At 75.4% G+C, this 45,097-nt stretch carries 34 protein-coding genes and 3 pseudogenes; 11 read left to right on the forward strand and 26 right to left on the reverse strand.

Going from position 1 to position 45,097, the window contains the following annotated elements:
• The 3 genes and pseudogenes from ACYVPE_RS25270 to ACYVPE_RS25280 all read right to left on the reverse strand — a co-directional run.
• A pseudogene (locus tag ACYVPE_RS25270) lies at nt 1–1,011 on the reverse strand (hypothetical protein); the annotation flags it as partial.
• Between the two features lie 86 nt (nt 1,012–1,097).
• Complete coding sequence (locus tag ACYVPE_RS25275; protein WP_461036005.1) at nt 1,098–1,961, reverse strand: hypothetical protein; 864 nt, start codon at nt 1,959–1,961, stop codon at nt 1,098–1,100.
• An 841-nt stretch (nt 1,962–2,802) separates the two neighbouring features.
• A complete protein-coding gene (locus ACYVPE_RS25280; RefSeq protein WP_461036006.1) occupies nt 2,803–4,455 on the reverse strand; it encodes a hypothetical protein in 1,653 nt (550 codons plus the stop codon).
• 108 nt (nt 4,456–4,563) lie between these two features.
• Between ACYVPE_RS25280 and ACYVPE_RS25285 the strand changes: the two genes are divergently transcribed.
• The gene (locus tag ACYVPE_RS25285; RefSeq protein ID WP_461036007.1) at nt 4,564–5,016 is read left to right on the forward strand and encodes a cyclic nucleotide-binding domain-containing protein; all 453 of its coding nucleotides are present in this window, start codon (nt 4,564–4,566) and stop codon (nt 5,014–5,016) included.
• Between the two features lie 40 nt (nt 5,017–5,056).
• On the opposite strand, the gene ACYVPE_RS25290 is transcribed toward ACYVPE_RS25285, so the two are convergent.
• From ACYVPE_RS25290 to ACYVPE_RS25305, 4 genes are all read right to left on the reverse strand, one after another.
• On the reverse strand, nt 5,057–6,109 hold the full coding sequence (locus tag ACYVPE_RS25290) for an SGNH/GDSL hydrolase family protein (protein WP_461036008.1): 1,053 nt from the start codon (nt 6,107–6,109) through the stop codon (nt 5,057–5,059).
• Complete coding sequence (locus ACYVPE_RS25295; protein WP_461036009.1) at nt 6,106–7,278, reverse strand: glycosyltransferase; 1,173 nt, start codon at nt 7,276–7,278, stop codon at nt 6,106–6,108. Before ACYVPE_RS25295 ends, ACYVPE_RS25290 begins: the two co-directional genes overlap by 4 nt.
• Entirely contained in the window at nt 7,275–8,426 is a 1,152-nt protein-coding gene (locus tag ACYVPE_RS25300; RefSeq protein WP_461036036.1) for a glycosyltransferase family 4 protein, read from the reverse strand. Before ACYVPE_RS25300 ends, ACYVPE_RS25295 begins: the two co-directional genes overlap by 4 nt.
• Before the next feature lie 102 nt (nt 8,427–8,528).
• Entirely contained in the window at nt 8,529–9,965 is a 1,437-nt protein-coding gene (locus ACYVPE_RS25305) for a HEAT repeat domain-containing protein (RefSeq protein ID WP_461036010.1), read from the reverse strand.
• A gap of 234 nt (nt 9,966–10,199) precedes the next feature.
• On the opposite strand from ACYVPE_RS25305, the gene ACYVPE_RS25310 reads away from it, so the two are divergent.
• Nucleotides 10,200–11,723 carry a SpoIIE family protein phosphatase gene (locus tag ACYVPE_RS25310; RefSeq protein WP_461036011.1) on the forward strand — a complete coding sequence of 508 codons (1,524 nt, stop codon included), beginning with the start codon at nt 10,200–10,202 and terminating at the stop codon, nt 11,721–11,723.
• 48 nt (nt 11,724–11,771) lie between these two features.
• Here the strand turns inward: ACYVPE_RS25310 and ACYVPE_RS25315 are convergent, their stop codons facing one another.
• The gene (locus ACYVPE_RS25315) at nt 11,772–13,250 is read right to left on the reverse strand and encodes a DNA-binding protein NsdB (protein WP_461036012.1); all 1,479 of its coding nucleotides are present in this window, start codon (nt 13,248–13,250) and stop codon (nt 11,772–11,774) included.
• A gap of 237 nt (nt 13,251–13,487) precedes the next feature.
• On the opposite strand from ACYVPE_RS25315, the gene ACYVPE_RS25320 reads away from it, so the two are divergent.
• Nucleotides 13,488–14,588, forward strand: a complete 1,101-nt coding sequence (locus ACYVPE_RS25320) for an aminoglycoside phosphotransferase family protein (RefSeq protein WP_461036013.1) — start codon at nt 13,488–13,490, stop codon at nt 14,586–14,588.
• A 49-nt stretch (nt 14,589–14,637) separates the two neighbouring features.
• On the opposite strand, the gene ACYVPE_RS25325 is transcribed toward ACYVPE_RS25320, so the two are convergent.
• Nucleotides 14,638–15,135, reverse strand: a complete 498-nt coding sequence (locus tag ACYVPE_RS25325) for a hypothetical protein (protein ID WP_461036014.1) — start codon at nt 15,133–15,135, stop codon at nt 14,638–14,640.
• Nucleotides 15,136–15,158: 23 nt separating this feature from the next.
• Complete coding sequence (locus tag ACYVPE_RS25330; protein WP_461036015.1) at nt 15,159–17,018, reverse strand: serine/threonine-protein kinase; 1,860 nt, start codon at nt 17,016–17,018, stop codon at nt 15,159–15,161.
• A 291-nt stretch (nt 17,019–17,309) separates the two neighbouring features.
• On the opposite strand from ACYVPE_RS25330, the gene ACYVPE_RS25335 reads away from it, so the two are divergent.
• The gene (locus ACYVPE_RS25335; protein WP_461036016.1) at nt 17,310–18,362 is read left to right on the forward strand and encodes a sugar kinase; all 1,053 of its coding nucleotides are present in this window, start codon (nt 17,310–17,312) and stop codon (nt 18,360–18,362) included.
• A 2-nt stretch (nt 18,363–18,364) separates the two neighbouring features.
• Nucleotides 18,365–19,228, forward strand: a complete 864-nt coding sequence (locus ACYVPE_RS25340) for an amidohydrolase family protein (protein ID WP_461036017.1) — start codon at nt 18,365–18,367, stop codon at nt 19,226–19,228.
• A gap of 30 nt (nt 19,229–19,258) precedes the next feature.
• Here ACYVPE_RS25340 and ACYVPE_RS25345 read toward each other — a convergent pair whose 3' ends face one another.
• Nucleotides 19,259–20,104, reverse strand: a complete 846-nt coding sequence (locus tag ACYVPE_RS25345) for a siderophore-interacting protein (protein ID WP_461036018.1) — start codon at nt 20,102–20,104, stop codon at nt 19,259–19,261.
• A gap of 90 nt (nt 20,105–20,194) precedes the next feature.
• On the reverse strand, nt 20,195–22,519 hold the full coding sequence (locus ACYVPE_RS25350) for a glycoside hydrolase family 3 N-terminal domain-containing protein (protein WP_461036019.1): 2,325 nt from the start codon (nt 22,517–22,519) through the stop codon (nt 20,195–20,197).
• Nucleotides 22,520–22,703: 184 nt separating this feature from the next.
• Here ACYVPE_RS25350 and ACYVPE_RS25355 point away from each other — a divergent pair, with 184 nt between their 5' ends.
• The gene (locus ACYVPE_RS25355) at nt 22,704–23,735 is read left to right on the forward strand and encodes a LacI family DNA-binding transcriptional regulator (RefSeq protein ID WP_461036020.1); all 1,032 of its coding nucleotides are present in this window, start codon (nt 22,704–22,706) and stop codon (nt 23,733–23,735) included.
• A 182-nt stretch (nt 23,736–23,917) separates the two neighbouring features.
• Here ACYVPE_RS25355 and ACYVPE_RS25360 read toward each other — a convergent pair whose 3' ends face one another.
• The 8 genes from ACYVPE_RS25360 to ACYVPE_RS25395 all read right to left on the reverse strand — a co-directional run bounded on the left by ACYVPE_RS25360 (nt 23,918) and on the right by ACYVPE_RS25395 (nt 34,060).
• Nucleotides 23,918–25,297 (reverse strand): cytochrome P450 family protein, encoded by a 1,380-nt coding sequence (locus ACYVPE_RS25360; protein WP_461036021.1) that lies wholly within the window; start codon nt 25,295–25,297, stop codon nt 23,918–23,920.
• A gap of 88 nt (nt 25,298–25,385) precedes the next feature.
• Nucleotides 25,386–26,216, reverse strand: a complete 831-nt coding sequence (locus ACYVPE_RS25365; protein ID WP_461036022.1) for a M23 family metallopeptidase — start codon at nt 26,214–26,216, stop codon at nt 25,386–25,388.
• Between the two features lie 45 nt (nt 26,217–26,261).
• The gene (locus tag ACYVPE_RS25370) at nt 26,262–26,768 is read right to left on the reverse strand and encodes an ArsR/SmtB family transcription factor (RefSeq protein WP_461036023.1); all 507 of its coding nucleotides are present in this window, start codon (nt 26,766–26,768) and stop codon (nt 26,262–26,264) included.
• 59 nt (nt 26,769–26,827) lie between these two features.
• Nucleotides 26,828–29,716, reverse strand: coding sequence for a DUF5682 family protein (locus ACYVPE_RS25375; RefSeq protein WP_461036024.1), 2,889 nt, complete (start codon nt 29,714–29,716; stop codon nt 26,828–26,830).
• Nucleotides 29,713–30,843, reverse strand: coding sequence for an ATP-binding protein (locus ACYVPE_RS25380; protein ID WP_461036025.1), 1,131 nt, complete (start codon nt 30,841–30,843; stop codon nt 29,713–29,715). The genes ACYVPE_RS25375 and ACYVPE_RS25380 overlap by 4 nt, the downstream gene beginning before the upstream one ends.
• A 24-nt stretch (nt 30,844–30,867) precedes the next feature.
• Entirely contained in the window at nt 30,868–32,172 is a 1,305-nt protein-coding gene (locus tag ACYVPE_RS25385) for a VWA domain-containing protein (RefSeq protein ID WP_461036026.1), read from the reverse strand.
• Nucleotides 32,169–33,554: a serine/threonine-protein kinase gene (locus ACYVPE_RS25390; RefSeq protein WP_461036027.1), complete on the reverse strand. Its 1,386-nt coding sequence runs from the start codon at nt 33,552–33,554 to the stop codon at nt 32,169–32,171. Before ACYVPE_RS25390 ends, ACYVPE_RS25385 begins: the two co-directional genes overlap by 4 nt.
• Nucleotides 33,554–34,060, reverse strand: a complete 507-nt coding sequence (locus tag ACYVPE_RS25395) for a hypothetical protein (protein ID WP_461036028.1) — start codon at nt 34,058–34,060, stop codon at nt 33,554–33,556. The genes ACYVPE_RS25390 and ACYVPE_RS25395 overlap by 1 nt, the downstream gene beginning before the upstream one ends.
• 286 nt (nt 34,061–34,346) lie before the next feature.
• On the opposite strand from ACYVPE_RS25395, the pseudogene ACYVPE_RS25400 reads away from it, so the two are divergent.
• Nucleotides 34,347–35,294, forward strand: a pseudogene (locus ACYVPE_RS25400) (methyltransferase); the annotation flags it as partial.
• A 114-nt stretch (nt 35,295–35,408) separates the two neighbouring features.
• On the opposite strand, the gene ACYVPE_RS25405 reads toward ACYVPE_RS25400, so the two are convergent.
• Complete coding sequence (locus ACYVPE_RS25405; protein WP_461036029.1) at nt 35,409–36,557, reverse strand: sensor histidine kinase; 1,149 nt, start codon at nt 36,555–36,557, stop codon at nt 35,409–35,411.
• Nucleotides 36,558–36,561: 4 nt separating this feature from the next.
• Nucleotides 36,562–37,218 (reverse strand): response regulator transcription factor, encoded by a 657-nt coding sequence (locus tag ACYVPE_RS25410; RefSeq protein WP_461036030.1) that lies wholly within the window; start codon nt 37,216–37,218, stop codon nt 36,562–36,564.
• A 125-nt stretch (nt 37,219–37,343) separates the two neighbouring features.
• Here ACYVPE_RS25410 and ACYVPE_RS25415 point away from each other — a divergent pair, with 125 nt between their 5' ends.
• Nucleotides 37,344–38,564 carry a serine hydrolase domain-containing protein gene (locus ACYVPE_RS25415; RefSeq protein WP_461036031.1) on the forward strand — a complete coding sequence of 407 codons (1,221 nt, stop codon included), beginning with the start codon at nt 37,344–37,346 and terminating at the stop codon, nt 38,562–38,564.
• A gap of 56 nt (nt 38,565–38,620) precedes the next feature.
• On the opposite strand, the gene ACYVPE_RS25420 is transcribed toward ACYVPE_RS25415, so the two are convergent.
• Nucleotides 38,621–40,594: an NAD-binding protein gene (locus tag ACYVPE_RS25420; protein WP_461036037.1), complete on the reverse strand. Its 1,974-nt coding sequence runs from the start codon at nt 40,592–40,594 to the stop codon at nt 38,621–38,623.
• Between the two features lie 240 nt (nt 40,595–40,834).
• On the opposite strand from ACYVPE_RS25420, the gene dhaK reads away from it, so the two are divergent.
• Genes dhaK through ACYVPE_RS25435 form a run of 3 tightly spaced genes read left to right on the forward strand, consistent with a single transcriptional unit; the run spans nt 40,835 to nt 42,909 of the window.
• The gene (dhaK, locus tag ACYVPE_RS25425; RefSeq protein WP_461036038.1) at nt 40,835–41,827 is read left to right on the forward strand and encodes a dihydroxyacetone kinase subunit DhaK; all 993 of its coding nucleotides are present in this window, start codon (nt 40,835–40,837) and stop codon (nt 41,825–41,827) included.
• A 40-nt stretch (nt 41,828–41,867) separates the two neighbouring features.
• On the forward strand, nt 41,868–42,491 hold the full coding sequence (gene dhaL, locus ACYVPE_RS25430) for a dihydroxyacetone kinase subunit DhaL (protein ID WP_461036032.1): 624 nt from the start codon (nt 41,868–41,870) through the stop codon (nt 42,489–42,491).
• Complete coding sequence (locus ACYVPE_RS25435) at nt 42,484–42,909, forward strand: PTS-dependent dihydroxyacetone kinase phosphotransferase subunit DhaM (protein WP_461036033.1); 426 nt, start codon at nt 42,484–42,486, stop codon at nt 42,907–42,909. Before dhaL ends, ACYVPE_RS25435 begins: the two co-directional genes overlap by 8 nt.
• Nucleotides 42,910–42,951: 42 nt before the next feature.
• On the opposite strand, the gene ACYVPE_RS25440 is transcribed toward ACYVPE_RS25435, so the two are convergent.
• From ACYVPE_RS25440 to ACYVPE_RS25450, 3 genes and pseudogenes are all read right to left on the reverse strand, one after another.
• Nucleotides 42,952–43,443: an NUDIX hydrolase gene (locus tag ACYVPE_RS25440; protein ID WP_461036034.1), complete on the reverse strand. Its 492-nt coding sequence runs from the start codon at nt 43,441–43,443 to the stop codon at nt 42,952–42,954.
• Nucleotides 43,440–44,249 (reverse strand): glutamate racemase, encoded by an 810-nt coding sequence (locus ACYVPE_RS25445; protein ID WP_461036035.1) that lies wholly within the window; start codon nt 44,247–44,249, stop codon nt 43,440–43,442. The genes ACYVPE_RS25440 and ACYVPE_RS25445 overlap by 4 nt, the downstream gene beginning before the upstream one ends.
• A gap of 5 nt (nt 44,250–44,254) precedes the next feature.
• Nucleotides 44,255–45,037 (reverse strand): annotated as a pseudogene (locus tag ACYVPE_RS25450) (TerD family protein); the annotation flags it as partial.
• Nucleotides 45,038–45,097 lie beyond the last annotated feature (60 nt).

Here is a 45,097-nt window from a genome sequence, read left to right on the forward strand (position 1 = left end):
TTCGGGCGCGCCGCCGCCGGCGAGCAGCCCGGCGAGCGCCCGGGCCCGGTGCTCGGCGGCGAGGTGGACGGTGCGGGCCCCGTCGCGCTCGCCCGCGGCCTCGCCGATCCGGGTGAGCAGGTCGAGCGAGCCGGCCGTGAACTCGCGCTCGGCGCCCAACTCGGCGCGGCGGCCCAGCTTGTGGGCGAAGCCGTGCACCAGGTCGGCGAGGCCGTCCGTGTCGCGGGTGTCGGTGACGGCGCGCAGCAGCAGGTCGGTGAAGTCGGAGTCGTTCTTGACGGCGAACAGGCCGGCGGCCTCGCCCTCGTCGGCGTTCATCTCGCGCTGGTAGCGGAAGAGTTCGGGGTCGAGGCCGAGCCGGTTGAGGTGCTCGACCCAGCGCTCGTGGATCTCCTCCCAGGCGACGTCCAGATTGGGGTAGGCCCTGCCGGTCTCGGTGAGGACGTCGCGGAAGCCCTTCATGGTGCGGCGGCGGCCGGCGGCGCCCGAGGTGCCGTCGGCGCGGGGGCGCAGCGCGCTGGACTCGGCGACGGGCAGCGAGTCGAGGCCCATCCCCGGCCCTGGCCGGAACGAGTACCAGGCCTCGGCGAACTTGCGGGGGTCGCCGGAGACCTGGCGGCCGCGCCACTCGCTGACCTTGCCGACGACGACGGTCTCGCCGGTGAGGGTGTGCTGCCACTCCAGCGCGACGTGACCGCAGTCGTCGGCCAGCAGGAACTTGCGCAGCACGCCGGAGCTGGCCCCGCCCAGCGTGTTGCGGTGGCCGGGGAGCATCACCGAGAAGATGAGCTTGAGCAGCACGGACTTGCCGCCGCCGTTCTCCAGGAAGAGCACCCCGGCGGGCGCCGGGCGGCGCGGCGGGCCGACGGGCTCGTCCTCGAAGAAGTCCGCCTGGGCGGGCGCCGGCTGCGGCACCGGGTCGCCGACGCCGCGCAGGTCGAGCACGGTGTCGGCGTAACGGGCGCCGGCGGGTCCGATGGAGTAGAGGCGGATCCGGGACAGCTCGTACATGGCGGGGGCTCTCGTGAATCGCTGGGTCGGGGTCGGGGTCGGGGTCGGGGTCGGGGTCGTGGGCGCGGTCTCGCGGGGTGTTCCGGTCAGCCGTGGAAGGGCAGTCCCGCTCCGTCGACCAGCGCGCCGTCGTCGGTCTCGGCGGCCAGCAGCGAGGCGCTGCCGTCGCTGACCGGCACGATGCCGAGCTCGAGCAGCTCGGCCATGGCGCCGGTCGCGGCGAGCTCGCGAACCTGGAGCTGGTAGCGGGCGGTGGTGCGGTAGGTGCCGCCCCCGTCGTCTCCGGTGCGTTGGAGGAAGCCGGAGTCGGCGAGGAAGCCGACGGCCTTGCCGATGATGCCGGTGGTGGAGCCGGCGAGCCGCCTGGCGTCCTTGGTGGCGCCGGTGGCGCTGCGGCGGGCGTAGACCCGCCAGGCGGCCTCCAGGCCCGGCGCGTCGCTGACCGGGTCGGTGTTCTCGCCCTCGCCGGCGGCCCGCTCCTCGAGCCGGCGGCAGGCCTGGCGGACGAACGCCTCGACGCCGTTGACCGTGATCCGGCCGAGGTAGCCGTCGTCGGCGAGGTCGGCGGGGCGGGGGAACGCGAGCGCGGCGACGGCCAGATGGGCCAGGCCGTGCAGGAAGCGGTCGGCCGGGTCGGCGGTGGCGCGGCGCGCGTACTCGCCCATCCGGACGGCGAAGACGGAGTCCTCGCCGGCGGCGACGGCCATGCCGGCGCGGGTGGACACCTCCAGCACCACCAGGCCGAGGCCGGTGGCCACGGCGTCGGCGAGCCGGGCGAAGGGGGGCTCCTCCTGGTAGCGCCTGAGCAGCCCGCCGTACTCGGCGTCCCGGGCCGGGGAGAGCTTGGGCTGCAGGCCGAACGACACCAGGCGGGCCGCGTCGGCGGCGTCGGCCGGCGTCGGGCCGCTCCGCGGCGGGGCGGGGGGCTGTTCGCCGGTGGGGTCGGTCATCGTGCGTCCTTCGCTGCGCGGCTTGACGGTTGCGGCCGGTGCGGGGGCCGCCCTGGCGGGCGGCGCCGGCGGTGGGTGGAACGGTGACGGTTCGGTGCGGGGGCCCCTGCGGGGCGGCGGCCGGGCCGGGTGGCGGGCCGGGGCAGTGCGACGGCCTTCGCGGGGCGGCAGCCGAGCCAAGTGGCCGGCCGGGGCAGTGCGACGGCCCCTGCGGGGCGACGGCCGAGCCGCGTGGCCGGCCGGGACGGTGCGACGACCCCCGCAGGGCGACGGCCGAGCCGCGTGACGGGCCAGGGCAGTGCAACGGCCCCGTGCCGGTGCCGCCCGCGGGCCGACCCGCACGGGCGCGGCCGGGGGCCCGGAGCCGTGATGCCGGTCGCCGGACCGGCGAGGGTGCGATGGCGGGCCGGCGCGAGCGCGTTCGCGGGTGGACGGCCGGGGTCCTGGGCGAGGACCGGCCGCCAACCGGTGGGACGGGAGTGCCGGTTCCGAACCTGACGGGTCGGCCGCGGCTCGGCCGGGGGCCGGTCGGCGACACGTGCGGGGCGGACCGGGCCGAAGCGCAGGAGGGGAAGCGCCTGGCACAGCCGAGATGCTGGCCCGGCGCGCTCGGACCCGACCGCCGGCCGACCGCCGGTTGCCTGAGCTGATACCGGCCCGCAGACGCCGGGCCGCCAGGCCCGGACGGTGGCGGGGAACCGCCGGATCGGAAACAAACGGCGCCGCCGGGAACCGGCGGCCACGTCACGCGCCGACCCGACCGCCAGCCGACCGCCGGTCACCCCGGCCGATACCGGCCGGCGGGTGTCGGGCCGCCAGGCCCGCGCGGCGGCGCGCCGCGTCATCGGGGGGGCTCCGTGGGGGCGGGGACGGTGACCAACGTGCGGGCGGGGCGGCGGTCGGGGGTGGGGCCGCCGGAGGCGAGGCGAGCGGTGCCGACGATCAGGTCGGCACCGCCGAACTCCTCGTCGTCCAGCTCGGTGCCGTCGTCCACGGCGAACAGCAGGCTCGTCTCGCCCTGCCGGTAGGCGGTGCCCACCGGTGGGCTGGCCGCGTGCACGGCGAGCAGCGCGACCAGATAGGGCAGGTCGTGGTCGGCGCGGCGGGCCTCCGCGAGCAGGCCGGAGAGCCGGCGGGGCGCGTCCTCGGGGAGTTGGAGCAGTTCGAGGGCGGCGGCCAGCTGCTCCTCGCTGAACCGGCTGTCGTCCGGGGTGGTGACGAGGTCGGGCTCCGGCAGCTCGGCGCCCAGGTGCTCGCGTGGCACCGGCGGGGTGAGCAGCAGCTCGGTGAGGTCGGCGAGGCGCACCGCGCCCGGTGGGCGGATCCCGGTGCCGCGGGCGAAGAAGGCGTCGGTGACGCGGACCGCGCGCTCCAGCGGCTCGGGCAGCAGGGGGGCGAGCAGTTGGCCGTGGAGGTCGGCGCCGGCCCTGGCCGCGGGGGGCCGGAACGCCTGCCGGTCCTGCTCGGCCCGGAACAGCGGGCCGGCCTCCAGGAGTCTGGACTGGAGCTGGGTGTGCCGCCTGATGCAGTCCTTGACGATGTCGACCAGCTCGGCGGCGCGCAGCTTGTGGCCGGTGTCGGTGGCCTCGTCGCGAGCGCGCCTGATGTTGGTGAGGATCGCGTTCTCGTGGCGATAGCGGTCGGCGATGTGGCCGAGGGCCTCGTCGATCAGGTCGGGCACGGCGTGCAGCCAGTCGACGGCGCGGACGTCGCGCCTGGTGGTCTCCAGGGTGCGGCGCAGCGTCTCCGCGTACTGGACGGTGCGGTATCTGGCCTGCTCGGCGGCGAGTTGGGCGTCGGCGAGGCGGCCGCGGTTGATCAGCACCTCCAGCTTGACCTCGGCGGCGATCTGGGCGCTGGTGACGTCCGTGTCGAGGGCGCCGACCAGCACGTTGACCGCCTCGTCTGTGGTGCGCAGGTAGACGCCACCGCCGGGGCCCGGGACCTCCTCGACGAGCTTGAAGTCGTAGTCCCTGCGGACGTAGGAGCCGTCCGGCTCGAAGGTGCCGTAGACCGCGCGGAAACCGCGGTCGACACTGCCGACGTTGATGAGGTTGTCCAACACCCAGCGGGCGACCCGCTCGTGCTCGGCGGCCTGGCGGCTCGGGGCCTGGGCGGCGACCCGGGGCAACAGCCGGGCGACGACCTGCTCGTGGTCGGCGCCGGTGTCGAAGTCCATGCTGAGGGTGACCAGATCGATGGCGGCGAGCGCCACCTCGGCCATCGCGTAGGTGCCGTACTCGCCGGCGAGGTTGGCCTTGCGCGCGTCCAGGTCGTGCAGCGGCGCGGTGCACGCGAGGGCGCGCAGCCGGCGGGCGAGACCCTCGTCGGCGGCCGGCCCGGGGGCCGGGCGGCCGCCTGGTGGCGGGCCGCCGGGCGCCGGGTCGGCCGGCGAGGAGGCGGCCGGGCCCTGGTTGGCCGGCGGAGCTGAGGAGGGTGCGGTCACGTGGCACACCTTAGGCGGTGCCACTGACAGTGAGTGTCGATCGCCCATTCGATCGCCGCGGTCGCGGCGGGCGCGGCGCGCTCCGGGATGCGGAGGCGCGCGGGGCGCGGTCCAATGGGAATGTCCCCCAATGGGAGCAATGGGAGGAGGCCGGCGATGGCCGCCCCACGGCGTCTGCTGCGGGTCCTTCCGGCCGGCTACCGGGAGCGCCTGATGGACCTGGCGGAGGAGGTTTCCTTCGCGCAGGGCGAACGGATCTTCGAGGAGAGGGGGCGGGCCGACCGGTTCTGGATCATCAGGTCCGGGACGGTGACGCTCGACCTGCGTCTCGGCGGGCCGAAGCCGACCGCCGTCTCCTCGCTCGACACCGGGGATCTGCTGGGCTGGTCCTGGCTGTTCCCGCCCTACGAATGGGACTTCGGCGCCGAGGCGCTGTCACCGGTGCGGGCCTACGAGTTCCAGGGCCCGGAGGTGCAGGCGCTCTGCGACGAGGACCCGGCGTTCGGCTACGCGCTGCTGCGGGTGATCGCCGAGATCCTGGCCTACCGGGTGCGGGCGGCGCGGACCAGGCTGCTCGACCTGTTCGCCCCGCACGCCGGCAACCGGTAGCCGGTAGCCGCGAAGCGCCTTGCCGGCGGGGCCACGACGGTCAGGCGGCGGACGAGCGATCGGCGGGCAGCGGCGGCGGCGTGCGCCGACCGAGCCGGTCGAGCCCTTCGACGCGCTCCAGCCGCTCCAGCCGCTCCAGCCGCTCCAGCCGTTCGAGGCGTTCGAGGCGTTCGAGGCGGGCCAGCCCGTCGAGCGGGTCGAGGCGGTCGGCCGGGTCCGGCCGGTCGAGCGGCGCGACGGCCGCGCCGGGACGCTGGGCCAGGCCGGCGAGCGCCGCCCTGGTGGCGGCATGGGAGGCCGCGTCGAGGGTGTGCGCGGTGCCGGCGACCCGGTGTCCGGTCTCGCGGACGGCGAGCCCGACGAGTCCCGGCAGCAGGTCGGTGGCCCTGGCCAGCATCCATCTGGTGCCGCGGGTGGCCAGCCAGCGGAAGCAGGCGGCCCTGGTGGGCGGCGGGCGGTCGGCCGTCGCCGCGGGCGCCGTCCCGGTGGCGACGCCGCGGTCCGCGAGCGCCGCGTGGAACTCGCGGGCCAGCAGCCGGTGCCCGAGCTCGCTCGGGTGCAGCCGGTCCACGCTCCACGCGGCGCGCGTCGCGGCCACCGGGTGGCCGGCCAGGTGGACGTGCACGGCGCCGTGCCGGCGCGACAGTTGGTGTACGACGTCGTTGAGCGCGGTCATCCGGCGGGCGAGCGGGCGGGTCAGCGCGGTCGGCAGGTGGAGCATCCCGCCGGGGTCGGGCAGGCAGGCGGTGAGCACCAGGGTGCCCTCCCGGCTCAGGGTGCCGATGACCGTGTCCAGGTCGCGGGCGCTCGCGGCGATGTCGAAGGCGGAGCGGAGCGTGTCATTGCCGCCGATGATCACCCCGGCCACGTGGGGGCGGACGCGGCGGGCGGCGGTGAGCTGCTCGCCCGCGGCGTCCGCGGTGCGGGCGCCGCTGCGGGCCAGGTTGGTCAGCCGCGCGGGCTGGCCGCGCTCGGGCGCGGTGAGGCCGGCGGCCAGCAGCGGCGCCCAGCCGCGCCAGCCGCCGGGCACCGGGTCGCCGAGCCCCTCGGTGAGGGAGTCGCCGAGCGTGACGAACCGCAGGGGGCCGCTCACCGCCGGCCGCCCTCGGCCACCGGGACCTGCTCGGGCGCCGGCCTGACGACCGCGGGCGCCTCGAGGGCGGCCAGGAACGCGCCGACGGCGGCCGACCACGGGAACTCCTCGGCGCGGGCGCGCGCGACGGCGCGCCGGCTCTCGGCGGGGCGGGCGAGCAGCCGCTGCACCCCGTCCGCGAAGCTCGCGCCGTCGGCCGCGGTGGTGCCGGCGACGCCGAGCAGCGCGGGCACGGCCGAGCGGCTGTTGGCGACCACGGGGGTGCCGCAGGCCAGTGCCTCCATGGCGGCCAGGCCGAAGGTCTCGGCAGGCCCGGGTGCGAGCACGATGTCGGCGGTGGCCTGGAGGACCGCGAGGTCGGCGGGGTCGCCGACGTGTCCCGAGAAGACGACGGGCAGCCCGGCCGCGGTGGCCCGCTCGCGCAGCCGGCCGAGCAGCGGCCCGTCGCCGGCGATGACCAGCCTGGCGGGGACGCCGCGCCGGCGCAGCTCGGCGAGGGCGTCGAGGGCGAGGCCCGGGCGCTTCTCCGGGGAGAGGCGGGAGCACATGGCGAGCAGCACCTCGTCCTCGCCGCGGAGTTCGGCGTGCAGCGCGGGGTCGTGGAGGCCGGGGTGGCAGCGGCGCAGGTCGACGCCCAGCGGGGCGCGGACCACGTTGCGCGCGCCGACCCGGTGGAACTCACGCGCCGCCCACTCGGTGGTGCAGACCACCCGGGTGAAGGCGTGCGCGGTCCGCCGGTTGAGCCCGTCGGCGGCGCGCCGGCACCAGCCGGCGGGCAGGCCCCAGGTGTCCATGACGCCGTCCACGCTCTCGTGGGAGACCATCACGGCCGGCACTCGGTGGTGCCTGGCCCACTCCCCCGTCCAGCGCAGGGTGGTGCGGTCGGAGACCTCGAGCCGGTCGGGGGCGAGGGTCTCCAACAGCCGGGCGAGGCGCCGCCGGTCGGTCAGCACCCGGTAGCCGCCGGTGCCCGGCAGCCGGTGCCCCGGCAGGGTGATGACGCGTCCCTGGGTGGTGCGGGTGTCGCTCACCTTCTCGCCGGGGATGACCAGCACCGGTTCGTGTCCGGCGGCCAGGTAGCCGGCGCCCAGCTCGCGCAGCGCGGTGCGCAGGCCACCGGAGCTGGGGGCGACGAAGTTGGCCAGCCGGACGATGCGCAGTCCGGTCACCTGACCGCCACCTCCCGGGCCTGCCGGACGTGGGTGTAGTGCTCGACGAGCTGGTCGCCGATGGCCTCCCAGGTGCGTCCCGCGACGTCGGCGAGGCCGGTCTCGGCGAGGCGGGCGCGGAGCGCCAGGTCGTCGCGGAGCGTCCGCACCGCCTCGCGCAGCGCGGCGCCGTCACCGGGCGGCACGAGCAGCCCGTTCCTGCCGTGGTCGACCAGGTCGAGGGGGCCGCCGGCGGCCGGGGCCACCACGGGCACCCCGCTGGCCTGGGCCTCCTGGACGGTCTGGCAGAACGTCTCGAAGGGGCCGGTGTGGGCGAAGACGTCGAGCGAGGCGTAGACCGTGGCCAGGTCGTCGCCGGTGCGGCGGCCGAGGAAGCGGGCCCGGGGCAGGGCGGCGCGCAGCGCGGTGCCGCTCGGCCCGTCGCCCGTCACGACGAGCTTGACGCCGGGCAGCGCGGACGCCTGGGCGAGCAGGTCGACCCGCTTCTCGGGGGCCAGCCGCCCGACGTAGCCGAGCAGCAGCTCGCCGTTCGGGGCCAGCTCGCGGCGGAGCGCCTCGTCGCGCAGCTCGGGCCTGAACCGTCCGGTGTCCACGCCGCGCTGCCACAGCCGCACCCGCGGCACCCCGTGGGCCTCCAGGGCCCGGATGGAGTCGCTCGACGGGGCCAGGGTCAGGTCCGCGGCGGAGTGCACCGCGCGGATCCGGCGCCAGGCGGCGAGCTCGCCGGCGCCCAGGTAGGTACGCGCGTACCCGGCGAGGTCGGTCTGGTAGACGGCGACGGCCGGCACCCCGGCGCGCGCCGCGACGGCCATGCCGCGGGCGCCGAGCACGAAGGGGCTGGCGAGGTGCACGACGTCGGGCCGGTGGCTGGCGACGGCGGCGGCGAGCCGGCGGCTCGGCAGGGCGACCCGGACCTGGGGATAGCCGGGCAGCGGCAGGGAGGGGACGTGCACGACGGGGGCGGGGCCGTCGTGGTCGTTGGGGGCACCTCCCTGCGTTAGCTGGGGGAGGGTGCCGGGGGCGGGGGCGGGAGCGACGACCAACGGGTGGTGGCCGCGCTCGGCGAGGTGTCGGGCGACCTGCAGAGCGGTGTGGGCCACGCCGTTGACATCGGGGGGATAGGACTCGGAGACGATCAGGACTCGCATCGGGGAGGTGCGCATACGAGCGTTGTCTCCGACGGGGGCGTGGTTCCGCCCACATCCGTATGTCCGTTCGGAAAACGTCCCATGAGCCTTAGGGCTCGGGGGTCATCCGGTGGCCCGATCGCCGAGCCGGCCGCGGACGGCGAGCTGCACGTCGGCCTGCTCCGCGGGATCGGTGGCCAGCCGGCGCAGCCGCTCCACCACCCGCTTGTCGACGGTGGTCGCGCAGCGGGCGGCGACCTCGCGGGTGGCCTCCTCGCAGTCCCACAGGCACTCGACGGCGAAGCCGGTGGTGAAGGAGGGGTCGGTGCCGGCCAGGGCCCGCGCGACGTCGCCGCGCAGCTGGGAGGAGGCGGTCTCGCGGTAGATGTGGCGGAGCACGGGGACGGCCCCGCCGACGGCGAGCCGGCCCGCGCCCTCCACCAGGGGCCGCAGCTCCCTGGCCTCCATCCCGCGGCTCCGCACCGCGCGCAGCAGCGCCGTCAGCACCCGCGGGGCGTCCCGGCTGCCGCCGCGCCTGGCCAGCATGGCGGCGGCGCACGAGCCGAGCTCGTCGTCGCGATCGGCCCAGCGCCTGGCCTGCCGGAGCGCGGACTCGCCGCCCATCCGGGAGAACGCGGTGACGGCGGCCCGCGCCACGTCCTCGTCCGGCGCGCAGGCCGCGGCCTCGATCAGCGGGAAGACCACCGGCTCCTCGCGCTCGGCGAGGTGCCGCAGCGCGGCCGCGCGCACCGCCGGCTGGCCCGCCTCGGCGGCGGCCAGCAGCGTGGCGCGGTCGGCGGGGCCGGCCACGGCGGCCAGGCAGCGGGCGGCGGCGGCCTCCCGCCACTGCCGCGGCGACTGCTCGTACCCCTCGCGGGCCCAGTCGAGGATGGCGGTGACGCTCCAGCCCGGTTGCGGCCCGGGCGGCCGCAGCTGCCGCTGCCAGCGGTCGAAGTCGCCGTGTTCCAGGGCGCGCGCCAGGCGGGCGCGCTGCTCGGGGCGGTCCGGATCGCCGGCCCAGACGTGCCAGGGGCGTGGCTCGAAGGAGTCGCGGACGGCGGCGGTGAGGGCGGCCTCGCCCTCCTCGGTGTGCGGGAAGCGGAGCAGGATCTCGGGCCCCAGGGCGCGAAGACCGGCGTCGTCGTCGCGGACGGCCAGCTCGTCGAGCGCCCAGCGCCAGTTGGCGCCGGTCACGGCGTAGCGGCGGAGCAGCGCGAGGGCCTCGCGGTCGCCGTAGGAGGTGAGGTGGCCGAGCACCGAGAGGGCGAGCCCGGTGCGCTCCTCCTCGGGGCGCACCGCGTCGTCCGGGTGGAACAGGTGTGCGGCGACGGCGCCGAGCCCGACGCCCAGCTCCCCGTAGAGCCGCGCGTAGTAGAGGGAGCGGTGCTCCAGCTGCCAGTCCCGGCGTGGGTCGTGCAGCACGCAGCGCTCGAGCGCGGCGACGGCCTCCGCCCGCGGAGCCGCGAGGGCGTGCAGCCACCCGTCGCCGCGCCCCCGCTGGAGGAGCCCGAGAAGGGTCCCGCTGGGCGCTATGTCTGTTTCAGTAGGACTGGCGAACATATGAGTCAGCATCCGGTGCGGTCGATCCCGTGGCAAGGCATTTCCGTTGGGACGGCTCCTTGCCGGTGCGAGCCCGTTCTACACCCAACGGAGGTGAACGGGCGTCCCCGGGCGGCTGAATCTCTTACGGAGCGGGGAAGGCTGTGGAACAGTCTGGAGTCGTCCGCCGGGAAGGCGGCCCCGCCGACCGACCCGGGACGTCAGGTCCTGTCCGCGCCGTATCAGGGACCCGCCATGCTCTCCTCGCAGCACCCGGAACCCCCCACGAACGACCTCCCCGAGGGGACCTCGCCCGACGGGCTCGACGAGCTGATCGCCCGCGCGCGCCGGCTGCGCGACGACATCGAGACACTGCGCCGCGGTGAGGCGTCACACGGCACCCCCGAGCCCCGGCGGTCGGCCTGGGAGCTGGCCCTCGACGGCCTCGACGACGTGGGGGAGCGGCTCGCCGAGCTGCGGGCCGACGGCGGCCAGGACGAGGGCGGGGCGCGGGCCGGTGCCGAGCCGCCTGCGGGCCGGGTGGGCAACGCGAAGTGGAACCTGCTGACCGACGGGGTGGTGTGGTCGGAGGAGATGTACGCGATCTTCGGCCGCCCGTTGGCCGAGGGGCCGCTCACCCTTGACCAGTTGCCCTCCTGGCTGCCGCCCGAGGACCAGCCCTCGCTGACGGCGGCCGTCACGGACTGCCTGGTGGACGGGCGGCCGATGGACTGCGAGTTCCGCATCACCCGGCCGGACGGCTCGCGCCGGCTGGTGCGGATGGCCGGCGAGCCGGTGCTCGACGACAACGGCGGCACCGTCGCGATGTGCGCCATGATCCGCGACCTGCGCGAGGACCAGCCGGCCCCCGGGCCCGGCCAGGGGCCCGACGCCGCGGCGGCGGACGCCCTGCCGCCGGGCGCGGCTGGGCGTGGCGCGGGTGGCCAGGGCGTGGCCGCGGGACCCGAGCCGGCCGGCGGACCGCGCGGGATCGTGGACGAGCCGTCGGCCCCGGTCGGCGAGGCGCTGGCCGGCCGCGGCGTCTCGGTGGCGCTCGAGGACTCGGTGCTCGCGCCGTGGCTCGGCTCCCCCGAGCCCGGCGGGCCGGACGGCCCGCCCGGGTCGCTGGAACTCGCCGCCCGCTTCCTGCCCGCCGGCAGCGGGGCGCCGATGAGCGGCCGGTGGTTCGACTCGCTGACGCTGCCGGACGGCGGCCGCCTGCTGACCGTCGGCGACCTCTCGGGCCACGGCCCGGCCGCCACCGCCGGCACCGCCACGGTGCTCGGCGCGATCCGCGGCATCGCGCTGACCGGCGCGCCGCCCGGGGCGCTGCTCGGCCACCTCAACCAGCTGCTCGACCGCGCCATGCACCCGGCCCTGGCCAGCGTGCTGTGCTGCCACTACGAGCCGGACCTCGGCGCGCTCACCTGGGCGCAGGCCGGCCATCCGGCCCCGCTGCTCTGCCGGGACGGCACCGGCTGGGCCCTGCCGCGCCCCGCCGGGCCGCTGCTCGGCGCGGACGGCGACGCCCGCTTCGCGCAGCGGACGGACCGGTTGGCGCCCGGCGACGTGCTGGTGCTCCACACCGACGGGCTGTTTTCGGCCATCCCACGACAGCTGCCGGCGGGCCACGCCGGCGATCACCGGCTGATCGACCTCGCCCCCCGGCTGAGCTCGGCGCGCAGCGCGACGGAGTGCCTGCGGGTGATCACCGCGGTCTGCGGCGAGGTGGGCAGGGAGGACGACGCCTGCCTGCTGGTGGCCAGGGTGCGGAGCTGACGAACGCCGGCGAGGCGGGGCCGGCGGCGGCCCCGCCTCGGCCGCCGATCAGGCCGGCCGCCCCCCGGACCGCGAGGATCCCGACGGCTGCGGGGGCAGCACCTGTTCGATCTCCTCGCGCAGGCTCTCGATCCTGGCGTAGCCCGCGTAGTAGCCGGTGAGCCGGTACATCTCGCGCAGCCGGTCCCAGGTGCGGTGCGACGAGTTCTCGCCGATGCTCGCCAGCGCCAACCTGGCGTAGCGGTCGGCCTGCTCGGGGTCGTCGGCGATGAAGCAGGCCGAGGCCATCGAGAGCTGGTCGAAGATCCGCGACCTGCCCCGTTCGTCCTCGCGCAGCGCCAGCGCCTGGACGGCGAACCTGGTGGCCGGCCGGGCGGCGGCCGGGTCGTGCTCGGCGAGGGTGCGGTAGGCCAGCGCCTGCATGCCGTAGAGGTCGGCCTCGTCGAACATCTGCATCCAGCTCGGCGGCGGCACGTCCCCCCGGTCGGAGACGAACATCTCCTCGGCCTGGCCGAGGAGCCGCCGCATGGTCTGCCCGTGGCCCATCGACGCCTCGGCCCACGCCTCGATGGTGCGGAGCATCGCCCGGGTGCGGGGCAGCGCCTCCTCGCCCATGCCCGAGTTGGCCAACTGCATCAGGTCCAGGGCGTCGTCCGGCCGGCCGAGGTGGACCATCTGCCGGGCCGCCCTGGACAGCGCCTCCCCGGCGCGCGGCTGGTCGCCGCCCTCCCTGGCCGCGTGCGCGGCGATCACGAAGTACTTCTGCGCGGTGGGCTCCAGGCCCACGTCGTGCGACATCCAGCCGGCCAGCACCGCGAGGTTGGCCGCCACCCCCCACAGCCGCCGCTGCAGGTGTTCCGGATGCCGGAAGGCCAGCATGCCGCCGACCTCGTTGAGCTGGCCGACCACGGCCTTGCGCTGGAGGCCGCCGCCCCGGGAGGCGTCCCAGGCGCGGAAGATGTCCACCGAGCGCTCCAGGGCCTCGATCTCCTCCGCGCCGACGGGCGCCGCCTCGTAGCGGTCGAGCCCGGCGGGATCGGCGGTGGTCAGTGAGTCGTAAGGGGTCATGACGTCGCGGGCCGGAGGGGTCCGCAACCAGTCGTACATGGCGTCGCTGAGGGCTGATCCTGCGGCGAGCGCGGCGCCCGCACCCACCATGCCGCGTCGGTTGAGCATGAGGTCCATTCCCGTGAATTCGGTGAGGACCGCGGCCGTCCGCTGGGGTGCCCACGGCAGTCCATGGATGGACGGCCGTGTCCCCGCTTCCCCCGGCCGGCGGAACCCGAGGTCCTCGATGGTCACGACACGACCGAGCCGCTCGGTGAACAACGTCGCCAGCACCTCGGGCACCGGATCTCTCGGGGTCTCCCCCGTGTCGATCCAGCGACGGACCCGCGAGGTGTCCGTGGCCAACTGCGGATAGCCCTGGGCGGCCGCCTGGCGGTTGACCAGCCTGGCGAGTTCACCCTTGGACCACCCGGTCAGCCGGAACAGGTCCGCGAGACGAGTGTTGGTTCTGCTGCTCACGTCAAGCCCCCAGGATCTCGGCTGAGTTGACAGTAACCGCCGCGCAACGGCCACACGACAATTCGCCAGGGTTTCGCCAGGGCACGCCACATGGTGTGCCACCCGCGCGAGGGAGTGATGTAGACACCGCGCGACCCCGGTCCGGTGACCGCCCGGCATTTCCCCAGGATGCTGGGCGGCCCCACCGGCCCGGGTGCGCCGTGAACCTTCCGGCACACGAAGGGACCGTGCCCGCCTATGTATCCAGCACCAACCCCCGTGGTCTCCCGGGCCCGGCCGCGGCTCGTCGGCCAGCTCGGCGGCGCCCCGGTGAGCGGCGCGGAGGGCCGCGCCCGCCGGCAGCGCCGCCCCGGGCCCGCGCCGGGCGCCGGGCGGATCGACTTCTCGCTCTCGGGCGGCGAGCGGCTGCGCGCCACCCTGTCCGCCACCCAGGAGATCTGCCCCGAGTTCACCCCGGTGCAGGTCGTCAGGGACGCGGGCCCCTCGGTCGTGCTGATCGGCATGGCAGGCCGCCGCGCCGCCGTCGCCAAGCACCTCCTCGACCCGACCGGTCCTGGTGCCGACCGGACCAGGTCGGAGATAACGGCCTACCGCACCTTCGTGCACCACCGGCCCCCGGTGCGGGCCCCCCGGCTGATCGCCGACGACCCGCACAGCGGCACCCTGGTGGTCGAGTTCGTCCCCGGTCGGGTCGGCGCCACCCGGCGGCACCCGACGTCCGCCCCGTCCGCCGGCGAGCTGCGCGGGGTGGTCGGCGCGATCCGACGGCTCAACACCTGGCGGCCGCCGGAGGGCGTGTTCCCCGACGCGGTGAGCTACCCGGCCTGGCTCGCCCGCTACCACTCGCTCGGGCTGCTCACCGACCGGGACGTGGGCGACATGCAGGCGCTGCTGCACGGCCTGTGCGGCCGCGGCCGGCAGGAGCTGCCCCGGCAGTTCTGCCACGGCGCGGCGCAGCTGTCCCACATCCTGCTCTCGCCCAACGGCCCGGTGCTGGTGAGCTGGGAGGCGGCCGGCTGGTACCTGCCCGGCTACGACCTGGCCACGCTCTGGTCGGTGCTGGCCGACGCGCCGCTGATGCGGCGTCAGATCAGCCAGACCGCGCAGGCCGCGGGCCCCCGCGGCCGGGACGCCTTCCTCGTCAACCTGATGCTGGTGCTCACCCGGGAGATCCGGCTCTGCGAGGAGGCGGTGCAGCGTGCCATCCGGCGGCCGATGACCACCCCGGCCGGCGGCGGTCTCTCCTTCGGCGAGGAGCAACGGCTGTTGCTGCGCCGCCTGCACGACGACTGGGCGCTGGCCCGCCGCGCGATCCGCGCCGCCGTGGGAACGCGCTAGCCGAGCGCCGGCGGCGGGGCCGGCGCCGGTCAGCCGTGGTCAGCCGTGGTCAGCGCTGGAACATCTCGGCGGGGAGCGGCTTCAGCAGGGCGTAGAGGTCGTCGGTGATGGGGCGCTCCCAGCTGGCGATCGTGACGAGCACGCCGTCGTCGCGGTCGAACTGGACGCAGGAGACCCGGCCTTCGGTGCAGGTGATGCGCCGCACGATCAGCAGGTTGCCGTCGTGCATCACCGGAACGTCCTCGCTGCCGGTGGCCGTGACCTCGTCGTCGATCTCCAGCGCGGCCAGCAACTGGTGCACCTCGAAGGGAACTTCGTCCTCCTCGATGTCCCTGGCCGGCGAGCCCTCCGGCAGGTTGCCGATCACCATCGCCGGGCCGCGGCCGCCGAACAGGTCGTAGCGCAGCACGACGCCCTGGCAGCTGCCGTCGGGCGCGGGCAGCAGACCGGCGCCCAGCACGCCCGGCCAGTCGCCCGGGTCCATGGCGAGCACGTCGAAGTCGGGCCCTGCGGGCGAGGCGGCGCTGCGGCGGCGGAGGAAGGACATGCGGCCATGGTACGTGGGCTGCCTCACCCCCCGGTCGCCCCGCTTTCCGGCGGGGTGGCCACCTGTCGGTAGAGCTCGACGGCCTCGCCGGCCCTGCCCAGCTGTTCGAGGCAGTGCGCCTCGTCGTTGCGGCTGGCGAGCGCGTCGGGGTGGCCGGGGCCGAGCGCCCGCTCCCGCGCGCGGCGCACCCCGCGGTGTTCGGCCAGCGCCTCGTCCCACCGGCCGAGCCAGCCGAGTGCGACCGCGATCTCCCGGCCGCTGACCAGGGTGTCGGGGTGGTCGGGGCCCAGGGTGTCGGCGCGCAGGTCGCGGACGACGCGGGCCTCGGACAGGGCCTCCTCCCACCGGTCGAGGCGGCCGAAGCTGATGCCCAGGGCGTGCCGGGCCCGCAGCGTCTCCGGGTGGGCGGCGCCCTGGGTGCGCGCCCTGGCCTGGGCCAGCTCGTGGAAGTGCGCCACCGCCTCGCCCGACCGGCCGAGCCGCCCGAGGAGCACGCCGACCTCGAACCTGGCGTCGAGGGTGTCGGGGTGCTCGGGCCCCAACACCCGGGCGCGGGCGGCCGCGACGCCGGCGTGGCCGGCGAACGCCTCGTCGTACCGGCCGAGCCGGAACAGCGCGTACGCCGTCTCGTAGCCGCTGGCGAGCGTGTCGGGGTGCTCCTCGCCGAGCGCCCTGGCGCGCTCCGCGGCGACCGCCCGGTGCACCTCGTGCGCGTCCTCCCAGCGGCCGAGCCGGCCCAGGCTGAGCCCGGCCCGGTGCCGGCTGGCCAGCACCGCCAGGTATTCGGGTGCCGGGGCCTCGGGTGCCGGGGCCTCGGGTGCCGGGGCGCGCCGCTCGCCGCTCTGCCTGAGCAGGGCGGTGGGGGCGAGCCCCGTCCACTGGCCGGTGAGGCCGGCGGAGCGGTCGGGCCGCGGCAGCCGCAGCGACCAGGAGCCGCTGGCCCGGGATCCGGGGCCCATGCCGCGGGTCCACGCCGGCAGCCGCTCCGCGGTCCTGCGGGCCGGGGCGGGCACCAGCTCCGCGCCCTCCGCGGTGCGGACGTCGGCGAGCAGCCGGCGGGCGATGACGGCCGCGTCCTCCGGCCGGTCGGCCGGGTCCTTGGCGAGCAGTCGGAGGATGAACCGGTCGAGCTCCGCCGGCAGTTCTGGTCGCGCGGCGCTCGGCGGGGTGGGCGGGGTGTCGCGGTGGCCGATCAGGATGGCCCAGGGGTCGCCGAGGTCGAACGGCGGCACCCCGGTGGCGATCTCGTACAGCACGCAGCCGAGCGAGTAGAGGTCGCTGCGGTGGTCGACGCCGACGCCGGCGATCTGCTCGGGGGACATGTAGTGCGGGGTGCCCATGGCCATGCCGGCGCTGGTGAGCTTGGAGGTGAGGCCGATGTCCTGGGCGATCCTGGCGATGCCGAAGTCGCAGATCTTCACGGTGCCGTCGGTGAGCCACATGACGTTGGCCGGCTTCAGGTCGCGGTGGATGATGCCCTGGCCGTGGGTGTAGGCCAGGGCCGCGGCGACCTGGTCGGCGACGTCGACGATCTCCGCCACCGAGAGCGGGCCGCCGCGCTCGGTGAGCAGCTCGCTGAGGTTCCGGCCCTCGAGCAGCTCCATCACCAGGTAGAGGACGCCGTCGGACTCGCCGAAGTCGTGCACCACGGTGACGCCCCTGTGTTGCAGCGAGGCGGCCACCCGCGCCTCGCGCCTGAAGCGCTCCCGCAGCACGCGCAGGAACGGCTCCTCGTCCTGTCGACCGCCCAGTGGCTTGAGGCACTTGACCGCCACCCGCCGGTCGAGCGCCTCGTCCCTGGCCCGCCAGACCTCCCCCATACCGCCCCGCCCGATCAGCTCGAGCAGCTGGTAGCGGCCGTGGATCAACGCGCGTTCCGCCATCGCCCGCCTCGCCCCCGTTGTCGCCGGCTGTGTAGCGCCCCCACTCTTTCCTCCAGTATGGCTACCTGGTCCGGACGTTCCTATGCCAATGGGCGGCAAAGTGCGGTATCGGGCCACCCGGGGAACAAACCGGCCAGGGCCCCGGCACCGCCGTGCCGGCCGACCCGCCGCCCGGCGAATTCGCTCCTTCGGGTTTCGCTCCTTCGGGTAACGGCGAGGGCGCGCCCGTGACCTGCGGCCCGCGCCGGACCACGGGGCGCGGGCGCCGGGCGCGGCAGTAGCATCCGCACCATGAACGCACCGTCCACGCCGCCAGTGCCGGCCGCACCGTCCGAGGGACCGGGGGGACCCGAGGCGCTGTGCCTCGGCGAGACGATGGCGCAGGTGACGCCGGACCGCGGCGGCCGGCTCGACCGGTCCTCGCCCCAGCTGCTGCGGGCCGGCGGCGCCGAGTCCAACGTGGCGATGCTGCTCGCGGCGCTCGGCCACCGGGCGGCGTGGTGCGGGCGGTTGGGCGCCGACCCGCTGGGCGACCTGGTGCTCGGGGAGGTGGCGGCGGCCGGTGTCGACACCGCGCTGGTGGCGCGCGACGCGCGGCGGCCGACCGGCGTCTACTTCAAGGCCCCGGGCCCGACCGGCACCACCGTGCACTACTACCGCCGGGGTTCGGCGGCCTCCGCGATGGACGTCGGGCTGGCGGGCGAACTGGCCGCCGCGCGGCCCCGGATCCTGCATCTGAGCGGGATCACCCCGGCCCTCTCGGCCGGCTGCCGCGAGCTGGTCGAGCACCTGGTGCGGGACCGGCCGGTGCCCGGCGCGCTGGTGAGCTTCGACGTCAACCACCGGGCGCCGCTGTGGGATCCGGAGGCGGGTCGGGACCCGGCGGCCGAACTGCTCGCACTTGCCCGGGCGTCGGACGTGGTCTTCGTGGGCCTCGACGAGGCGGCCGGGCTGTGGGGCGTCGCGACGGCCGAGGAGGTGCGGGGGCTGATCGGCGGCCCGGCCTGCCTGGTCGTCAAGGACGGGGCCGACGAGGCGGTCTGCTTCGACGGGGACCTGGTGGTCAGGGAGCCGGCGCCGAGGGTCGAGGTGGTGGAACCTGTCGGCGCGGGGGACGCGTTCGCGGCGGGCTGGCTGAGCGGGCTGCTGCGCGGCCTCGGCCACGGGCCGCGGCTGCGGCTCGGCCACCTGGTGGCCGGCGCGGTGCTCGGCTCGGTGGCCGACCAGGCCGAGTTGCCCGGGCCGGCCGAGATCGACGCCAGGCTCGGCGCTTCGCCCGAGGCGTGGCGCGCCGGCGTCCCCGGGCCCCGACCGGTCATCACCGCGACGTCACGGGAGAGTTGAGGATGGGCAGGATCGACGCGCACCACCACGTCTGGGACCTCGCGCGGCGGCCACACGACTGGCTCGCCGGCCCCGAGACCTCGGCGATCCGCCGCTCCTTCGGGCTCGCGGACCTGGCGGCGCCCGCCGCGGCCGCCGGGGTGACCCGCACCGTGCTGGTGCAGGTGCTGCCCGAGGTGGCGGAGACGGCGGAGTTCCTGGCGCTGGCCGCCGACGACGAGCTGGTGGCCGGGGTGGTGGGCTGGGTCGACCTGACGCTCGGCGACGCGGTGGCCGAGCGGCTGGCCGCGCTGCGCGAGGGTCCTGGCGGCGAGCTGCTCGTGGGGGTGCGGCACCTGGTGCAGGGCGAGCCGGACGCGCGCTGGCTGTGCCGTCCCGACGTGCGGCGCGGCCTGGCCGCCGTGGCGGCCGCCGGCCTCGCCTACGACCTGTTGGTGCTGCCCCACCAGCTGCCGGCGGCGCTCGACACGGTGCGGGCGCTGCCGGGGCTCACCTTCGTCCTCGACCACCTGGCGAAGCCGCCGATCGCCGCCGGGTCCCGGCAGCCGTGGGCGCGGCTGATCGGGGAGCTGGCCGTGGAGCCCAACGTGTACGCCAAGCTGTCCGGTCTTGTCACCGAGGCGGACCACGCCACCTGGACGGTGGCCGCGCTGCGGCCCTACGCGGAGACGGCGCTGACCGCGTTCGGCACCGGGCGGCTGATGTTCGGCTCGGACTGGCCGGTGTGCCTGCTGGCCGCGTCCTACGCCGAGGTGGTGGGCGCGACCGAGGAGCTGACGGCGGGGCTCGGCCCGGCCGAGCGGGCCGACGTCTTCGGCGGCGTGGCGGCCCGCGCCTACCGCCTGCCGGCACCGCCGGCCGGCTAGGCCCGGGCCGAGGACAAGCTCAGGAGGCGCTCAGGGCTTGGTCCCCTCCTGCTCCTCCTCGATGCGGCGGTTCCAGTCGGGCTTGCTGGCCTGCCAGCCGTCCTCGTCCTTGCCGCGCCGCCAGTAGCCGGAGACCGACAGCTGCTCGCGGGTGAGGCCGCGGTCGTGCCGCAGGTGGCGGCGGAGTTCCCGGACGAAGTGGGCCTCGCCGTGCAGGAAGGCGTGCACCCGGCCGGGCGGGAACGCGGCGCCGGTGACGGCCGGCACCAGGGCGGCGCCAGGGTCGCCCGGCACTCGGTCGAGCCAGGTGATCTCGACGGATCCCGGCGACTCCAGCTTCTGCTCCTCCTCCGGGCCGCCGACCTCGAGGAAGACCCGGGCCACGGCGCCGGCCGGCAGCGCGGCGAGGGCGGTGGCGATGGCCGGCATGGCGCTCTCGTCGCCGATCAGCAGGTGCCAGTCGGCCGTCGGGTCGGGGGCGTAGGCGCCGCCTGGCCCCGCGAAGTGCAGTTCGTCGCCCGGTCGGGCCGCGGTGGCCCAGGGGCCGGCCAGGCCCTCGTCGCCGTGGGTGACGAAGTCGACGGTCAGCTCGAGGGCGGCCGGGTCCCAGCGCCGCACGGTGTACGTCCGCGTCCTCGGCCACTGCTCGCGTGGCAGGTCGCGGCGGATGGCGCCCAGGTCGAACGGCTGCGGGTAGGCCACGCCGGGCGCCGGGAAGAGCAGCTTCACATAGCTGTCGGTGTGCGAGCCCGTGGCGAACTCGCGCAGGCCGTCGCCGCCGAACACCACCCTGATCATGTGGGGGGTGAGGCGCTCCCGGCGCAACACCAACGCGCGGTGGGTCGTGGGGGTCCTGGGGGTCTGCCGTTCGGTCACGTGCACTCCTCGCTCTCTAGAGGTTAGGGTCACCTAACTCGGAGGGCGCGTCAAATGGGACCGGTCCGGGGCCCCCACCAGGGGGTGGCCTCAGTCGACGGCCACCACCTCCACCGGAGTGGTCAGCACCCGGGCCCCGGTGACCGCGCGGACGGCGCCCGTCACGGCGAAGTCGGCGGTCAGCGGGAGGTCCTCGCTCGAGTGGCCGACGGCGACCGTGAAGGTGCCGGGTTCCACGATTCGGCGCTGATCCACCCCGGTGAACGAGGTGCGGTCGGCGTGCAGCCGGAAGCGGACCCGGGCGGCGGCGCCGGCGGCGAGCGAGACCCTGGCGTAGCCCACCAGCTCCCGGACCGGCCTGGTCACCTGCGCGGTGTGGTCGGAGAGGTAGAGCTGCACCACGTCGTCGCCGTCCAGCCGGCCGGTGTTCCGCACGGTCGCCTCGACGGTCAGCTCGCCGTCGGCCGGGATCTCCCCGGCGCTCAGCGCGAGGTCCTCGTGGCGGAACTCGGTGTAGGAGCCGCCGTGCCCGAAGGGGTAGCGGGGCGAGGGGTCGACGTTGGAGACGCCCTGGCTGAACCGGCCGAGCGGCGGGGCGAGATAGGTGCCAGGTTGGCCGCCCGGGTGCCGTGGGACGCCGACCGGGAGGTGGCCGCTCGGGTTGATCCGGCCGGCGAGCACGCCGGCGATGGCGGCGCCGCCCTCCGCGCCGGGCAGGAACGCCTGGACGACGGCGGCGCAGCGGTCGGCGACGTCGCCGAGCGCGTAGGGGCGTCCCGAGACGACGACCAGCACCAGCGGGGTGCCGGTGGCCAGCAGCGCCTCGACCAGCTCGGCCTGGGCGCCGGGCAGCCGCAGGTCCATGGCGTCGCAGCCCTCGCCCGAGGTGCCCCGGCCGAACATGCTGGCCAGGTCGCCGACGGCGGCGACGCAGACGTCGGCGCGGGCGGCCGCCTCGACGGCCGCCGGGATGCCGGCGGGGTCGGGGTCGAGGACGGCGACGCCCCTGGCGTACTCGACGGTGGCGGCCGGGAGTTCGGCGCCGAGCGCGGTGCGCAGCGAGTCGATGGGCAGTCCCGTGCCGCGCTCCTCGTAGCGGGAGAGCACGTGGTTGGGGAAGGAGTAGCAGCCGAGGAAGGTGCGCGGGTCGTCGGCGCAGGGGCCGACGAGCGCGATCCGGCGGGCGGTGGCGGGCAGCGGCAGGGTGCCGTGGTTGTCGAGCAGGATCACGGACTTCTCGGCGAGTTCGCGGGCCAGGGCCCGGTTGGCCGGCGGGTCGAGGTCGACGGGCCGGCCTTCCTCGGCACCGGCCGGCGCGGGGTGCCAGTCGGGGTCGAGCAGCCCGAGGGCGATCTTCTGGCGCAGCACCCGCCGTACCGAGCGGTCGATCAGCTCCTCGGGCGCCAGCTCGGCGATTCGGGTGTAGGCGTCGGCGGCGGGCAGTTCGACGTCGATGCCGGCGCGCAGGGCCAGGGCGCCCGACTCGGCGCGGGTGGCGGTGACGCGGTGCATCAGGTCGAGGAAGCTGATGGCCCAGTAGTCGGAGACGACGGTGCCGGTGAAGCCCCAGGCGTCGCGCAGCACGCCGGTGAGCAGGCCGTGGTGGGCGGCTGCGGGCAGCCCGTCGAGGTCGGAGTAGGAGTTCATCACCGAGCCGGCGCCGCCCTCCCTGACCGCCATCTCGAACGGCGGCAGGATCACGTCGGCGAACTCCCGTGGCCCGATGGGCACGGGGGCGTGGTTGCGGCCGGCGCGGGAGGCCGAGTAGCCGGCGAAGTGCTTGAGGGTGGCGACGACGCCCCGCTCCTGGAGGCCGCGCACATAGGCGGTGCCCAGGGTGCCGACCAGGTAGGGGTCCTCGCCGATGGTCTCCTCGACACGCCCCCAGCGGTAGTCGCGGACGACGTCGAGCAGCGGCGAGAGGCCCTGGTGGACGCCGACCGCGCGCATGTCGTGGCCGATGGCGCCGGCCATCCGGCCGACCAGGTCGGGGTCGAAGGTGGCGCCCCAGGCGATGGCGGCCGGGTAGACGGTGGCGCCCAGGGTGGTGAAGCCGGTGAGGCACTCCTCGTGGGCGATGGCGGGCACGCCGAGCCGGGTCTCCTCGGCCAGTCGCCGCTGGTACTCGGCCAGCCGTTCGGCGCCCGCCGCGGGTTCGACGGGCGCGCTGCCGAACACCCGGGTGAGGTGGCCGAGGCCGTGCGCCGCGGCCTCCTCGAACGGGCGGTGGCCGGCCTCGAAGGCGCTCTGCATCGGGGCCACGTCCCCGCCCTCGGCGCGCACCTCGGTCGCGGCGCGCGGCCAGTGGGCGCCGAGTTGGGCCAGTTTCTCCTCGACGGTCATGGCGGCCAGCAGCGCCTCGACGCGGTCGTCCTGGGGTAGCGAGGGGTCACGCCAGGGCGCGGTCTTCGGCATGTGCGCTCCTTCGTCACCGGTCCGACACCGGCCCGTCAGTGATGGAAAAAGTTTCCAGTTGTTCACTAAACCCAGAGCACGGTAGGCCGCCGGCATTCGGGCGTCAATACAGCCAAGAATCCTCGAAACTATTTCGTGGACCTCAGGTAGGGTGGCGTTGCGACACGGCGGCGAGGCGGAGGCGATGGCGCGAACGAACGGCACCCGGGCGACCCTTGACGCGGTGGCGGCCGCCGCCGGGGTGTCCAAGGCCACGGTGTCCAAGGTGCTCAACGGGCGCCCCGGGGTCTCCGGCGAGACCCGGGAGCGGGTGCGGGAGGCCATGCGCCGGGTCGGCTACTCCCCCACCGTCGGGCCGCGCGACCCCGCGCCGGCCGGCAGCGTGCAGGTCGTCTTCGACACCCTGGTCAACCCGTACGCGGTCCACGTGCTCGACGGAGTGCTCGCGGGCGCCGAGGAGTTGGGCGCCGAGGTCGTCACGAGCGTGCTGCGCCCGAACGGCGGCGTCCGCACCACGCCGGTCGGGCCCGCCTGGCTCGAGCAGCTGAGCGCCCGGGGCCGGGCCGGCCTGATCCTGGTCACCTCCGAGCTGACCGCGGACGAGATCGCCACCTGCCACCGGCTGGGGCTCGGCCTGGTGGTGGTGGATCCGCTCAACCCGCTGGACGAGAGCCTGGTCAGCGTGGGCGCCACCAACTGGGCGGGCGGCGTGCAGGCCACCGAGCACCTGCTCTCGCTCGGCCACCGGCGGATCGGCTACGCCGGCGGCCCCGACCGCTCGGTGCCGGCGCGCGAGCGGCTGCACGGCTACCGGGACGCGCTGGAGTCCGCCGGCGTCCCGCAGGACCCCGAGCTGGCGCTGCTCGACGCGTTCCAGCCCGACGCCGGCCGGCGGATGGCGGACGCGCTGCTCGACCTGGCCGACCCGCCAACGGCCGTCTTCGCCGGCAGCGACAGCATCGCCATGGGCGTGCTGGTGGCCGCGCGCGCCCGGGGGCTGCGGGTGCCAGGCGAGCTGAGCGTGGTCGGCTTCGACGACACCTACGGCACCCTGTGGACGGATCCGCCGCTGACCACCGTCCACCAGCCGCTGCGCGACATGGGCCGGGTCGCCGTCCGCACCACGCTGCAGCTCGCCAGGGGCGAGAAGCCCGACTCGCACCATGTCCAGCTCGCCACCCGGCTGTTGGTGCGCGGCTCCACCGCCCCGCCGTAACGCTCCGCTGGCAGTGCCGCGGCAGGCCGTCTTTCGCCGGCGGGCGCGTCGTGGCCGGTCGCGCCCACGCGGCGGAGCCGCCCCACGTTACGGTCCCGCGCCCCTTCGGGGTGCCGTGAAGCGGAGGCGAACTCGGCCCGCCAGGCTCGGGCCGTGGCCGCCGGTTGGGCGTTACCGCGGAGCTACTGCCGGCCCTGGCGCAGGCCGGCCAGGAAGCGCCAGAGCCCGGAGCGCGGGCGCTGCGGCGCGGCGGCGGGGGCCGCGTCGCCCGGGGCGGCCGGGTCGGAGGTCTCGGGCGCGGCGGCCGGCAGCGGCGCGGTGCCGGCGAGTTGCCGGTAGCGCACCGGGAGCGTCTTCACGCCGCGGAAGTAGGTCGAGGCGCGCCACGGGATCTGGTCGACCGGCAGCACGAGTTCGAGCTCGCAGCGCTCGAACAGCCGGCTGACGGCCGTGGTGGCCACCATCTCGGCCAGCTCCTGGAAGGGACACTGGTGCGGGCCCGCGCCCCAGGCGAGGTGGGCGCGGGAGCTCGTGAGCGCGTCGTCGTCGAGCGCGCTGACGAACACCGGGTCGCCGTGCGCGGCGGCCACCGAGGGCATCACCGGGTCGCCGGCGGCCAGCCGGAAGTCGCCCAGGTCGACGTCGGAGACCGGGAAGCGCAGCGAGAGGTTGGTCCAGGAGGGGTTGGCCATCTGCACGCGGTTGACCAGCTCGTGGATGGCGCCGGACTTCAGGTTGTCGTAGGCCGTGTCGTTGCCGCCCAGGACCTCGATCACGCTGTTGGTGATGGAGTTCGTGGCCGAGTCGGCCAACACGAGGATGGCGTAGAGCTCGGAGCCGATCTGCTCGTCCGACAGCTCGGGCGCCGCCGCGATGAGGCGGGTGGTGAGGTCCTCGCCCGGGTTCGCCCGCCGGTAGGCGGCGAGTTCGGTGGTCGCGGCGTGCAGCCTGACGATCGCCTCGGCCGCGTCCGGGCCCGAGTCGGCGAGCCGCCAGGCGTCCATGACGACGTCGTCGCCCTGCTCGACGGGGAAGCCGAACAGCCGGTTGATCACCATCAGCGGCAGCGGGCGGGCGAACTGGGCGCTCAGGTCGACGAATCCGCTGCCGCCGCCCTCCGTGAAGGCGGTGATCAGCTCGTCGACGTGCCGGCTCACCGCGGTCCTGAGCTCGATGGCCTGGGGCTGCCCCGGGTCCTGGAACGGTCGCATGGCGTCCTCCAGGGCGGCCCTGGTCGCCTTCCGCACCTCGTCGTCCTGGAGGAGCAGGGTGTTGGTCCGGTAGGCGGCCAGCATGGGCCACTCCTCCGGCACCAGCCCCTCCCTCAGCTCCCGCCAGTAGGAGGGCGTCTTCTTCCACTGCCGCTCGTCGCGCATCACGTCGAGGACCTCGTGGTAACCGATGACCAGCCAGACGGGATGGCCGAGCAGGTCCACGGGGGCCACCGCGCCGTACCGGTTGCGCAGCCGCTCGAAGACGAGGGCGGGGCGGGTCTCGAAGTCCCTCGTCATCAGCGGCTCCACGGCCAGCGACGCCAGATCGGACGGTATGCGCGATTCCATGCGGTCTTCCCTTGCCGAGCGGTTGGTCTCCCCTGGAGGGGCAGCCTAACCACCCATCCGCCCGGTTCATGCCAACAGTGCGGGCAACTCAGGCCGTTGAGGCCACCACGGAGAACCGCTCGCCGTTCGCCGGCACCCCGACGCCACGCCAGGTGAACGGCAGGCCACGCGCGGTGTCCAGATTCGGCCCGTCCATCAGTTGGAAGTGCAGGTGGGGCTCGGTGGAGTTGCCCGAGTTGCCGCAGCGGGCGAGCTGTTGGCCGGCGACGACCCGGTCGCCAGGCCGCACGGTGAGCGAACCCCGGCGCAGGTGCGCGTACATGGCGTAGACGCCGTCGCCGAGGTCCAGCACGAGGTGGTTGCCGACCACCCGGCCAGCTCCCGCCGTGTCGCGGAACAGCCCCTCGACGAACAGGTAGAGCAGGGCCGGGTACGAGTTGCGGCTGAGGTGGTCCCGGTGCCGGTCGGTGGCGTGCACGACGGTGGCGTCGGCGACCGCGAACAGCGGCTGCTCGAAGGCGGGGAAGTCGCGGTTGGGGCGGGCCGGGGGCCACCAGCCGAAGGCGGGGCCCGGACGGTCCTCGGGGGCGGCCGTGATGTCGATGGCGTGCGACTGGCCGTAGGCGCTGGTGCCGTGGCTCGGCACCTTGTCGGCCGGGCTGTTGAGGGCCCGCCAGCCGCCGACGACGGGCGGCGCGACCTCGACGGGCGCGGGCCCGGCCTCCGCGTCCGACGGGGCACCGTCGCGGGCGGCGGTCACCGGGCGGTTGACCAGTTCGGCGGCGATCCCGGCCAGGATGGCGCCGGCGATCAGCAGCCAGCCCCAGAGCATGGTGAAGTCCCACCAGAAGCCGGCGATCAGCTGGACGAGGAAGGCCGCCATCAGGGAACGGCGGAGTATCGAGAGCCACATGAGCATGGAGGTCTCCTGAGGTCGGTGGCGTGTGGCCGTGGGCGGGGCCGGTCAGGGCTGGGCGGTGGCGAGGGCGACCAGCAGCGGGACCACCCGCCCAGGCGGCACCTCGTAGCGGCCCCTGGCCGCGGCGTGCAGCCAGCCGGCGGAGGTCAACTGCCGCAGGTGGTGGTAGATCTGGCCGGTGGTGCCGAGGTCGTCGAGCGCCGCGAGCTCGGCGGCGGTGCGCCGGCCGCCGAGGATCTCGCGCAGCAGGCGCAGCCGCACGGCGTGGCCGAGCGCGGCGAAGGACTCCGCGGCGTCCGACCAGTCGCGGTCGAACAGCTGCTCGGCCGTCAGCCCGTCCTGCCAGTGGAACAGCTCGCCGGCCGGCAGCCGGACGGAGCCGGTGAACAGCACTCCCCCGGCGTCGGCGCCCGCCTCGGCAAGCCGCGCCCGCAGCCCTTCGAGTGCCCAGAAGTCGCCCTCGGCGGCCGGCGCCACCACCTCCCGGTCGCCGGCCCGCTCGAGCGCCGCGAGACGGCGCTCGAGCTCGGCGACCCGTTCTTCGAGATCCATGATGACGAATATACGTAACTACGTAACCAGCAGGCAAGGGGGGTGGCCCGCGGCCCGGCTCAGCCCCCGGCCCGCCCAGCGGCGAGCAGCCTGGCCACGGCCTCGGTGGTCGCCGGGTGCCCGGTCAGCAGGGCGCCGACCTCGCCGGACGGCGCCGCCGCACGCCGCCAGCCGGCGTCGTGGCCGAGGAGCGCGGCCACCGCGTCGCAGGTGTCGGTGGCGGCGGCCAGCAGCTCGGCCACCGGCGCTGCCGGCCCTGGCCCGGCCGGCGCCACCGCCGCCCGCTCCCCCGACCACGGCGGCACCCAGCCGTCCAGGGCCGGCAGCGAGGCGGGGAAGGTGCGGCCCGCCTCGCGGACCAGCGTCGGCAGCAGCCCACCGCCGTCGGCGCGCAGCGTGGTGATCAGCTTCGGCAGCCAGGGCAGCAGCACCCGGTCGGGCAGGTCGGCGAACGCCCTGGACAACACCTCGACCACGAACGGCGCCAGCGTGGGCACCGACTCCAACGCCTGCACGAAGCCGCTCAGATAGCGCGGGAAGGCCGGGATCACCAGCGGGTTGGCCAGCAGTTCGGCGGCGCGCGCCCGCAGCTCGTCCAGGGTCAGCAGCCCGAGCCTCGACTTGGCCGCCCAGAGCAGCGCGACCTTCTCCGGCGCCTCGGGGTGCGCCTGGCGGACCGCGAGTTCGAGCTGGGTGTGGTCGCAGCCGAGCGACAGCGCCAGGCTCTCCATGCCGAAGAGGAACCCGAACATGGCGCCCACCTGGCGCACCCCGGTGTCCTCGTCGGCGAAGGCGGTGGGCAGCAGGGTGCAGTAGTGGGCGTAGCCGGCCGTCACGAACGCCTCGCACCAGCGCGGCAGTTCGGGCTCGACGGCGTGGTAGTGGGCCAACAGCCGCCGGATCTGGCGCAGCACCAGGGGCGCGTGGTCCACGGTGCGCTCGGCGGCCAGCAGCTCCACGGCGCGCGCCCCGAGCTCCTCGGCGAGCCGACCGCCGCCCAGGTAGAGGATGGCCTCCTCGACGCCCTCCAACACGGCCGCCGCGGTGGCGTGCTGCGCCCACGCGTCCCGGCGCAGCCGCTGTTCGAGGACCTGCTCGATGGAGACGCCCTCGTAGCCGAGCTCGACGATGGCCCGCTGGTTGCGGCCGATGTCCAGGTCCCAGCTCTCCTGGATGGAGCGCTCGCCGAGCCGGCGCGCACCCATCACGGGGCGGGCGACGTCGCCGAGCAGGCGGCGCAGCACCCACAGCAGGTCGGAGCAGGCCCGCAGTTCGGGGTCGGCCTCCAGGTCGAGCAGCGCCCGCTGCTTGGTGCGGGCGGTGAGACTCACCCCGAGCGGCGCCAGCCGGTCGAGCACGTCCCGCGCCAGCGGTGGCAGCGCCGCGTATCCCACGGAGCCGACGCGGTCGCCGCCGAGCAGGATCTCGCACAGCCGGCGGACGTCCCGCCGGCCGGGCACGGTGTCCTTCTCGATGCAGGTGACCGCGGCGTCCTCGAAGTCGTAGGGGGTGGGCCGGTCGCGGCCGCGCATGCCGGCGAGCAGGATCGAGGTCTCGTAGACGGCGATGGCGTCCGCGGTGCTGGCGAGATAGCCGTTGCGGCGGGCCAGCCGGACGATGTCCACGCACCAGCCGAGCAGTTCCTCCTCGTCGAGGCCGTCCGGTGGGGGCGGGGTACCGAGGAAGCCGGAGAGCCGGTCGGCGGACGGCTCGGGGCCGGCCGGCCGGGTGGCGCGCCCGCGCGCCGACCGGCCGCCTGACCTGGCGCCCGCCGACGTGGCGCCGCCCGCCTTCTGGCCCCGGAGCCGGAACGGGGTGACCCGGTGGCTGCTCAGCGCCCGGTCCCAGGCGGCGGCCGCGATGGACACCGCGCCCTGGGCCAGGCCGAACTGCGCCTCGATGGCGGAGTGGCTCGACGGGATGAGCCCGTACCTCCAGGAGGTGGCGGTGCGCGGGCTGATCTCGTACGGCGGGGCCTCGGCGGCGAGCCCGAACTCCGCGACGCGGCTGGCGGCGTGGAAGGCGCCGCAGACGTAGACGCAGCCCTCCGGGTCGGCGCCCGAGGCGGCCAGGTGCTCGCGGATCCTGGTCCACATGTAGCGCTCGCGGTCCTCGTCCCTGGCGTCGTGCTCTGGCCGCTCGGGGCCCAGCCGCCGGAACAGGCTCCCGATCATCACCATGACCTGGCGGTAGGTGTCGTGGTCGGCGCCGGCCAACGGCCGCTCCACGTACTGGTCCCACCACTCCGACCAGTGCCGCACCCTGCCGTGGTGCAGCAGGTGCGCCTCCAGCTCCTCGAAGCGGGGCCGCAGGTCGCCGATCTCGATGCCGACCGCGTCGCCGTGCAGGCCCGCCTCGTCCCGCGGCTCGGGCGACGGCGCCCCCTCGGCCCCGTTCTCCCCCTGCTCGGCGGTCGCCTCGTTCGCCCGGTCCTCGCGCAGCCACTGGAAGACGTGGTCGGTGGAGCGGTCGACGAGGACCAGCTCCACGCCCGGGGTCTGAAGGGCGTAGGCGATGGCCTGGTACTCGGCGGACGCCTCGGTGACGGGGGCGACGACGCTGAGCGGGGACCAACCGGGCGGGAAGCCGTCGAGCTCGGTGGCGAACGCCTGGAGCGCCACGGGGAGCCGGCAGTTGCGCAGCTCGTCGACGAGCGGCCGCAGGTCCTCGCAGAGCTCCAGGTAGATGACGGTCGGCCGCTTGTCGCGCAGCCGCCTGGCCATGGCGAGCGCCGAGGCCGGCGAGTGGTGGCAGACCGGGAAGATCTCGAGACGCTCGCGCAGCGCGCGGTCGACGTCGTCGACCATGCCGGCGAGTATCTCGGGCACCGCGGCGGAGTCGCCGGCGAACTCGTCGGCGGCGGCGAGCAGTTGCTCGCGGAGCGCGGCGAAGGGGCCGGCCGGCGGCGCCACCTCGCCCGCCTCGGGTGTCGACATGTCGTCACTCATGACAGGGTGGTGATCGCGTCGCGGCCGCCCTCGAGGAACTCCTGCCAGGGCCCGCCCTCGTCCTTCTTGGCGCGCGACTCCACGACGCCGTGCCAGAACTTGTTGAGGATGGCGAGGTCCTCGGGGGTGCGCCTGGCCAGCGAGCCGACCAGCGAGCCGGCGAGGGTGCGGGCGCCCAGCGTGCGGTCGCCGAAGAACTGGCTGTGCAGGATGGCGTCCTCCAGCACGCCGATGCCCTCGGCGGTGGAGAGCGACGACTCGAGGCGCTGGTCGTCGCTGGTGGCCGAGGCGGCCGCGGCGCGCAGGTCGGCGAAGCTCTGCAGCAGGATGTCGAGGAGCGAGGGCGGCACCTCGAGCTCCATCCGGTGCCTGCGCAGCAGCTCGCTGGTGCGGAACCTGACGATCTCGGCCTCGCTTCGCTTGTTGGTGACCACCGGGATGCGGACGAAGTTGAACCGGCGCTTCAGCGCGGACGACAGGTCGTTGACGCCGCGGTCGCGGCTGTTGGCGGTGGCGATCACGGAGAAGCCCGGCTTGGCGAAGACGACGTTGTCGCCGTTGTGGTCGTCGAGTTCGGGGATGGACACGTACTTCTCGGAGAGGATGGAGATCAGCGCGTCCTGGACATCGCTCGTGGACCTGGTCAGCTCCTCGAAGCGGCCGATCACGCCGCGCTCCATGGCGGTCATGATCGGCGAGGGGATCAGCGACTCCCTGGACTGGCCCTTGGCGATCACCATCGAGACGTTCCACGAGTACTTGACGTGGTCCTCGGTGGTGCCGGCGGTGCCCTGCACGACCAGCGTCGAGTTGCGGCTGATGGCCGCGGACAGCAGCTCGGCCAGCCAGCTCTTGCCGGTGCCCGGGTCGCCGATGAGCAGCAGCCCGCGGTCCGAGGCGAGGGTCACGATGGCGCGCTCGACGAAGCCGCGGTCGCCGAACCACTTCTGCGGGATCTCCCGGTCGAGGCCGTCGGCGCGCTCGGAGCCGAGCACGAACAGCCGGACCATCCGGGGGCTGAGCCGCCAGGAGAAGGGCTTGGGGCCGTCGTCGACGGACTCCAGCCAGTCGAGCTCCTCGGCGTACTTCACCTCGGCGGGGGCGCGCAGCAGCGGGGTGTCGGTCATGAGTGGTCTCTCCAGGAGTGGTTGTCAGGCGAGGAAGTTCTTGAGCTCGAACACGAGCTTGCGGATGTGCCCCGAGATCACCGGGGTGCCGAGGGCCTTGAGCCGCTCGCGGAACCAGGGGTCGACGCTGGCGTGCCCCGAGCTGTTCACCGAGCCGACCGGGATGACCTTGACGCCCGAGCGGTGCAGGGACTCGAAGTCGGTCATCAGGGACCGGTTGTCGTAGAAGTCGGAGATCCAGACCAGCACGGTGTCGCGTGGCTCGGCGATCTTGGGGCGGACCCTGGTCATGGCGACCGTGCCGTCGGTGCCGCCGCCCAGCGTGGTGCGCAGCAGCGTCTCGAACGGGTCGTGGACCCAGGGCGTGAGGTCGATGGCGCGGGTGTCGTAGGCGACGAGGTGGACGTCGACCTTGGGCAGCCCCGCGAAGATCGAGGCCAGGATGGTGCAGTTGACCATCGAGTCGACCATCGACCCCGACTGGTCGACCACCACGATCATCCGGGCCGGCGTGGTGCGCTTGGCGGTGTGCCGGTAGAAGAGCCGGTCCACGTAGAGCCGTTGGTCCTCCGGGCTCCAGTTGGTGAGGTTCTTCCAGATGGTGCGGTCGATGTCCAGGTTGCGGAAGACCCGCTTGGGCGGCACGGACCGGTCGACGACGCCCGCGCTGGTCTGCCGCACCTGGGTGCGGAGCACCTCGGCGACCTGGTCGACGAAGGAGCGGATCAGGGCCTTGGCGTTGGCCAGCGCGACGCCCGAGAGGTTGGCCTTGTCGCGCAGCAGCTGCTCGATCAGCGACATGCTGGGGGTCAGCTGCCTGGCCAGGGCGGAGTCGGCCAGCACCTCGCGCAGCCGCATCCGGGAGACGAGGTCGGCCTCCAGGTTCGCCAGGGTGCCGGAGAGTTCGCCGCCGGCCTCCTGGCCCATGCCGCGCCGGCACCAGCCGGCGTCGCGTTGCCAGTCGGCCAGCTGCTCGGCCGTGACGTCGCCGGTGCCGGTGGCGAACACGTTGAGCAGCAGCTTGGAGAGCAGGGCGGCCCGGCGCGCCTGTTCGCGGGGGTCCTCCTCGGCCGGGGCCCGGTCGCCGCCCTCGGTGGGGGACGTCAGGTTCTGGAACTCGCCGGCCAGCTCGGGGAAGCGCTGCACCAGGTTGTCCACCGAGACGGCGGGGTCGAGCAGGCCGGGGGGCAGCCCCAGGTCCTGGACGACGGCGACGCTGGCGGATTCGAGCGCCGGCTGTTCCTCGTGGTCGAAGAGGCGGGAGAGGAGGCGCCAGTAGAGCACCTGGCGGCGGTTCTGGTACGGCTGTGCGCCGTCGGTTCCGGTCATTTCCGCAGCAGCCGTCCGGCTCGTTCGCGGAGCACGGTGACCGGGTCGCCGGCCCGTGCCTCCGCCTTCGCGATCTTCTGGTCGGTGACGCCCAGGGCCCAGTCGCCGTTGTGCGCCTCGGCCGGCTTGCGCTTGACCGTCGCCTGGAGCGCGAGCGGCTGGAGCAGCCAGCGGTCGCCTTCCAGCCTGAGCAGCCCGACGCAGGCCGTGGAGGACCGGACCAACTGGGGGGTGAGCGGCCCGCAGGCCGGCAGCCGGTGGGGGGCGATCTCCAGGGCGACGCCGTCGAGTTCGAGCGTGGCGCCGTCGGAGTCGTAGCCCTCGACGAGCACGGGCTCGGCGATCAGCACCGGGTGCCGGTCGAGGGGCGGGACGGGCGCGGCGGTGGCCTGGGGCAGCAGGACCCGGGCGGTGGCGAAGGGGTCGGCGGGCTCGCCGACGGTGGCCCGCTCCTCGTCCCAGACCAGGTCGCCGCCCGGCAGCAGCGGCAGCTCGGTGATCTCCAGGGCGCGGCGCTCGGCCAGCGCGGTGAGCAGTTTCTGGTGGTGCTGGAGCAGCCGCCAGACGGCGGGCCCGGTGATGGTGTCGACCTTCCCGGCGCCGACCGCGGCGCGGACCAGGCGGGGCGGCGCGCCGCCGGCGGGCTCCAGGACGGCGTGCACCTGGACCTGGAAGGCGGTGCCGTGCTCGTGCGCGTCGGCGCCGAGGATCAGCAGCCGGCCGGAGACCGGTTCCGGGTCGGTGGCCTGGCCGCCGCCCTGGGCGAGGAGCAGGGCGCGCGACCAGAGGTCGGCCCAGCGCCTGGCGGGCAGCACGTCGAGCGCGGCGACCGGGGAGGCGGCGCGCAGCTCGGCGGCCAGGCCGTCGACCAGCACCGCGAGCCGGCGGTGGGCCGGGTCGGCGAGCAGGGCCTCGACGGTCTGGTCGACGGCGGAGACCAGGTCGTGGCCCACGCCGCGCCAGCCGGCGATGGCCAGCTCGCGGAGCCAGGAGCGGCGCCCGGCCAGCGGCCCGGCGGCGGGCGGCTCGTCGGCCACCGGCCGGGACCACTCAGCCCTGGCGCGGCCGAGCGCCGGGTCGAGCGCGGCGAGCCGGGCGCCGGTCACGGCGCCGAACAGCGCGGTGCGGGCGCCGGCCAGGGTGGCCAGGTGCTCGTCCGTGACGGAGCCGGCGGCGATCTTCTCGACGGCCTCGGCGAGCGCGGGCCCGAGCGGGGTGGCGGCGAAGGCGCCGGCCAGCTCGGTGAGCGCGGCGAGGCGCTCGGCGCCGAGCCTGGCGAGGCCGTCGCCGAGGGCCTCGTCGAGGCCGGCCACCAGGTCGAGGGCGGCGGCGGCCCCGGCGGGCTCGGCCGCCCGCAGTTCGGTGAGCTGGACTCCCCGCATCAGCGCACCGCTTCCGGGGCCGGGAACCAGTGCAGCTCGGGTATCGGCGCCCGGTGGTCGGGCAGCTCCAGATAGGCCAGGTGGCGCAGGAACCGGCTGAACACGGCGGCCGCCGGGGCCGCCTCCCGCCCGCCGGTCAGGCCGGCGAGCAGGTCGCCTTCGGCGCCCACCTCGGCGTGCAGATAGCGGGCGACGCGGTCGACGCCGTACTGGAGCACGGCCTCGTCGGCCAGCGCCCGCAGGTGCTTGCACGGCCGCGCCCCGAGGCCGCCGCACGGCCGGTTGTTGTTGGTGCTGCAGCTGAGGCCGTGGCTGCGGGCGGCGATCGAGGCGACGTAGACCCGCGCCGGGTCGGAACCGCTCGACACCACCCCCTGCAGCCGCCCCTCGGCCAGCTCGACGAAGGGCACCTTCGCCAACTTCCGTGGTCGCACGGGCTCCACCACCCGCACCGTGCTGCCGCGCTCCCACGCGGCTCGCTCCGTGTCCGCCTCGTTCACGACCATCGATCTCCAGCCTGGCGCGCCCGCGCCGTCGCCCATGCGTGTGAGTGCCGACGCGAGGTCTCGTCCGCCGCGTCGATCTTGGGAAACAGCATGGCGGAGGGCACTGACAATCCCTCAGGACGCGATGATCAGCCGCTCTCCCCATCATCGGATGGTTCGATTCATCACAGAATCATGCTTTTCATGGCCGATGATGCGTTATTGACACCAGCTCGGTAATTGTCCCTAATGGAACGGAGCGGCCCCGCCACTCGACAGCCAAGGAGCCCCCGTGACGAGCTCGTCCGTGATCGCCGAAGGCGCCGCCCCCACCACCGACACCGCCCGCGTCCCAGCCGACTTCATCGGCCTGACCAACTCCCTCTGCGACGCCCAGGCCCTGCTCACCGCCCTGGAGCTCGACCTGTTCGGCACACTCGCCACCGGTCCCGCCGACCTCGAATACCTCCGTGCGGCGCTCGGCCTGCACGGCCGCGGCATGGCCGACTGGCTCGACCTCCTGGTCCACAACGGCATGCTGGAACGGCACGGCGACGGTTACCGCAACGCCCCGGTGGCCGACCGCTATCTGGTCCGCGGCGGCGCCCACTACACAGGGGACGTGCTGCTCCGGCGGATGTTCCCGGCCCTGCTCGACCTCACCGAGTCGCTGCGCACCGGCACCCCGCACGGCAGCGACGAGTTCACGGACACGGTCAGCCGCCTCGACATGGTCCGCCAGTTCGCCGACCAGATGGACTTCATCACCGACCCGCTCGTCGGGCCGCTCCTCGCCGCCTACGACGGCTGGGGCCGGCACCGGTCGGTGCTCGACGTGGGCGGCTGCCGTGGCGGCCTGCTCTCCCGGCTGCTGGCCGCCCACCCCCACCTCACCGGCCAGGTGTTCGACCTGCCCATGATGGCGCCGCTGGCCGCCGAGCAGGCCGCAGCCCGCGGGCTGCGGGGCCGGCTGTCCTTCCACGCGGGGAACTTCTTCACCGACCCGCTGCCCGCGGCCGATGTCGTGGTCATGGGGCACACCCTGGTCAACTGGCCTGCCGAGCGGCGGGCCTTCCTGCTGCGCGCGCTCCACGAGAGCGTCAACCCCGGCGGCGTGCTGCTCGTCTACGACCGGATGCTCACCGGGGCGCTCGACGAGGCGGAGCGCCACAACCTCCGGATCAGCCTCTCCATGCTGGTACTGACCAGGGGCGGCTCCGGCTACCCCCTGGAGGAGTTGCGCGCACACGCCACCGCGGCCGGCTTCGCCTCGGTGGCCCACCGGCCACTCGGCGAGCACGACACGCTGGCCGTCTGCCGGAAGGCGCCCTCGCCGAACGACACGTCCTCGAACGGCCCCGCCCCCGGCTCAGCCGCCGGCGGGGCTCACGGGCAGCTGAACGACGACGTCGAGGCCGCCGTCGGGCAGCGGCGTCAGGCACAGCGTCCCGTGGTGGGCGGTGACGACCGCCTGGACGATGGACAGGCCGAGACCTGATCCGGCCTCGCTGTGGACGCGGGCGCCCTCACCGCGGACGAAGGGTTCGAGCAGGCGGTCGGCCGTGCCGGGGGCGATGACCTGACCGGTGTTGACGACGCGCAGCCGGGAGCGGCCGGCCCGGCTCGTGCCGGTGCTGACCTCGACCCGACCGCCCGGGTGGTTGTGGCGGACGGCGTTGCCGATCAGGTTCCCCGCCATCCGCTCCAGCAGCACGGAGCGCCCGGTGACCGGCGCCGGGCCGAGCGCGGTCTCCACGGCGAGGGCGCCGGCCGGGACCTCGGGCGCGGCGGCCGCCACGGCGTCGGCCGCGATCCCGGCGAGGTCCGCCGGCCCGCCCGGGCCGCCGGCGCCGGCCTGGCTGCGGGCCAGCAGGAGCAGCCCGTCCAGGGTGTGCTGGCTGCGCGCCGCGGCGTCCCGCACGTCGTGGGCCATGGCGACGAGGTCGTCCGGGTCCGGCCGGCCGTCGAGCGTGACGTCGACGGCGGTGCGGATCGTGGCCAGCGGCGTGCGCAGTTCGTGCGCGGCGTTGGCGGTGAACAGGCGCTGACCGTGCAGGCCGTGTTGGATGCGGTCCAGCATGCCGTTGACGGTGGTGGCCAGCGCGGCGAGCTCGTCGGCCGGCGCGGCCACCGGAACCCGCTCGGAGAGGTTGTCGGCCGACAGCCGTTGCGCGGTGGCCGCGATGGCGCGGACCGGCCGCAGGATCCGCCCGGCCAGCCACCAGCCGAGGACGGCGGCCAGCAGGGTCACCACCGCGAGGGCGATGGCGGCCTGGGTGAGGAACGAGGAGAGCGCCAGCCGCCGCAGGCGCTCTCCCGTGTCGAGCAGCTGGTCGGGCAGGGAGGGCGCGGGCGGCACGTCGCCCCCCGAGGTGAGGCGCACGACGCCCATCCGGGGGCCGAGGTGCCCCCGCATCAACAGGTAGGTCAGGCCGGTCAGGACCAGGCCGGCGGCCAGCACCAGGGCGGTGAGGAGGAGGGTGAGCCGGCCGCGGGCCGTCAGCTGGTGCCGGGGCACGGTGTCACGTCCTGACGCGGTAGCCGGCGCCGGTGACGGTGTCGATCAGCGGCGGGTCGTCCAGCTTGCGGCGCAGCGTGCCGACGGTGATGCGGACGGCGTTGGTGAACGGGTCGGCGTGCTCGTCCCAGACCTTCTCCAGCAGCGTCTCGGCGCTGACCACGTCGCCGCGGGCGGCGAGCAGTTCGTGGAGCACCCCGAACTCCTTGGGCGTCAGGTGCAGCGCCCGGCCGGCGCGCTCGGCCAGCCGCCTGGCCGGGTCGAGCACCACGTCGGCGGCGCGCAGCACCGGCGGCCTGGCCGGGGCGCTGCGCCGCGACAACGCCCAGACGCGGGCGACGAGTTCGGAGAACGCGAACGGCTTGCTCAGGTAGTCGTCGGCGCCGAGGGTCAGGCCGGCGACCCGGTCCTCCACCGAGTCGGCGGCGGTGAGCATGAGGACACGATGCCTCCCGTCCCCGGCGAGGCGCCGGCACACCGTGTCCCCATGCACCACGGGCAGGTCCCGGTCGAGCACGACCACGTCGTACGGCGTGTGGGCGCACTTCTCGAGCGCCGACCCGCCGTCGCCCGCGAGGTCGACGGCGAAGCCGTGCTTCCGCAGGCCGGCCGCCACGTACTTCGCCAGTGGTTGTTCGTCCTCGACCAGCAGTACCCGCATGCCCGCAGTCTGCCGACGCCGACCTATGGACCGCGTATGGAGCGACGATCGGGAGCCGAGCGGCGCGCCCCGGTAGAAGTGCGGAACGCAGTGACTCCGCCCCCTCCGTGAAGGGTGACCTCCTCATGACCACGACCCGCCGCGCCGTCCTCGGCGCCCTCGGCGTCTCCTTCGCCGCCACCGGCGCGACGCTGGCCGGAACCGGGACCGCCCGGGCCGGGAGCGCCGAGGCCGCCCGGGCCACGTCCGGCCGCGTCCCGCCCGAACTACGGCCGGGTGGCGCGTTCGACGCGTTCCTCGCGGCGGAGGCCGAACAGGGCCGGTTCTCCGGCAGCGTGCTGCTGACCCACCACGGGCGGCAGGTGCTGGCCCGCTCGCACGGCATGGCCGACCGCGACCGGTCGCTGCCCAACGGCCCCGACACGCTCTTCTCGTTGGCCTCCGTGACCAAGCTGTTCACCGCCGTCGCCGTGACCCAGCTCGCCCAGCGCGGCGAGGTGCGGTACCAGGCGACCGTCGGCACCTACCTCGACGGCTTCCCCGCCGAGGTCGCCGACCAGGTGACCGTCCACCACCTGCTCACCCACACCTCGGGCCTCGGCGACACCTTCCGGATGCCGGGGTTCCAGGAGGAGTCGGCCACCTGGGACAGCGTGGCGGAGGTGATGGCGGGCTTCGGCAGGTTCGTCAGGGCGGACCGGCCGGCGTTCCCGCCGGGCGCCGGGTTCGCCTACAGCAACACCGGCTACCACGTGCTCGGCGAGATCGTCGCGGCCGTCGCGGGCCGGCCGTACCACGACCACGTCAGGGAGCACGTCTTCCGGGCGGCCGGGATGACCGACTCGGACTTCTACACCAGGACCCAGTGGCGCGACGACCGCCGCATCGCCCACCCGTACGCCGTCACGGAGACGGGCGAGCGGGAGGACGTCATCGAGCAGCGGCTGTTCGTCGGCACCCCGGCCGGCGACGCCTTCGCGAGCTGCGCCGGCCTCGACCGGTTCGCGCGGGCCCTGACCGGCGGGCAGCTCCTCGACCCGGCGTTCGTGGGGATCACGCTCGGCGGGAAGGTGCCGCCCGCCGCGCCGCGGGGCGCGCCGGGCAACGGCGGCGGCGAAGGACCGCGCCGGACGCTGTTCCAGGCGTACGGCCCGATGGTCGCGTTGGAGCGCGGCCAGTGGGCGGTCGGGCACACCGGCGGGTCCCGGGGCATCGCGACCAGCGTGGAGCTCTTCCCCGACACCGGCTGGGTCGCGGTGGTCCTCGCCAACTACGACACCCCGCAGGGCGTCCTGCCGGCCGTCCCCGACCGGGCCCGCGAGCTGATCCTCGCCGCGGGCGCCTGAGCCGGACGCCCGAGCCGGGCGCCCGAGCCGGCCGGTGGGACCGGCCGGTGGGACGGCTACGGCGTCGTGCCCGGCGCCCGCTGGCGGCGGGGGCCGGGCGCCGGCCGGTGGCGGCCGAGGAGTTCGGCCAGGCCACGGCGGGTGGCGGCCACCACCACCCGGTCCTGGGGGCGCAGCACATAGCCGGGGTGCAGCTCCCACAGCAGCCTGGCCGGCCCGCCACGATCCTCGTCGGGCGAACGGCCCGTCAGGTCGGCCTGCCGGTCGGCCGGGGCCGTGGTGTCCAGCGCGATCACCCGCCAGGCGCCTGGCCGGTTGGCCTCGGCCAGGGTGCGGCCCTCGAACTCCGCGTGCCCCTCGACCTCGATGGCGGCGAAGAGCAGCACCCGCCGCTCGACCGGCATCGCGCCGAGGATCTGGCGGCCCATCATGGCGCCGGCGAAGGCGGGCGCGGCGAGCGAGGAGACGCTGCGGCTACGGGTGAGGGCGTTCGGGTGCGCGGTGCGCAGGGTGCGGTAGACGGCGGTGGCGAAGTCGTCGTCGTAGAGCCGCAGCGCCACCCGCAGCTCGGGGCGGATGGTGCGGGCGTAGAGCGCCGCCTCCAGGTTGGTGGTGTCGGAGCTGGTGAGCGCCAGCAGGGCGCCGGCCCGGTCGACCTTGGCGGCCTCCAGCACGCCCTCCTGGGTGACGTCGCCGAGCACCACCGGGACCCGCAGCCGCCGGGCCAGCGCCACGCCGCGCGCCTCCGGGTCCTCCTCCACGCAGACCACCGGGATGCCGAGCTCCCTCAGCCGGCCGAGGACCCGGGTGCCGATCTTGCCGAGGCCGAGCAGCACCACGTGCCCGGAGAGGCCGCGCGGCGGGCGGCGCAGCGCGCCGCTGCCCCGGAAGGCGCCGAGCGCCTCGAGGGCGCCGGCCACCAGGATGGGCAGCAGGGCCAACCCGACGAGCCCGGAGAGCAGTTGCAGGACCTGCCGCGACACCGGCTGCCCGATGGCCGGTTCGTTGATGGAGAACAGGTCGAGGACGATCAGATAGGTGGCGTGCAGCGGTTCGTCGCCCGTGGTGAACAGGGCGGTGACGGCCAGCCCGAAGACGGCGATGCAGACGCCGAGGAGCGCCCAGCGCAGCCGGCGGGAGAAGATCTCGGCCAGCCGGGCGGCCGGCGCCACGGTCCTGGTGGGCCGCGCCCCGGAGTGGGCCACGGTCTCCAGCACCATGGTGCCGCGCCCGGTGGCCGCGGCGACCGTCTCCTCGTCGGGCAGCAGCTGCGGGGCCCGGGCGCCGCTGTTGTCGGAACCCTCGTCGCCCGCCGGGTCGTTGGTGGTGGAGGAGAGCAGCGCCAGGGTGCAGAGCCCCGGGTGGGCGATCTCGCCCGGGCCCGGCGGGGTGCGCTCCACGGCCCTCAGCAGCAGCCCGTCCGTCTCGACGATCTTGCTGGTGCCGGCGATGGCGGTGGCGGCGAGCGCCGGGGCCGCGGTGTCGGCGTCGGAGAGCACGGTGGTCGCGGCGTCGACGTCGGCGCGGTCGCCCTCCGGCATGGTCACGGCGGCGGCCTGGTCGAGGAGGCGCGCGAGGTGGTCGCCCAGCTTGCGGTTGTAGAGCCGGATCACCAGCCGGAGCCGGGGGTTGAGGCGGCGGGCGGCGAGCGCGACCCGGATGTTGGCCTCGTCGTCCTCGTAGACCAGGGCAAGCGCGGTGGCCTGCTCGGCGCCGGCCCGGCGCAGCACCTCCTCGGTGGCCTCCGGGGCGGTCAACTCCTCGATGGGCAGCCGGAGCTCGCCGCTGGTGTCGTCGAGGCGGCGGGCGAAGACGCCGCTGTCCTCGGGGTCGGCGGGCGGCGCCGGGCGGGTGACGGCTGCGGTCACCCGGCGGAGCAGGGCGGCCGCCCTGGCCCGGCCGGGCGAGACGGAAGGCGCGCCGTCCGCGCCGGGGGCCGGCGGCACGACCAGGGTGACCCGCTCCCGGTAGACGTCGTGCAACTCGGCGGCCAGCCGGGCGGCCAGCGCGTCGTCGCCGCAGACGATCATGTGCCCTGGCGCGCCGTCGCGCCGGTTCTGCTGGGGAAGTGACGTCACGGGTCCCAGTCTCCCCCGACGCCCCGTCGGATTCCCAACTTCCTTGCGGCGGCGTGTTCTTGGCCGGGTGTCGGCCGGGCCCCGATCCGGCGCGGCGCGCCGTCGGGCCGTGCAAAGGCTGCCGTTCCCCGGCCCGGGTCCGTACGCTGACCGACACGGAGAGCCGTGGACCGAACCAGGGAGGACAGCCCGGTGAGGATGCTGATCAACGAGCCCGAGCGGGTCGTCGGGGACGCGCTGCGCGGGATGGCGGCCGCGCATCCCGAGCTGGCGGTCGACGAGGAGAACCGGCTGATCGTGCGGCGGGACGCGCCGGTGGCGGGCAAGGTCGGCCTGGTGTCGGGCGGCGGCTCGGGGCACGAGCCGCTGCATGGCGGCTTCGTGGGCCCCGGCATGCTGGACGCCGCCTGTCCAGGCGAGGTGTTCACCTCGCCGGTGCCCGACCAGATGACCAGGGCGGCCGCGGCGGTCGACGGCGGGGCGGGCGTGCTGTTCGTCGTCAAGAACTACACGGGCGACGTCCTCAACTTCGACATGGCGGCCGAGCTCGCCGAGGACGACGGCGTCGAGGTCGCCAGGGTGCTGGTGCAGGACGACGTGGCGGTCACCGACAGCCTGTACACGGCGGGCCGGCGCGGCACCGGCGGGACGCTGTTCGTCGAGAAGCTGGCCGGGGCGGCCGCCGAGGCCGGCGCCCCGCTGGCCAGGGTGGAGGCCGTCGCCCGGCAGGCGTCCGAGGCGTCCCGCAGCTTCGGGGTGGCGCTCGGCGCGCCCACCACCCCGGCCAAGGGCAGCCCGACCTTCGACCTGCCGGCCAGCGAGCTCGAGCTGGGCATCGGCATCCACGGCGAGCCCGGGCGCGAGCGGCGGCCCGTGATGACGTCGGCGGAGATCGCCGACGTCACGGTGGACGCGCTGCTCACCGACCGGATGCCCACAGGCCCGGTGCTGCTGCTGGTCAACGGCATGGGGGCGACGCCGCTGCTGGAGCTGTACGGGTTCAACGCCGAGGTGCGGCGGGCGCTCGCCGAGCGCCGGGTCGAGGTGGCGCGTACCCTCGTCGGCAACTATGTGACCTCGCTCGACATGGCGGGCTGTTCGGTGACGCTGTGCCAGGTGGACGAGGAGCTGTTGCGGCTGTGGGACGCGCCGGTGAGTACGCCGGGGCTGCGCTGGGGCCGTTGAGCCCGGCACGTCGTTCGAGGGAGCGGTGGGAGGAGCACGAGTGGCGCAGCGGGACGCGGAGTTCATCCGGCGTTGGCTCGAGGCGGCGGCGGAGGCCGTCGCGCGGGACGCCGGCCGGTTGACCGAGCTCGACTCGGCCATCGGCGACGCCGATCACGGCAGCAACATGCGGCGCGGCTTCGTGGCGGTCGTCGCCACGCTCGCCGAGGAGCCACCCGCCGATCCGGGCGGCACCCTGCGGGTGGCGGGCCGCACCCTGATCTCGAAGGTGGGCGGCGCGGCCGGCCCGCTCTACGGCACGCTGCTGCGGAGCGCGGGCAAGGCGCTCGGGGACGACCAGGTGGTCGACGACGAGCGGCTGGCCGAGGCGCTGCGCGCCGGCGTGGACGGGGTGGTGAGCCTGGGCGGCGCGGCGGTCGGCGACAAGACGATGGTGGACGCGCTGCTGCCGGCGGTCACCGCGCTGCCCGACTACCCGGCGGCCAGGCAGGCGGCCGAGGAGGGCGCGGCGGCCACCGTGCCGCTGCGGGCCCGCAAGGGCCGCGCGAGCTATCTGGGCGCGCGCAGCATGGGGCATCTGGACCCGGGCGCCGCGTCCTCGGCGCTGCTGATCGGGGCGCTCGCCGACGCGGCGGCGGCCGGCGCGGAGGCGGGCGATGGCTGAGCGGGTGGTGGCTGAGCGGGCGGTGGTGGGGATCGTGCTGGTGTCGCACAGCGCGGAGGTCGCCGAGGCGGTGGCGCGGCTGGCGGCCGGTCTGGCCGGCGGCGGCGAGCTGGCGCCGACGGCGGCGGCCGGCGGCCAGCGCGTCGGCGGCTTCGGAACGAGCTCCGAGCTGATCGCCGAGGCCGCGCGCCGGGTGGACCGGGGCGCCGGGGTGGCGGTCCTCGCGGACCTGGGCAGCGCGGTGCTGACCGTCCAGGCGATGCTGGCGGAGGGCGAGGAACTGCCGCGCGACACCCGGCTGGTGGACGCGCCGTTCGTGGAGGGCGCGGTGGCCGCGCTCGTGACCGCCTCGGCCGGCGGCGACCTGGCCGCGGTGGCGGCCGCCGCCGGCGAGGCGTACACCTTCCGGAAGACCTGAGCCGCCGCGGGCGGAGGCCGCACCGTCAGTCGTCAGCCGCCGTCAGTCGTCGGCGGCCGGCGCGGCGGCCGGCTCGAACCAGGTGGGCCCGTCCGACAGGGCCAGCTTGATCCGGGTCAGCTCGTGCTCGCGCAGCGGCGGCAGGGCGTCCAGGCCGAACCAGCCGACCTCGAGGGACTCGTCGTCGTTGACCCGGGCCTCGCCGCCCAGCGCGCGGCAGCGCAGCGTGATGTCGAGGTACTGGCAGCGGTCCCCGTTGGGGTACCGCACGGGGTCGCCGGTGTGCACCAGCAGGACCCGCTCGGCCACGCAGCGCACGGCGGTCTCCTCGTACACCTCGCGGACCGCCGTCTCGGCCGGCTGCTCGCCCAGCTCGGGGATGCCGGCGATCAGCGCCCACTGGCCGTTGTCGGCGCGCCGGCCGAGCAGCACCTGCCCGTCGTCGTCCAGCACGACGGCGGTGACGCCGGGGAGGAAGAGCAGCCGGTTGCCGATGTCGACGCGGAGCTCGCGGATGAAGTCGGGGGTCGTCATGGCACGAGCCTAGGCCTGGGGCGCGGCGCGGTGGCCATGGTCGCGATCAGGCGCCCCTCGGGGTAGGCGAGTGTCACCCCGGGAAGCGTGGCGGGGCGGGTGCTGGCGAAGACCTCGAGCGTGCCGCCCGGCTCGGCGCCCGGCGCCGGGGTGAGCCCGGCGCGGCGCAGCGCCTGGGCGGCGACGGCGTCCGCCGAGCCGATCAGGGCGACCTCGGCGCCGGTGACGGCGGTGACGTGCCGGCGGATCCGGTCGGCGACCAACTCGTAGTGGGTGCAGCCGAGGACCACGGTGCGGGTCTCCGGCGGGGTGAGCGCCGCAGCGGCCTTGACGGCGGCCTCGACGGCCTCGTCGTCGGCGCGCTCGACGGCGTCGGCCAGGCCGTGGCACGGCACCCCGACGGCCGGGACGCCGGCGGCGTAGCGGCGCAGCAGGTCGTGCTGGTACTCGCTCTCGGTGGCGGCCTGGGTGGCCCAGACCGCGAGCGGCCGGCCGGAGGCGGCGGCCGGCTTGATCGCCGGCACGGTGCCGACCACGGGCACCGCGGGTTCGAGCTCGGCGCGCAGCTCCGGCAGCGCGCTGACCGTCGCCGTGTTGCAGGCGACGATCAGCGCGTCGGGCGGGGTGACGACGGCGGCCCGGGCGAGGGCCAGCGTCCTGGCGGTGATGTCCGCCGGGGTGCGCGGGCCCCAGGGCATGCCGTCGGGGTCGTTCGAGATCACCAGCGAGGCGTCGGGCCGCAGCCGCCGGACGGCGGCCGCGGCGGCCAACAGGCCGATGCCCGAGTCGACCAGTGCGATGCGCACCGACGTCACTTGCGCCCCGGGGTCCACTGCATGCCGAAGCCGTACGCGTGGTCGACGGTGCGCTGCGGGCTGACGCCGCGGTCCGGCACCAGGTAGCGGGCCTCGCGGCGGACGACGAGTTCGCCGCCCTGGTTGGTGAGTTCGGCGAGCACGCAGACCGGGGAGGCGACGGTGCACTCGTCGAGCGTGAAGTCGACCGGCGCGCCGCGCTCGGGGGTGAGGGTGACGGTGGCGGCGATGCCCTGGAAGCTGGCCGCGCCGGAGTAGACCGTCACGAAGATCACCACGCGGCGCAGGTCCTGCGCGTGGTCCAGGTTGATCGTCAGGTTCTCGCCGCTGGCGACGGCGCCGGTGCGGTCGTCGCCGTCCAGGTGGATGTAGGGCGGCTGGTGGAGCGAGCCGAACGCGTTGCCCAGGGCCTGGACGACGCCCTTGCGGCCGTCGCTGAGCTCGAAGAGGGCGCCCAGGTCGAGGTCGAGGCCGCCGCCCATGGCCTTGGTCAGCCGCTCCCGCCAACCGCCGCCGCCACCACTCTGCTGCTGGCCGCCGCGCTGCTGCCAGTTGAGGTTGATCAGCATCTGGCCCGAGGTGGCACCCTGCTTGGCTAGCGAGATCGTCGGCGAGGCCTTGGTGAGGGTGATCTTGCTGAGGTTGACTCCTGCGCCGCCGGCCGGCGCGGGCGCGGCGGGCGCGGCGGGCGGCGCGGCCGGGGTGGCCTGCTGCGGCGGGAAGGACGCGGTGGCGGCGGGCGCGCCGTAGGGCGAGGGCGGCATGCCGGCGGGCGCGGGAAGTCGGAGGCCAAGCGGTCTTAGGAAGACAAATATGTCTGGCAACTCCTTGGCTCACAG

The organism is Streptomyces mayteni (assembly GCF_054783955.1).

What these genes read in the sequence shown, in the direction of transcription:
- ACYVPE_RS25275 (WP_461036005.1), bottom strand. Translation starts at nt 1,961, where the DNA reads ATGACCGACCCCACCGGCGAACAGCCCCCCGCCCCGCCGCGGAGCGGC.
- ACYVPE_RS25280 (WP_461036006.1), bottom strand. Translation starts at nt 4,455, where the DNA reads ATGGGCGATCGACACTCACTGTCAGTGGCACCGCCTAAGGTGTGCCAC.
- ACYVPE_RS25285 (WP_461036007.1), top strand. Translation starts at nt 4,564, where the DNA reads ATGGCCGCCCCACGGCGTCTGCTGCGGGTCCTTCCGGCCGGCTACCGG.
- ACYVPE_RS25300 (WP_461036036.1), bottom strand. Translation starts at nt 8,426, where the DNA reads ATGCGAGTCCTGATCGTCTCCGAGTCCTATCCCCCCGATGTCAACGGC.
- ACYVPE_RS25305 (WP_461036010.1), bottom strand. Translation starts at nt 9,965, where the DNA reads ATGTTCGCCAGTCCTACTGAAACAGACATAGCGCCCAGCGGGACCCTT.
- ACYVPE_RS25310 (WP_461036011.1), top strand. Translation starts at nt 10,200, where the DNA reads ATGCTCTCCTCGCAGCACCCGGAACCCCCCACGAACGACCTCCCCGAG.
- ACYVPE_RS25320 (WP_461036013.1), top strand. Translation starts at nt 13,488, where the DNA reads ATGTATCCAGCACCAACCCCCGTGGTCTCCCGGGCCCGGCCGCGGCTC.
- ACYVPE_RS25325 (WP_461036014.1), bottom strand. Translation starts at nt 15,135, where the DNA reads ATGTCCTTCCTCCGCCGCCGCAGCGCCGCCTCGCCCGCAGGGCCCGAC.
- ACYVPE_RS25330 (WP_461036015.1), bottom strand. Translation starts at nt 17,018, where the DNA reads ATGGCGGAACGCGCGTTGATCCACGGCCGCTACCAGCTGCTCGAGCTG.
- ACYVPE_RS25335 (WP_461036016.1), top strand. Translation starts at nt 17,310, where the DNA reads ATGAACGCACCGTCCACGCCGCCAGTGCCGGCCGCACCGTCCGAGGGA.
- ACYVPE_RS25340 (WP_461036017.1), top strand. Translation starts at nt 18,365, where the DNA reads ATGGGCAGGATCGACGCGCACCACCACGTCTGGGACCTCGCGCGGCGG.
- ACYVPE_RS25350 (WP_461036019.1), bottom strand. Translation starts at nt 22,519, where the DNA reads ATGCCGAAGACCGCGCCCTGGCGTGACCCCTCGCTACCCCAGGACGAC.
- ACYVPE_RS25355 (WP_461036020.1), top strand. Translation starts at nt 22,704, where the DNA reads ATGGCGCGAACGAACGGCACCCGGGCGACCCTTGACGCGGTGGCGGCC.
- ACYVPE_RS25360 (WP_461036021.1), bottom strand. Translation starts at nt 25,297, where the DNA reads ATGGAATCGCGCATACCGTCCGATCTGGCGTCGCTGGCCGTGGAGCCG.
- ACYVPE_RS25365 (WP_461036022.1), bottom strand. Translation starts at nt 26,216, where the DNA reads ATGCTCATGTGGCTCTCGATACTCCGCCGTTCCCTGATGGCGGCCTTC.
- ACYVPE_RS25370 (WP_461036023.1), bottom strand. Translation starts at nt 26,768, where the DNA reads ATGGATCTCGAAGAACGGGTCGCCGAGCTCGAGCGCCGTCTCGCGGCG.
- ACYVPE_RS25375 (WP_461036024.1), bottom strand. Translation starts at nt 29,716, where the DNA reads ATGAGTGACGACATGTCGACACCCGAGGCGGGCGAGGTGGCGCCGCCG.
- ACYVPE_RS25380 (WP_461036025.1), bottom strand. Translation starts at nt 30,843, where the DNA reads ATGACCGACACCCCGCTGCTGCGCGCCCCCGCCGAGGTGAAGTACGCC.
- ACYVPE_RS25385 (WP_461036026.1), bottom strand. Translation starts at nt 32,172, where the DNA reads ATGACCGGAACCGACGGCGCACAGCCGTACCAGAACCGCCGCCAGGTG.
- ACYVPE_RS25390 (WP_461036027.1), bottom strand. Translation starts at nt 33,554, where the DNA reads ATGCGGGGAGTCCAGCTCACCGAACTGCGGGCGGCCGAGCCCGCCGGG.
- ACYVPE_RS25395 (WP_461036028.1), bottom strand. Translation starts at nt 34,060, where the DNA reads ATGGTCGTGAACGAGGCGGACACGGAGCGAGCCGCGTGGGAGCGCGGC.
- ACYVPE_RS25410 (WP_461036030.1), bottom strand. Translation starts at nt 37,218, where the DNA reads ATGCGGGTACTGCTGGTCGAGGACGAACAACCACTGGCGAAGTACGTG.
- ACYVPE_RS25415 (WP_461036031.1), top strand. Translation starts at nt 37,344, where the DNA reads ATGACCACGACCCGCCGCGCCGTCCTCGGCGCCCTCGGCGTCTCCTTC.
- ACYVPE_RS25420 (WP_461036037.1), bottom strand. Translation starts at nt 40,594, where the DNA reads ATGATCGTCTGCGGCGACGACGCGCTGGCCGCCCGGCTGGCCGCCGAG.
- ACYVPE_RS25435 (WP_461036033.1), top strand. Translation starts at nt 42,484, where the DNA reads ATGGCTGAGCGGGTGGTGGCTGAGCGGGCGGTGGTGGGGATCGTGCTG.
- ACYVPE_RS25440 (WP_461036034.1), bottom strand. Translation starts at nt 43,443, where the DNA reads ATGACGACCCCCGACTTCATCCGCGAGCTCCGCGTCGACATCGGCAAC.